The sequence below is a fragment of the Rhizobium sp. 01L410 genome (genome assembly GCF_056400165.1).
In genome coordinates this window covers 1-57,043 of record NZ_JBFTST010000016.1, presented here as the reverse complement: position 1 = coordinate 57,043, position 57,043 = coordinate 1, and the positions used below count along the sequence as shown (strand labels likewise).

General features: G+C 58.2%; 50 protein-coding genes and 4 pseudogenes (1 of these 54 cut by a window edge). 34 read left to right on the top strand and 20 right to left on the bottom strand.

Annotation, left to right across the window (positions count from 1 at the left end; genetic code table 11):
• Window positions 1–1,096 carry the 3' portion of a hypothetical protein gene (locus AC1DV9_RS26475; RefSeq protein WP_477950686.1) on the top strand. It extends 281 nt beyond the left edge of the window, so only the last 1,096 of its 1,377 coding nucleotides appear in the window; the start codon falls outside the window, past its left edge; the stop codon is at window positions 1,094–1,096.
• On the opposite strand, the gene AC1DV9_RS26470 is transcribed toward AC1DV9_RS26475, so the two are convergent.
• Entirely contained in the window at window positions 1,093–1,785 is a 693-nt protein-coding gene (locus AC1DV9_RS26470) for a DUF7002 family protein (protein WP_477950684.1), read from the bottom strand. The genes AC1DV9_RS26475 and AC1DV9_RS26470 overlap by 4 nt on opposite strands.
• Window positions 1,782–3,386 carry an adenylosuccinate synthetase gene (locus AC1DV9_RS26465; RefSeq protein WP_477950683.1) on the bottom strand — a complete coding sequence of 535 codons (1,605 nt, stop codon included), beginning with the start codon at window positions 3,384–3,386 and terminating at the stop codon, window positions 1,782–1,784. Before AC1DV9_RS26465 ends, AC1DV9_RS26470 begins: the two co-directional genes overlap by 4 nt.
• Before the next feature lie 76 nt (window positions 3,387–3,462).
• Here AC1DV9_RS26465 and AC1DV9_RS26460 point away from each other — a divergent pair, with 76 nt between their 5' ends.
• From AC1DV9_RS26460 to AC1DV9_RS26430, 7 genes and pseudogenes are all read left to right on the top strand, one after another.
• Complete coding sequence (locus tag AC1DV9_RS26460; RefSeq protein WP_477950682.1) at window positions 3,463–4,026, top strand: hypothetical protein; 564 nt, start codon at window positions 3,463–3,465, stop codon at window positions 4,024–4,026.
• Between the two features lie 95 nt (window positions 4,027–4,121).
• Window positions 4,122–4,742, top strand: coding sequence for a type IV toxin-antitoxin system AbiEi family antitoxin domain-containing protein (locus AC1DV9_RS26455; protein WP_477950681.1), 621 nt, complete (start codon window positions 4,122–4,124; stop codon window positions 4,740–4,742).
• Window positions 4,732–5,651: pseudogene (locus AC1DV9_RS26450) on the top strand (nucleotidyl transferase AbiEii/AbiGii toxin family protein). The gene AC1DV9_RS26455 and the pseudogene AC1DV9_RS26450 overlap by 11 nt, the downstream one beginning before the upstream one ends.
• 77 nt (window positions 5,652–5,728) lie before the next feature.
• Complete coding sequence (locus AC1DV9_RS26445; protein WP_477950680.1) at window positions 5,729–7,033, top strand: SIR2 family protein; 1,305 nt, start codon at window positions 5,729–5,731, stop codon at window positions 7,031–7,033.
• A 7-nt stretch (window positions 7,034–7,040) separates the two neighbouring features.
• Window positions 7,041–9,152, top strand: coding sequence for an ATP-binding protein (locus AC1DV9_RS26440; RefSeq protein WP_477950679.1), 2,112 nt, complete (start codon window positions 7,041–7,043; stop codon window positions 9,150–9,152).
• Window positions 9,149–10,381: an exonuclease SbcCD subunit D gene (locus AC1DV9_RS26435; protein WP_477950677.1), complete on the top strand. Its 1,233-nt coding sequence runs from the start codon at window positions 9,149–9,151 to the stop codon at window positions 10,379–10,381. The genes AC1DV9_RS26440 and AC1DV9_RS26435 overlap by 4 nt, the downstream gene beginning before the upstream one ends.
• A gap of 2 nt (window positions 10,382–10,383) precedes the next feature.
• On the top strand, window positions 10,384–14,154 hold the full coding sequence (locus AC1DV9_RS26430; protein ID WP_477950675.1) for an AAA family ATPase: 3,771 nt from the start codon (window positions 10,384–10,386) through the stop codon (window positions 14,152–14,154).
• Between the two features lie 102 nt (window positions 14,155–14,256).
• Here the strand turns inward: AC1DV9_RS26430 and AC1DV9_RS26425 are convergent, their stop codons facing one another.
• The gene (locus AC1DV9_RS26425) at window positions 14,257–14,889 is read right to left on the bottom strand and encodes a CGNR zinc finger domain-containing protein (RefSeq protein WP_477950674.1); all 633 of its coding nucleotides are present in this window, start codon (window positions 14,887–14,889) and stop codon (window positions 14,257–14,259) included.
• A 161-nt stretch (window positions 14,890–15,050) separates the two neighbouring features.
• Between AC1DV9_RS26425 and AC1DV9_RS26420 the strand changes: the two genes are divergently transcribed.
• From AC1DV9_RS26420 to AC1DV9_RS26405, 4 genes are read left to right on the top strand one after another with little or no spacing between them, the layout of a single operon-like run.
• Window positions 15,051–15,761 (top strand): alpha/beta fold hydrolase, encoded by a 711-nt coding sequence (locus AC1DV9_RS26420; protein WP_477950672.1) that lies wholly within the window; start codon window positions 15,051–15,053, stop codon window positions 15,759–15,761.
• Between the two features lie 37 nt (window positions 15,762–15,798).
• Window positions 15,799–16,386 carry a TMEM175 family protein gene (locus AC1DV9_RS26415; protein ID WP_477950670.1) on the top strand — a complete coding sequence of 196 codons (588 nt, stop codon included), beginning with the start codon at window positions 15,799–15,801 and terminating at the stop codon, window positions 16,384–16,386.
• A 54-nt stretch (window positions 16,387–16,440) separates the two neighbouring features.
• On the top strand, window positions 16,441–17,280 hold the full coding sequence (locus AC1DV9_RS26410) for an alpha/beta fold hydrolase (protein WP_477950668.1): 840 nt from the start codon (window positions 16,441–16,443) through the stop codon (window positions 17,278–17,280).
• 41 nt (window positions 17,281–17,321) lie between these two features.
• Entirely contained in the window at window positions 17,322–18,092 is a 771-nt protein-coding gene (locus tag AC1DV9_RS26405) for an SDR family oxidoreductase (RefSeq protein ID WP_477950666.1), read from the top strand.
• Between the two features lie 61 nt (window positions 18,093–18,153).
• Here AC1DV9_RS26405 and AC1DV9_RS26400 read toward each other — a convergent pair whose 3' ends face one another.
• Complete coding sequence (locus tag AC1DV9_RS26400) at window positions 18,154–19,128, bottom strand: AraC family transcriptional regulator (protein WP_477950664.1); 975 nt, start codon at window positions 19,126–19,128, stop codon at window positions 18,154–18,156.
• A 91-nt stretch (window positions 19,129–19,219) separates the two neighbouring features.
• Here AC1DV9_RS26400 and AC1DV9_RS26395 point away from each other — a divergent pair, with 91 nt between their 5' ends.
• From AC1DV9_RS26395 to AC1DV9_RS26385, 3 genes are all read left to right on the top strand, one after another.
• Window positions 19,220–20,677, top strand: coding sequence for an FAD-dependent oxidoreductase (locus tag AC1DV9_RS26395; RefSeq protein WP_477950662.1), 1,458 nt, complete (start codon window positions 19,220–19,222; stop codon window positions 20,675–20,677).
• Between the two features lie 110 nt (window positions 20,678–20,787).
• A protein-coding gene (locus AC1DV9_RS26390; protein WP_477950661.1) for an IS5 family transposase occupies window positions 20,788–21,596 on the top strand; the annotation gives its coding sequence in 2 pieces (ribosomal slippage) (window positions 20,788–21,154 and window positions 21,154–21,596; 810 coding nt in all).
• A gap of 1 nt (window position 21,597) precedes the next feature.
• The gene (locus AC1DV9_RS26385) at window positions 21,598–21,753 is read left to right on the top strand and encodes a hypothetical protein (RefSeq protein ID WP_477950659.1); all 156 of its coding nucleotides are present in this window, start codon (window positions 21,598–21,600) and stop codon (window positions 21,751–21,753) included.
• Between the two features lie 107 nt (window positions 21,754–21,860).
• On the opposite strand, the gene AC1DV9_RS26380 is transcribed toward AC1DV9_RS26385, so the two are convergent.
• Window positions 21,861–22,343 (bottom strand): SDR family oxidoreductase, encoded by a 483-nt coding sequence (locus AC1DV9_RS26380; protein WP_477950657.1) that lies wholly within the window; start codon window positions 22,341–22,343, stop codon window positions 21,861–21,863.
• Window positions 22,344–22,571: 228 nt separating this feature from the next.
• Window positions 22,572–24,920, bottom strand: a complete 2,349-nt coding sequence (locus AC1DV9_RS26375) for a hypothetical protein (RefSeq protein WP_477950655.1) — start codon at window positions 24,918–24,920, stop codon at window positions 22,572–22,574.
• Between the two features lie 158 nt (window positions 24,921–25,078).
• Here AC1DV9_RS26375 and AC1DV9_RS26370 point away from each other — a divergent pair, with 158 nt between their 5' ends.
• The 3 genes from AC1DV9_RS26370 to AC1DV9_RS26360 all read left to right on the top strand — a co-directional run bounded on the left by AC1DV9_RS26370 (window position 25,079) and on the right by AC1DV9_RS26360 (window position 27,626).
• Window positions 25,079–25,990 (top strand): HNH endonuclease, encoded by a 912-nt coding sequence (locus AC1DV9_RS26370; RefSeq protein WP_477950653.1) that lies wholly within the window; start codon window positions 25,079–25,081, stop codon window positions 25,988–25,990.
• Between the two features lie 149 nt (window positions 25,991–26,139).
• Complete coding sequence (locus AC1DV9_RS26365; protein WP_113152299.1) at window positions 26,140–26,367, top strand: helix-turn-helix transcriptional regulator; 228 nt, start codon at window positions 26,140–26,142, stop codon at window positions 26,365–26,367.
• A complete protein-coding gene (locus AC1DV9_RS26360) occupies window positions 26,364–27,626 on the top strand; it encodes a HipA domain-containing protein (RefSeq protein WP_477950651.1) in 1,263 nt (420 codons plus the stop codon). Before AC1DV9_RS26365 ends, AC1DV9_RS26360 begins: the two co-directional genes overlap by 4 nt.
• Before the next feature lie 126 nt (window positions 27,627–27,752).
• Here AC1DV9_RS26360 and AC1DV9_RS26355 read toward each other — a convergent pair whose 3' ends face one another.
• On the bottom strand, window positions 27,753–28,496 hold the full coding sequence (locus AC1DV9_RS26355; RefSeq protein WP_477950649.1) for a GntR family transcriptional regulator: 744 nt from the start codon (window positions 28,494–28,496) through the stop codon (window positions 27,753–27,755).
• Between the two features lie 164 nt (window positions 28,497–28,660).
• Window positions 28,661–29,740: a TIM barrel protein gene (locus AC1DV9_RS26350; protein ID WP_477950767.1), complete on the bottom strand. Its 1,080-nt coding sequence runs from the start codon at window positions 29,738–29,740 to the stop codon at window positions 28,661–28,663.
• Here AC1DV9_RS26350 and AC1DV9_RS26345 point away from each other — a divergent pair.
• Window positions 29,633–29,881, top strand: a complete 249-nt coding sequence (locus AC1DV9_RS26345; protein ID WP_477950766.1) for a carboxymuconolactone decarboxylase family protein — start codon at window positions 29,633–29,635, stop codon at window positions 29,879–29,881. The genes AC1DV9_RS26350 and AC1DV9_RS26345 overlap by 108 nt on opposite strands.
• Window positions 29,882–29,898: 17 nt before the next feature.
• Here the strand turns inward: AC1DV9_RS26345 and AC1DV9_RS26340 are convergent, their stop codons facing one another.
• Window positions 29,899–30,504, bottom strand: a complete 606-nt coding sequence (locus tag AC1DV9_RS26340) for a LysR substrate-binding domain-containing protein (protein WP_477950647.1) — start codon at window positions 30,502–30,504, stop codon at window positions 29,899–29,901.
• Between AC1DV9_RS26340 and AC1DV9_RS26335 the strand changes: the two genes are divergently transcribed.
• Window positions 30,459–30,857, top strand: coding sequence for a response regulator (locus AC1DV9_RS26335; protein ID WP_477950645.1), 399 nt, complete (start codon window positions 30,459–30,461; stop codon window positions 30,855–30,857). The genes AC1DV9_RS26340 and AC1DV9_RS26335 overlap by 46 nt on opposite strands.
• A 28-nt stretch (window positions 30,858–30,885) precedes the next feature.
• On the opposite strand, the gene AC1DV9_RS26330 is transcribed toward AC1DV9_RS26335, so the two are convergent.
• Window positions 30,886–32,337: a sensor histidine kinase gene (locus tag AC1DV9_RS26330; protein WP_477950643.1), complete on the bottom strand. Its 1,452-nt coding sequence runs from the start codon at window positions 32,335–32,337 to the stop codon at window positions 30,886–30,888.
• A gap of 407 nt (window positions 32,338–32,744) precedes the next feature.
• On the opposite strand from AC1DV9_RS26330, the gene AC1DV9_RS26325 reads away from it, so the two are divergent.
• From AC1DV9_RS26325 to AC1DV9_RS26315, 3 genes are all read left to right on the top strand, one after another.
• Window positions 32,745–34,187, top strand: coding sequence for a DUF7125 family protein (locus AC1DV9_RS26325; RefSeq protein ID WP_112973599.1), 1,443 nt, complete (start codon window positions 32,745–32,747; stop codon window positions 34,185–34,187).
• On the top strand, window positions 34,184–35,224 hold the full coding sequence (locus AC1DV9_RS26320; RefSeq protein WP_477950641.1) for a sensor histidine kinase: 1,041 nt from the start codon (window positions 34,184–34,186) through the stop codon (window positions 35,222–35,224). The genes AC1DV9_RS26325 and AC1DV9_RS26320 overlap by 4 nt, the downstream gene beginning before the upstream one ends.
• Window positions 35,225–35,387: 163 nt before the next feature.
• A complete protein-coding gene (locus AC1DV9_RS26315) occupies window positions 35,388–35,759 on the top strand; it encodes a response regulator (protein ID WP_037103420.1) in 372 nt (123 codons plus the stop codon).
• A 1,098-nt stretch (window positions 35,760–36,857) separates the two neighbouring features.
• On the opposite strand, the pseudogene AC1DV9_RS26310 reads toward AC1DV9_RS26315, so the two are convergent.
• Both AC1DV9_RS26310 and AC1DV9_RS26305 read right to left on the bottom strand, forming a co-directional pair.
• A pseudogene (locus tag AC1DV9_RS26310) lies at window positions 36,858–37,109 on the bottom strand (IS1096 element passenger TnpR family protein); the annotation flags it as partial.
• Window positions 37,070–38,032: pseudogene (locus AC1DV9_RS26305) on the bottom strand (alpha/beta fold hydrolase). The pseudogenes AC1DV9_RS26305 and AC1DV9_RS26310, both read right to left, overlap by 40 nt.
• Window positions 38,033–38,801: 769 nt before the next feature.
• On the opposite strand from AC1DV9_RS26305, the gene AC1DV9_RS26300 reads away from it, so the two are divergent.
• On the top strand, window positions 38,802–39,362 hold the full coding sequence (locus tag AC1DV9_RS26300) for a YcxB family protein (RefSeq protein WP_477950639.1): 561 nt from the start codon (window positions 38,802–38,804) through the stop codon (window positions 39,360–39,362).
• A 668-nt stretch (window positions 39,363–40,030) separates the two neighbouring features.
• Here AC1DV9_RS26300 and AC1DV9_RS26295 read toward each other — a convergent pair.
• Entirely contained in the window at window positions 40,031–40,930 is a 900-nt protein-coding gene (locus tag AC1DV9_RS26295) for a LysR family transcriptional regulator (protein WP_477950637.1), read from the bottom strand.
• Between the two features lie 138 nt (window positions 40,931–41,068).
• On the opposite strand from AC1DV9_RS26295, the gene AC1DV9_RS26290 reads away from it, so the two are divergent.
• Together AC1DV9_RS26290 and AC1DV9_RS26285 are read left to right on the top strand one after the other, a co-directional pair.
• Window positions 41,069–41,398: a nuclear transport factor 2 family protein gene (locus tag AC1DV9_RS26290; RefSeq protein ID WP_477950635.1), complete on the top strand. Its 330-nt coding sequence runs from the start codon at window positions 41,069–41,071 to the stop codon at window positions 41,396–41,398.
• On the top strand, window positions 41,395–42,174 hold the full coding sequence (locus AC1DV9_RS26285; protein ID WP_477950634.1) for an SDR family oxidoreductase: 780 nt from the start codon (window positions 41,395–41,397) through the stop codon (window positions 42,172–42,174). The genes AC1DV9_RS26290 and AC1DV9_RS26285 overlap by 4 nt, the downstream gene beginning before the upstream one ends.
• 27 nt (window positions 42,175–42,201) lie before the next feature.
• On the opposite strand, the gene AC1DV9_RS26280 is transcribed toward AC1DV9_RS26285, so the two are convergent.
• Window positions 42,202–42,669 carry a MarR family winged helix-turn-helix transcriptional regulator gene (locus AC1DV9_RS26280; RefSeq protein ID WP_477950632.1) on the bottom strand — a complete coding sequence of 156 codons (468 nt, stop codon included), beginning with the start codon at window positions 42,667–42,669 and terminating at the stop codon, window positions 42,202–42,204.
• A 144-nt stretch (window positions 42,670–42,813) separates the two neighbouring features.
• On the opposite strand from AC1DV9_RS26280, the gene AC1DV9_RS26275 reads away from it, so the two are divergent.
• Window positions 42,814–43,611: an alpha/beta fold hydrolase gene (locus AC1DV9_RS26275; RefSeq protein ID WP_477950630.1), complete on the top strand. Its 798-nt coding sequence runs from the start codon at window positions 42,814–42,816 to the stop codon at window positions 43,609–43,611.
• 175 nt (window positions 43,612–43,786) lie between these two features.
• Window positions 43,787–45,418: a GMC family oxidoreductase gene (locus AC1DV9_RS26270; protein ID WP_477950628.1), complete on the top strand. Its 1,632-nt coding sequence runs from the start codon at window positions 43,787–43,789 to the stop codon at window positions 45,416–45,418.
• Between the two features lie 194 nt (window positions 45,419–45,612).
• Here AC1DV9_RS26270 and AC1DV9_RS26265 read toward each other — a convergent pair whose 3' ends face one another.
• Together AC1DV9_RS26265 and AC1DV9_RS26260 are read right to left on the bottom strand one after the other, a co-directional pair.
• On the bottom strand, window positions 45,613–46,362 hold the full coding sequence (locus AC1DV9_RS26265) for a pirin family protein (RefSeq protein WP_477950765.1): 750 nt from the start codon (window positions 46,360–46,362) through the stop codon (window positions 45,613–45,615).
• 71 nt (window positions 46,363–46,433) lie between these two features.
• Window positions 46,434–47,009: an isochorismatase family protein gene (locus AC1DV9_RS26260; protein WP_477950627.1), complete on the bottom strand. Its 576-nt coding sequence runs from the start codon at window positions 47,007–47,009 to the stop codon at window positions 46,434–46,436.
• A gap of 140 nt (window positions 47,010–47,149) precedes the next feature.
• On the opposite strand from AC1DV9_RS26260, the gene AC1DV9_RS26255 reads away from it, so the two are divergent.
• Window positions 47,150–48,040: a LysR family transcriptional regulator gene (locus tag AC1DV9_RS26255; RefSeq protein ID WP_477950625.1), complete on the top strand. Its 891-nt coding sequence runs from the start codon at window positions 47,150–47,152 to the stop codon at window positions 48,038–48,040.
• On the opposite strand, the gene AC1DV9_RS26250 is transcribed toward AC1DV9_RS26255, so the two are convergent.
• Window positions 48,037–48,366 carry a winged helix-turn-helix transcriptional regulator gene (locus tag AC1DV9_RS26250; protein ID WP_477950623.1) on the bottom strand — a complete coding sequence of 110 codons (330 nt, stop codon included), beginning with the start codon at window positions 48,364–48,366 and terminating at the stop codon, window positions 48,037–48,039. The genes AC1DV9_RS26255 and AC1DV9_RS26250 overlap by 4 nt on opposite strands.
• 166 nt (window positions 48,367–48,532) lie before the next feature.
• Between AC1DV9_RS26250 and AC1DV9_RS26245 the strand changes: the two genes are divergently transcribed.
• Entirely contained in the window at window positions 48,533–49,468 is a 936-nt protein-coding gene (locus AC1DV9_RS26245; RefSeq protein ID WP_477950621.1) for an NADPH:quinone reductase, read from the top strand.
• Between the two features lie 36 nt (window positions 49,469–49,504).
• Here the strand turns inward: AC1DV9_RS26245 and AC1DV9_RS26240 are convergent, their stop codons facing one another.
• Window positions 49,505–50,572 (bottom strand): aldehyde dehydrogenase family protein, encoded by a 1,068-nt coding sequence (locus AC1DV9_RS26240; protein ID WP_477950619.1) that lies wholly within the window; start codon window positions 50,570–50,572, stop codon window positions 49,505–49,507.
• A gap of 598 nt (window positions 50,573–51,170) precedes the next feature.
• Between AC1DV9_RS26240 and AC1DV9_RS26235 the strand changes: the two genes are divergently transcribed.
• The 4 genes from AC1DV9_RS26235 to AC1DV9_RS26220 all read left to right on the top strand — a co-directional run bounded on the left by AC1DV9_RS26235 (window position 51,171) and on the right by AC1DV9_RS26220 (window position 55,077).
• Window positions 51,171–51,917, top strand: coding sequence for an SDR family oxidoreductase (locus tag AC1DV9_RS26235; protein WP_477950617.1), 747 nt, complete (start codon window positions 51,171–51,173; stop codon window positions 51,915–51,917).
• A 283-nt stretch (window positions 51,918–52,200) separates the two neighbouring features.
• Window positions 52,201–52,905 carry an alpha/beta hydrolase gene (locus AC1DV9_RS26230; protein WP_477943936.1) on the top strand — a complete coding sequence of 235 codons (705 nt, stop codon included), beginning with the start codon at window positions 52,201–52,203 and terminating at the stop codon, window positions 52,903–52,905.
• A 203-nt stretch (window positions 52,906–53,108) separates the two neighbouring features.
• Window positions 53,109–53,951, top strand: a complete 843-nt coding sequence (locus AC1DV9_RS26225) for a haloacid dehalogenase type II (protein WP_477943935.1) — start codon at window positions 53,109–53,111, stop codon at window positions 53,949–53,951.
• 202 nt (window positions 53,952–54,153) lie between these two features.
• Window positions 54,154–55,077, top strand: a complete 924-nt coding sequence (locus AC1DV9_RS26220; RefSeq protein WP_477943934.1) for a LysR family transcriptional regulator — start codon at window positions 54,154–54,156, stop codon at window positions 55,075–55,077.
• 1,022 nt (window positions 55,078–56,099) lie between these two features.
• On the opposite strand, the gene AC1DV9_RS26215 is transcribed toward AC1DV9_RS26220, so the two are convergent.
• Both AC1DV9_RS26215 and AC1DV9_RS26210 read right to left on the bottom strand, forming a co-directional pair.
• Window positions 56,100–56,828: a response regulator transcription factor gene (locus AC1DV9_RS26215; RefSeq protein ID WP_477943933.1), complete on the bottom strand. Its 729-nt coding sequence runs from the start codon at window positions 56,826–56,828 to the stop codon at window positions 56,100–56,102.
• Between the two features lie 80 nt (window positions 56,829–56,908).
• Window positions 56,909–57,043: pseudogene (locus AC1DV9_RS26210) on the bottom strand (IS5/IS1182 family transposase); the annotation flags it as partial.

The following is a 57,043-nucleotide window of genomic DNA, read 5'->3' as shown; positions in this document are numbered from 1 at the left end:
GGTCCTTGAACGATTAGCCGCCCTGGAACTTCATCTCATTGTCAACGAGACAATCGACATACATGACGGCGGCGTATCGGGAGTCGTCCAGGGGCAGGTTGTCGAGTTCGCTCCGGACGACACGCCGCGTTGCGTGGAAAAGCCGGGGGTTGCGTCTTTGCCTGTCTCCATCGCTTTGCAAGTGTTGAAAACTGTGTATGGCTTTGCGCCTGATTTCAATTTTCCTCACAACGCTAGGGCGGAGTTCAGCCTTCACCCGAAGCCACGAGGTTATAATCAGAAGCACACAATCTTATGGGAGTACGAAGTTACCGACGCGAGTTTTCTTCCGGCCGCCTTCAGCTGGCCAAACAATTTTAGCCGGCATCTAGGTGACAAGGCTTTCGGCTTGATGATTGCTTCCGCCTTAGGGATGCCCGTCCCAAAAACTACAGTAATTGGTAGACGAACGGCTCCATTCACGTTTGGCCAAGAAACCGGTTCTCATGAGGTATGGACCCGTACCTCGCCAACAGAGCCCCAACCGGGATTGTATACTACCGTTAAAGGCTGGCAGGATCCCTTTATGCTGTTGGCGAAAGAAGACCCCGAAGGTGAAAACATTCGATCGGTTTTGTGCCAAGCGGCGGTCAGAGCGCGGTTTTCTGGTGCCGCGTTAGCTGGTCCGAGAGGTAAAGTCATCGTTGAGGGCCGCAGAGGAGAAGGCGACCAGTTCATGCTTGGGCTGCAGTTGCCTGAGACTTTGCCGTCGTTTGTGCTGGATGCTGTTCAAGCAACATATTCAGCATTGTCCAACCGGTTGGGACCCGTGAGATTCGAATGGGTGCATGATGGCGATATCGTCTGGATTGTGCAACTCCATTGCGGCGCGACCTCTACAGAGGCCGACGTGATCGTCCCTGGCGAGACTGCCACATGGATTGAGTTCGACGCCACGGCGGGAATCGAGCACTTGAGGGACCTGCTTGGACGGCTTGTCGAAGGACAGGGTATTATTATTGCCGGCGAAATCGGCCTAACAAGTCATATCGCGGATCTCCTGCGAAAGGCAAAGTATCCCGCGAGGAGAAAACCCATTGCACAACCTGACGACTAAGGCCGGTCAGCGTCAGTCGCCCGGTAGCTGCGCCAAACCTCCCCGAGAACCTTGTCTCCCTCAACCTTGTGAACGGCGAGGACGTGGTCGACCAGGTCGGGTACTGAATGATCGACGACAAGCTCTACAACATTATTTTCTTTTGATCGCGACTTCGATCGCTCACGGTAAGGGAACTCTTCGACCCGCTGAAACGTCCCGTTGCCTCGGGGCTGCGGGTTAAAGAGCGTTGAACCACTATTGATAGGACTGAGCCAGATACGATCTCTATGTGCAGCGACCAATCCCGCAGTGTCGATAGTCAGAACGGTCTGGGGAGCTCCGCGATAGGCTTTAGCCTTTAGGAGCCGCCAGATTCGTGCCGCAGAGAGCCAAAAGAAGCTCCGCGAGTTCAGAATTTCGTACCAATCTTTTGGAGTCAGGCCGTCTTTAAGGCAACGTTGAAGCAAGTGGTCCTGCATTGGTTTTTGATCGCGAATAACGGCGCCAAGCAAACTTTTAGATTTCAGCGGCACCGACTCTGGCCTGCGCTGAGACTCGAGTGCGTACCGCTCGCCCCCTGCAATCTTGTAAAGATCTAATAGAGCTGTTGCACTCAAAAGACCGTGCTGTTGAATCGCCGGCCAAGCGCCATCATGAGCCATATGATATAGCCGCGGGTACAACGAGATGAGTTCTTCTTCTGTCATTTCCATACTCTCACGTCGATTAGCCCAGCCACTCCGAAATCCTTCGAGATCAAGGACACAGGCACGCCACAAACTCGCTCGACGTCTCTAACAAATTGTTGCGCTTTCTCAGATAGGTCATTGAAAGTTTTCGCCGATCGGTTTTCGGCCCCAAGATAGTCAACGAAGGTTAGAGCGATGTCGGTTGCGCCATTGACGTAGACGGACATCCGGATCTTTTCCCAGTCGATTTCGGCGATTCTCCGGGTCTTGCCGGATACGCTACCTTTCTCCGTTTTGTCGATCTCGTTAAGCGGCACGCCCGAAATCTTGGCGATTTCGCTGAGTGTCATCTCCACACCCATCGGGCCGGAGGGACCGCTGACGCGAATAGGATAAGTGCGTGCAACGAGCACTGCTCTGCGCACCCTGTTGTACGGCACACCAGCGTCTGAAAGGCAACCTGCGACTGATGTTTCTCTCGAAGTGACGTGGGGGTAGCTTCCATGATGAATACTTAACTCGGTGCCCTGGGTGCCCTCCAACATGATGCGTTGCCCGCCTGCAAGGGCACGTTCGATCTCGACCCGAACGCTTTTCAGGTAAGGTTTAAGCTCTTCGACATCGCGTGCGAGTCTGACCTGCGGGCCCCATTCAAGGGTGGCGCCGCGGCCGAGGACCTTCCGCGCAGTTGCAGAGCCGACACCTTGCTTAGTCGAGGAGATTTTCTCAAGAAGCTTCTCTTCAATGTCAATGTCGCCTTGTTCGATGATCATCGCTTGAGGGTCGACGGAAAGCCATCCTTCTGTCTCTAACCAAGGATGATCATTTAGTTCTTTGAGAAGAGTTGGCAGTGAGATAGTTGAGCCTGCTGCGATAAATATTCGCGCATTTTTGTTCGAGCCGGTCCCTGACGGAAGTTGACGGTATGTGTAGACAGGGTCCGCAACTTTGTGTCCGGCATTCGGTCCGCCAACACGCACGAGGACGTCGTATTCCGTTGCCAGCAATGCGCAAATATTTCCTTTGCCCTCGCTCCCCCACTGCCCGCCCACAAAGACGTCAACATAGCCGGGATACTTTGAGCTCGCGCTTAAGCGGCCAGCAGTTGCATAAGTCACGCACGACGTTGGATCCGACCTTCCGGTGTCGACGATCACATCAGCGATTGCCTGGAGAGTCTCAACTGAGGCCTCGGTTGGATCTTCGGATGCCTCAGCATACGTTTCGAATTCCCTGGTTTCTCGAGAACGCGAAAGGTAGCGCTTTTCTAGAACAGCGTGAGGAGCTGTGAGATGAAAATGATGTACGCGATCAGTGCCAAAGCGCTCTCTCAGGCCATCGACTTGCCCTGCGATACGGGCTGAGTCCACAAGCAAGTATTCTCGCGTTGTCATTCGAAGCGCCTCTTCGACGACATCGGCAACCCAGCGGCCATTTGTTTCAGCGTCCAGTTCCGCTCCGGCTTTCTGAAGTGCTGCACGATCATCCGCAACACCCTTAACCTTGAGTATATAATTTCGCGTGGAAACTTTGTCTGCGGGGTAGCGTTCCCTTAAAGCATCGGAGAAAGAAGTTTTTCCAACGGCAATTGGGCCTGAAAGAACTATTATCGTTTTCAACTCTTGCTCCTCGACTCAGAGTGAATGATTATCACCATAGGTAGCAGCGTTGATGTGATTCGCTCAAGGGGACATCATGAATTCAAACATCGCTATCAAAGTAAAATCCGGCCCCAGCATCATGCTCGCCAGCGGCAACTGGTTCGATCTGTTAGATCCATGGGGCAGTGCGTTTACGATCTTCGATATCGCCCAGGGACTTTCAAATATTTGCCGCTATGCGGGTCAATGTAAGAAGTTCTACTCTGTTGCAGAGCATTCTCTGTACGTCTATGAAACAGCTGAAAATTACAAGCTTGAGGCACTTCTTCACGATGCAACTGAAGCATTTCTTGGAGACATAACGCGGCCGTTAAAGCAGTTGTTACCTCAATACAAAGAAATCGAGTCGAACGTGGAGGCGGCCATCTTTGAGCGCTTTCATCTTGACTTAAATGCTAGGCCGGAGGTTAAGCGGGCCGACCTTCGAGTTCTGGCGGCGGAACAAGCTCAAGTGATGCCTGAAGGGACTGATTATTGGACGGTGCCTTCAAGAACCAAACCCGCAGCTATCGACGTTCAATTCCTGTCGCCGACGGAAAGCGCTGAGCGATTTTTATCGAAATTTTTCGAGCTAACAGATGAATCAGGTGCGCTGTAGGTTTCAGATCGCGAGTGTAGATCTCTTTCCACACAAGCGCTTGCGTGATAAAACCTCTGCTTTAATCTGCAAGAGCAGAGGAAACGTCACCGTCCATGTCATCCACTAACGCTCAGCGGCTTCGTGCGCTGAAGCTCCTAGAAGCCCGGGGTATGCTCCGGCTGAAGGAGTTCGTTGCCGAAGGCATCGGCCCGGAGACTCTTGCGCGCCTTGTCCGGGAGGAGGCGGTCATCCGCCCGGCACGAGGCCTCTATCAACTCCCCGACGCACAAGTCGAGGCTGGTCATATGCTGGCTGAGGCGGCGGTTCTGGTTCCAAAGGGTGTGGTCTGCCTAACCTCAGCCCTCCAATACCACGAACTAACGCTGCAGATGCCGTCGGCTGTATGGATGGCGATTGACCGTGCCGCCTGGCGGCCCAAGATCGACTATCCCCCTATTCGGTTCGTGCGCTTCACTGGATCGGCACTGACCGAAGGGGTCGAGCGTCACCGCATCGAGAATGTCGACGTTCCCATCACGGATCCGGCGAAGACAATTGTCGATTGCTTTCGCTACCGGACCAAGATCGGCCTTGACGTCGCGATGGAGGGGCTGCGCGAGGGGTTGCGCGGTCGCCGATGCAAACCGGATCAACTCTGGCGTTACGCTCGCAAGGCGCGGGTCTGGTCGATCATGCGTCCTTACGTCGAAGCAATGGTGTCTGATGCCGCGTGAGCCTCGCAATATCGGCGCATCAGTGCGAGCGCGGCTCCTCGATCGGGCACGTGCCGAGCGATCGGATTTCCAGATTCTCCTGACGCGATATGCGCTCGAGCGTTTGCTCTACCGGCTAAGCGCGTCCCCGCACCGCGACCGCTTCATCCTCAAAGGTGCGATGCTCTTCGTGACCTGGGTCGCCGATCCGTTTCGGCCTACGCGCGATCTGGACCTGCTTGGCCACGGCGACAGCGACGCCGAGGCCATTGCCGAAACCTTTCGGACGATCTGTGCGCAGGCGGTTGCCGACGACGGCGTGACGTTTGATGTCGCCGCCTTGACGGCGGCGCCGATCCGCGAGGAGGTGGAATATGGTGGCGTGCGGGTCCGCACAACGGCAACCATCGCCGGGGCGCGTATCCCGATCCAGGTCGACATTGGTTTCGGCGACGCCATTACACCCGCAGCTATAGAGATCGACTATCCCGTCCTGCTCGACGCACCGGCGCCGCATCTTCGAGCCTATCCCGTCGAAACGGTAGTGGCCGAGAAATTCGAGGCTCTTGTTACCCTCGGTGTGGCAAATAGCAGGCTCAAGGACTTCTATGATCTCTGGGTGATTTCCCGAACATTCGAGCTTCGCCAGGCCGCCCTTGTCGAGGCCGTCCAGCGGACTTTCGAACGACGCGGAACGGCTCTTCCATCCGATATTCCAGCTGGCCTGACCGACGAATTCGCGGAGGCATGGGCCGCTCAATGGCGCGCCTTCTCGGCCGCGATCGGATGGCCGCCGCACCGAATGCTTTCGCCGTTACCATCGCCGATCTTCGCGTCTTCCTGATACCGCTGGTCGTCGGATTGAAGCAAGAACGAGTCTGGTCGCCGAGCGGGCCCTGGTCGCCGGGAGCAGCAATCGATGAGGCATAACGGGACGACAAATTAAGTCGTGCCGAGTGGCGCAATTGATGAAGAAAAGGGCCGCGATCGCGGTCTCGGGGGGAAGTATGGATAAGAAACACTTTTATCGCGTGGGCAGCCATACAGGCGCCTGGGACGATCTACCGACAGACCCCGATGAAGTGGACTCCTTGATCAATAGCGCTCGAAAGCACATCGAGCCATGGCTCTCCGCTGTTTTCCAAGCCGAGCACCTCAATCTGCTGCTTGGCAGCGGGTTCACCACCGCGGTCGGTTACATCGCGGGCGTAGGGGCCACCGGAATGGCTAAGGTTACATTTGGCACTCCGTATGACGTCGCCATCGATGCGCACGCCCAGGCCGGAGCGACGGCCATGAAAAGAGGTGCGGCAAACATCGAAGATCAGTTTCGAAGTGCTCTTGCTCTGCTTGACGGCCTCGGAGTCATCGACAAGGCGGCAGAGCAAACCCTCAAGGACGGCATTGATGCTCAGATGTCCGGCTTTCTCACTTCATTATTGAAAACGGAAAGCGGGATTGTCGTCGGAAAGAATCCGACGTCGAAGGATACTGCCCAAGGAGCTCTGCAATCATTCCTGTTGAGTTTTGCGAGCCGCGCTGCCTCTCGCGAGCGTTTGCACGTCTTCACAACCAACTACGACCGCCTAATCGAACATGGTAGCGACTTTGCGGGTCTTCGGATCATCGATAGGTTCGTCGGCGCGCTGAATCCGGTCTTTCGGGCATCGCGCGTTGAAGTTGACGTCCACTATAATCCACCCGGCATTCGAGGAGAGCCCCGGTTCATGGAGGGCGTCATTCGCCTGACCAAGCTCCACGGCTCACTGGACTGGTTTTTCGATAAGGACGAACGGCGGATCTATCGCAAGGGCATCCCATTCGGAGCGCCTGCGGATCATACCGACATTCCCAGAAAGCCCGTCGATACGGTGATGATCTATCCCAATCCCGCAAAGGATGTCGAAACAACCCAATATCCTTATGCAGAGCTCTTTCGCGATTTCGCAGCTGCAGTCTGCCGACCCAACGCGGTTGTCGTGACCTACGGCTATGGCTTCGGTGACGATCATGTGAATCGAGTGCTGCTCGATATGCTCACCATCCCGTCAACCCATTTGGTGATCATGGCCTATGAGGCCGATGATCGCCTCAAAGCCTTCATTGAAAAGACGCGAGATGCACAGGTCTCGTTGTTGATCGGTTCGCATTTTGCAGATCTTGAAACATTGGTCGCGAACTACCTGCCAAAGCCGGCGCTCGATTACATATCCGGCCGAATGACCGAACTGTTGAAGCATCGTCCGGGCGACCCTAAAGCCAGCGATCCACCTGCGGCGGCACTTCCAGCGTCCTCAACCGGTGCGGTATGAGGCAATCATGACGACTCCAATCGAACGTCTGTCAGGTCTTGTGGTCGGTGTCGTCGAGTCGGTCGCGCCTGACGAAGTTAGGGTGCTTCTTGAGCTGGACGCTCCGCACTCCACGGCGTTGAACACCGGAGTACCGGCCGGGTTTCCGCGCCTCAATGGGTATGTGCTCATACCCAATGAAGCCGGTGCGACGGTTGCCTACATCACCTGGATTGGTATCGAGCGCTCGCCTTATCCAAAGCGCGCTGGGCTCAAAGATTTCGGCCTGATCGATCTGCCATTTCCGTTGCGGAAAATGTCGCTATCCCCAGTCGGGACGCTGACATCCCGGCGCAATCGCGCTTCGGGAGCGACCTTATACGAACTCTCCCGTGGCGTTGTCGCGTTTCCGTCGGTGGGAGACCAGGTTCTTATTCCAACGCCCTCCCAGGTCGAAGCCATCGTAGGCGCGAGGGACGACGATAAGAGAGTCAGAATAGGCTCTTCTCCGATGGCATCGAACGCGGCCATCATGGTCGACCCTGACAAGCTTTTCGGCCGGCACCTGGCGGTATTGGGAAACACCGGCAGCGGTAAGTCATGCACGGTGGCAGGCCTGATTCGATGGTCCATGGAGGCCGCCGAGAAGGCCATCAAGGATGCCGGCGAGACGGGGGTGCCCAACGCGCGGTTCATCGTTCTCGATCCCAATGGCGAATATGCCAGAGCTTTCGCTGATCGCGGAGACGAACTGCGGTTGTTTCGCGTTCCACCCATTGCGGAAGGAGAACGGCCGCTCGATGTTCCTGCGTGGCTCTGGAGCGGGCACGAGTGGACCGCGGTCGCTCACGCCCAGCCAGGGGCGCAACGCCCGTTGCTTATGCAGGGGTTGCGGGAGCTGAAGGCCGGCCAAACGGAGGGGGTGCCCAGAGAGGCGATGATCCGCCGCTACCTTGGTTCCTATTCGGTCCGGATATCTGCAATGCTGAACACTGGCACACAGGCCTTCGCGGGCGCTGCAAGAGCAAGATTCGAGTGCGCACGGCTCCTTGAAACGATCGCGTCAGATTGTTCGCAGTTTGGCGGGGAAGCCCTCGATACAGCTAGTGGTGCTCTTGCCACGATTTCCAACACGATCACGGGAATTGTCGATAGCCGACGATCAGGAAATTTCTTCAACGATTTTGCGGTTTCCGACCTGGAAACGATCCGCAGCGCACTGGATGCATTGGCTCAGACGCTGCCGGATATCGGCCACGCAACCCTCATCAGTGAGGACGCTCCACAGTTCTTTGACGTAAACACTCTCGCCGAACATCTTGACCGGGTGGCAACCGAGCAGGGAGGTAACCTCGCAGGGTTTATCTCGACGCTCGGGCTTCGGATTCGCGGAATGCTCGCCGATCAGCGGCTCGGCGCCGTAATTGGTCGCGACCCGCCGACTTCCTTTGAATCCTGGCTAAAGGACTACGTCGGCGACGATGGCGCGAGTAACGGCCAGATCGCGGTCGTCGATCTGTCTCTTGTTCCGTCCGAAATCGTCCACATCGTCGTTTCAGTTTTAGCGCGGCTGATCTTCGAATCGCTCCAGCGATATCGCCGTGGCCATCCAAAGGGCCAGACCTTGCCGACCGTCCTCGTATTGGAGGAAGCCCACACATTCGTTCGGCGCGGTAAGGACGATGATGGTCCTGCCTCATCTCCAACCCAACTTTGTCGCGAAGTGTTCGAGCGAATCGCTCGAGAGGGGCGGAAGTTCGGACTTGGACTCGTCTTTTCATCGCAGCGACCATCGGAGCTTTCTCCAACGGTTCTCGCCCAATGCAACACGTTTCTGCTGCACCGTATCGTCAACGATGCGGATCAGAATCTCGTCGCACGTCTCGTGCCCGACAATGTAGGTGGACTCTTGCGTGAGTTGCCGAGTTTGCCTTCTAGGCAGGCCGTTCTCCTTGGTTGGGCAGCGCCGATCCCGGTTCTGGTGGAGGTGGACGAATTGCCTGATGCGCAGCGGCCGCAGTCGGCAGATCCGGATTTCTGGAAGGTGTGGACGCTGGCTGAAGAGCGGAGCGTCGATTGGGCCGCAGTTTCGAAAGCATGGTCGGGCGCTGCTCCGGTGCAACTGCCGGAGGAAGAATGATCCGTATTCTACACACGGCTGATTGGCATATCGGTCAAACGCTTCGCGGATTTTCGCGTGAGCACGAGCACCGTAGAGTGTTTGAGCGCCTCGAAGAGATCGTCGTGGAGCGCGATGTCGATGCGCTCGTCATCGCTGGCGATGTCTTTGATAGTCAGAACCCCTCCGGGGAAGCGCAACAGCTCTTCTACAATACGCTCGTGCGGTTGAGCCGCGCGCATCCGCGCATGACTATGGTGGTAGCTGCCGGCAACCATGACGCAGCTGGTCGGTTGGAAGCGCCGCGGCCTCTGTTGGAGGCATTCAACATCCGCGTCGTGGGCAATGTTCGGCGACGTGAAGGGCGGGTCGAGGCCGCACGCCATCTCGTTCCTATCGCTGACGCAAGCGGTGCGGTAGCTGCTCACGTGCTTGCAGTCTCCTACCCAACCGCAGCGTGCCTTCCGAATTTGACACGGCTGGATGGTGCAGCAGGCTCGTCCGTCATCGCCGGCGTTCGAAGCCTCTATGCCGAATTGGTCGATACGTTGCGGGGACCGATGGATGGTCTACCGTTCGTCCTAACGGGACACCTTCATGTCGCGGGCGGTATCGAATCTGAAGGCGCGGAGCGCCGAATTCTGGTCGGTGGCCAGCATGCCGTGCCGCATGACGTGTTCCCAGCAGAAGCGAGCTACGTGGCGCTTGGCCACTTGCATAAGGCTCAGGCTATCGGTCGTGATATTGTCCGCTATTCAGGTTCATTGATCCCTTTGTCGGCGACGGAGCTGCCCTATGCGCATGGGGTCACTCTTGTAAGCCTCGACGGCACAACGGTTCAGACCGAACATATCTCGATTGATCGGCCAGTTACCTTCGTCCGCCTTCCTGAGGCGGGCGATATGCGTCTGAGCGAACTTGGCGATCATCTGACAGCGATGGATCTCTCAGCGGACCTACCGATTCATGAACGGCCATTCGTCCAGGTCCGGCTTGCCCGCGAAGGGCTATCGCCTGGGTTCAGAGAGGAGGTCGACCGCATCGCCGAGAGCTTTCCGGTGCGCGTCGTCGATACCCGTGTCGCAACAATACCTGGGGCGTTAAATGACGTGACCCTCGCCGATCCAATGATGCGGCTGGCAGAAAGAGATCCCGAGGATCTGTTCAAGCTCGCATTTGAACGCACCTTCGGCGTGGCCCCGGATGCCGAGCATCTGGATGTCTTCCACCGGGCACAGGCGGAGGCATAACCATGCGGATATTGGCTATACGGGGTGAGAATCTAGCCAGTCTTGCCGCGCCCTTCGAGATCAGTCTTGCTGAAGAGCCTCTTGCAGGTTCCGGCCTCTTTGCCATCACCGGCGAAACCGGCGCCGGGAAATCGACCATCCTCGACGCCCTCTGCCTTGCGCTCTATGGCGAGTATCCTCGGGTCTCCGTCGGTCGCCGTGAGAATGCGCCCGATCCCAGCGGGGAGGCAATTTCAATTCATGATGGCCGTGCAATTCTGCGTCGAGGTGCCGGCGGCGGATATGCCGAGGTAGATTTCATCGGACAGGATGGTGAGCGCTACCGCGTCCGCTGGGATGCCAATCGGGCGCGGGGGCGAGCTAGTGGGCGGCTTCAGAGTGAGCACCGCGCGCTGTATCGACTTGATGACGGCAGTGCCGTGGCGACTGGTAAGACCCAGGTCCGCGAGGCCGTGGAGGCGAGAACCGACCTCACATTCGATCAGTTCCGGCGAACGGTGCTCCTCGCACAGGGCGAATTTGACGCTTTCCTGCTTGCCGCCGAGAGCGAGCGTGCGGAATTGCTCGAGAAAATCACAGGCACCGAGATCTACGCGGCGATCTCGGTCCGCGTCCATGATGGTACCGAGGCACGACGAAGAATTGTCGAGCAAATGGAGCAACGCCGCAACGATGTCGGACTTCTCGATGACGAAGCCAGGCAGGCCCTGCTGGACGAGCAAAGTCAGCTTTCTTCGACGGTTGCTCAGAAGGGCGCGGAACGTGATCAACACAACGGACGGTTGGATCATTTCAAACGCGTCGCCGCCGCTCGCAGCGACCTCGCTCGGGCTGAGGCTCAGGTGGTCGCAGCGCGAACGACACGCGAGGCAGCCGCCGATGAGTATCGGTCCCTTGCCGAATTCGATCTTGTCGAGCCCCTTCGTCCGCTTGCGATTGATTTGCAAAATGCACGGCGGACGGCCGAGGAGATCAAGACCCGTCTCGACGGTTTGCTTGTTGCATGGGAGGAAGCTCGGACGCTAGACGCCGCGTCTGCAACTCAACTGGCGGACGCTGCAGCCGCCAATGTAGCGGCAGAAGACGTCCTCAAGAATTTCGGTCCTCTTTGGAGCGAAGCCGAAAGGCTCGACGCCGAGCTGACGACAGCTCGGACGGAGTTTAATGATGCGGTGAAAAAATCGCAGCAAGCGGAAGCTACACTGCGCGATATGGCCAATGCGCTGGCCGTGATTGATCACGCTCTTGGTCAGACATCAGAATCGTACCGCACAACTGCGGCGCAACTAAGCAATCAATCGGACCGCGTTCTTCTTGTTGATCGTCTTAGCGATGCGATGGATTTGTTGACGAAGCGGGCGGCGCTCCAGCAGGAACACGCTACAGCGACGGTGGCTGCCGTCGGAGCGGAAGAAACAGCGACGCAATTGCAAGGTGAAATAACTGACCTGGCGGTAAAACTCACCGAGGATCGCGAGCGAAGGAATGGCCTAAGTCGTGAAATCGCTGATCGTAGAGCCGGTCTCGCCGGCATCGACGAGGCGACGCTCCACGAACGAGACATCGATCTGCAGCGCGCGCTTGAGGCTTTGCGCGAGGCACGTACCGTCTGCGATCGGCATACTCGAGCATGCGCAGATCTAACACGAAAGAAATCGGAACACACACTGGCGGCGCAGGAGGTAAGCACGGCGAGAAGCCAAATTGTTGAAGCCGAATCGGACCAGCTTCGTGATCGGACCGCGCGTGCGGAAATTGTGCCAATCGCAGAGCTTGCCGACGAAGCGGTCTCATCTGAGGCCATTCATCTGCGTAGCCTGCTGGCCTCAAATTTGGCCTGCCCGGTGTGCGGCAGCACCGACCATCCGCATCTTGCGCATCCCAGCGCGCTAAATGAAATTGCTGCTAGGCTTCGCCGCCGACGTGAGGAACTCGATGCCGCGTTGACCACGACGGGCCAGCGTTTGGACGCTGCAACGCGCGCTCTCTCCGCGGGAGAGGCTCGCCAGACGGAGACAAACCACGGACTCCACGTGGCGCGCGCACAAGTTCTGGCTGCCAACAGCGCTTATGGCGAACAGTTGTCGTCGTTGAACAATCTCTGCACAAAGGCTGGGATTGAGGAGGGTGTACCTCCCGTTCTCGATGACCGGGCTGCGTCGAAACTGGCAGCCCACATCTCAGTCGCGATCGCGGAACGATCAGCCATCGCATCTACGCTCGCAGACGCCCGCCGTCTTCGGACTGAGATCGACAGTTTGCAACGAGAGCATGACGCGCTCGGCGAGGCGATCGAGACGACCACACGATCCGTAGAGCAAAGACGTTCTGATTTCCACGCTGCGCAATTGAAGACAACTGAGTTCACGGTCCAGGCGGCGGGCCTTGCTGAGCGCCTCATTTCCATTCGCCGTGAAATCACGCCGTTTCTTGCCGCAGCAGGTCTGGCCGTCGAAGACCTCGATCTCGATCCCGCCGTTGTTGGCGTTACGCTGTCAACAATTGCGACGGCGTATGCCGGCCTCCGCGAGCAGGTCGGCCAACTTGAAATGACGCTCCAGCGTTTGGCGCCCGAGCGTGCAGCCGCGGGTGCCTCGCTTGAGCACGCGCAGGTGCAGGTGACGACGACGGCACTTCTTCTTGATCAACGTCGCATGGCCGAGGGAGAGAAGGCGCGCGCCAGAGCCCAACTTCTCGATGGCGAGGCGACAGCAAGCCACCGGACTCGGATCAATGAGGCTTGCCGGACCACCCGTGAGGCACTCGCGCGCTCGCGCGAGACGAAATCCGCCACCGATGCAGCGTTCCAGGCGGCCGGCGCTCGTTGCGACGAGGCGGCCGCTGGATTGGAGACCGCCAAAGGCCGCAGTGCTTTGGCCGAAGATGCATTCAACGCTGCGTGCCGGGATATTGCTCGCTCGTCAGACCAGGTTGCCGCGCTGATCGCAACCGACCCAGCTTTAAGCAGAGCGTTGCGGATCCGAATTCAGGAGATCGACCGAGCCGCGAACGATGCCGGCACCGCGGCGCTTACGCGCCAGAATGACTTACACCGGGCGTTGGAAGGTTTCGACGAGACCACCGATGCAGAGGCGTTGGCCGCGGTCGTCGCGGCGTTGGCTACAGAAATCGGAGACTTGCAACAACGGACAGGTGTGCTTGCTGCTACGCTCGCGCGAGACGACGAGGCACGCCGCGCCGCCGCAAATCTATCTGCGGAAATCGACACCGCGAAAGCGGAACTCGCAATCTGGCAGGCAGTCGACGATGCTGTCGGCTCGGCCACCGGTGATCGTTTCCGCCGCTTTGTGCAGGGCATCACACTCGACCACATGGTGCAGTTGGCGAATGATCACCTCCGTGCATTGACCCCGCGCTATAGGCTCGCGCGGGGGGCAGCGTCCGATCTCACGCTGCATATCATTGATCGCGACATGGGCGATGAGGTCCGCGGGACCCGAAGCCTGTCAGGCGGTGAACGTTTCCTGGTCTCCCTTGCGCTGGCGCTGGCTTTGTCGGGTCTCGAAGGACGTTCGTCCTTTGTCGACACGCTGTTTATCGATGAAGGCTTTGGATCGCTCGATGCGGAGACGCTCGACTTGGCAGTAGATGCGCTGGAGACCCTACAGGGTAGGGGTCAGAAGGTTGGTGTCATCACGCACGTCGCTGCCATGATTGAGCGGATAGCCGTGCAGGTTCGCGTCGAAAAACGTGGGGCTGGGCGATCGGCTATTAGTATTTTAGACGGGTCGACGCCGACGCGGCCTTTGTAACACATCAACACAGTATTTTCACACATATCAATAGCTTGCCAATTTGACGGAAGTGTTTGTGGTTCGATTCCTATCAAGACCGGCAATACGAGCTTCCGAGTGCTACATGCTTGCGCCAGCACGCCTCAATCGATCGCGGTGCGCCGCTTGCTTGGCGCGGTTACCGCAAAGCGCCATGCTGCACCAGCGTCTACGATGACCGCGCGTGTGATCGGCGAACAGCAGTGTACAGGCTGGGCCTTCGCAAGCCTTCACATTCGAGAAGTCCTCGGTGCAGACAAAGCGGCCGAGCGCTTCACCGACCGGCAGCAGCAGCGCTTCCGGTGAGCGCCATTTGCGCATGGGCTGGAATTCGAAAATCTCGCCTTCCCCCGCCTGCCGCGCTACGACGCGGTTGAAGCCCTCGTCGCGCTCCAACAATCGGTTCAGCGGCTCCAGTTCAGTCGGAGCATCAGGCTTCAACGGCTTTCCCTTGTGCGCGCGAACGAAAGTCCTGAACCACTCGCGCAGGTTCCTGGCCTGATCGGCGACCTTATCCAGCTCCCCCGGCAGGGCTTCCGCACGCAATCTTTCGAGCGTTTCCTGGGGAGCCAATTCTGCCTGCTCAAGCCATCGCAGCAAGCCTTCTCCGTCCTCTATCCATTCGACCCGTGTGTCGATCGGCGTTGCCACCGAATTCAGAAAATCCAACGCCAGAGCATCGCCTAAAAACAGTGCGGGAGAGTGGTTGTCCATCGCAACTCCTATCGGGCTGCCGACCAAAGTTGCGCGGAAGCCTGCCTGAAAACGTGATTCATATGTAACCATTCAAAACGCCGTTGACAAGTTACCTACCTTAATAGTAACCGTTCTATATCAGTTTTAATGGTTACTCATCATGCTAAGGGAGAACGCAGATGTCACAGCATTCCATGCATCAGAAGAATATGCATATCGTACTCGTCCACGGCGCCTGGGCCGATGGCTCCGGCTGGGCAAAAGTCATCGCACCGCTGGCGGCCGATGGTTTTGCGGTTACTGCAGCACCCTTGCCGCTGACCTCCTATGCTGACGACGTTAAAGCTCTTGAACAGGCTTTGAACCGGGTGAGCGGGCCGGTGATTCTCGCAGGCCATGCCTACGCCGGAGCGGTTATTGCCGGCGTGCAAAGCGAAAAGGTGAAGGCCCTAGTTTATGTTGCGGCACTCGCCCCTGATGAGGGTGAGACCGTGGCCGATGTCTTTTATCGCGGTGAACCCGATCCGCGTGCGCCGCAGCTCGCCCCTGATGAAAATCGTCTGATTTATTACCCGAATGAGGCCTTTGCGACGGCCTATGCCCAGAACGCCACGACTGAGGATCTGGCGGTTCTTTCTGCCGTGCAGCGGCCGATTTCGCCAGCCTGCATCATGGCGCCGGTGGGTCGGCCGCTGTGGAAGGATCAGCCGTCCTGGTTTCTCGTTGCCGAAGACGATCGGATGATTGCGACAAGCAACCAACGCTTCATGGCGGAGCGCATGCAAGCGACGCAGCGGGTTTTCCCGGTCGATCATACGCCGATGGTCACGGCGCCGGAGGCTGTGCTGCAGGTCATCCGCGAGGCGGCGGCAAGCGTCACAGAGGCCTGAAGTCACCAATCAATCGAGCTTTGAGGAGGTGAGGCAAATGCGCGAGCACAAGGTTACGACAGAGCGCGTTGGCGCGTTTTCGGACGGCATGATCGCCGTGATCATAACGCTCATGGCGCTGGAACTGAAGGCGCCGGAGGAAGCCACGATCGAGGCCATCCTGGCGCTCTGGCAGACGCTGCTCAGCTATGCGCTGAGCTATCTGTTCATCGCCATCATCTGGGTCAACCACCACCATCTGTTGCGGCTGGTGCGCTACGCCTCTCCGCAACTCATCTGGATCAACTTTGCGCATCTGTTTCTGGTATCGCTGCTGCCATTTACGACCGCCTGGATGGCGGAGACGAACTTCGCGCCGCTTCCAGTTGCTGCCTATGCGGCAGTCTTCGTACGGGTCAATGTCGCTTATCTGCTCTTCGAGCGGGAAATCCTCCTTCATGCAGAGGCAGACGACGTGCCGGAGCGGTTTCGCAAGCTTGCCCGCCGCAGAACCGTCATCGGCCTTATCATCTTCGCGGCTGCGGCACTGACTGCCCCCGTCCTGCCGCTTCTGGGGTTTGCCCTGATCTGCTGCGCATTGCTGCTCTACCTGCGGCCGGAGATTTTCAGCCGCCACGAACAGTGATGCCGGAGCTGCCGGCACGCCGCCAATCATCCGCTCCAACAAGGAAACACGACCATGACCGACATCACCTACCGCACAGCCACCGTCGAAGGCATCAAGGTGTTCTATCGCGAGGCGGGCTCGCAAACCGCGCCGAAGCTCCTGCTGCTGCACGGCTTCCCGACCTCCAGCCATATGTTCCGCGATCTGATCCCGCTGCTTGCCGATCGGTTCCATATCATCGCCCCCGACCTGCCGGGCTTCGGCCAGTCGGACGATCCCTTGGTCAACAGCTTTGACAGCATTGCCGACACGATCGACCGTTTTACTGAGATCGTCGGCTTCGATCGCTATGCAGTGTATGTTTTTGACTACGGTGCACCGACCGGCTTCCGCCTTGCAGTGAAGCATCCCGAGCGGATCACGGCTATCATCTCGCAGAACGGTAACGCCTATCAGGAAGGTCTTAGCGAAGGCTGGAACCCGATCCAAGCCTATTGGCGGGATGCAACGGAAGAAAACCGCAATGCCTTGAAGGCGTTTCTCGGACCGCAAACGACCGTCTGGCAGTACACGCATGGCGTTTCCGACGCAACCAAGGTTTCGCCTGACGGATATTCGCTCGACAACTTCTACCTTTCGCGGCCGGGCGCTGAAACGGTGCAGCTCGATCTCATGGGTGACTACAAGAGCAACGTGGCACTCTACCCAACCTTCCAGGATTATTTCCGCACCCACAAGCCGCGCTTCCTGGCCGTCTGGGGCAAGAACGATCCCTTCTTTCTGCCGCCGGGTGCAGAAGCTTTTCGTCGGGATATTCCCGACGCGGTGATCAGGTTCTTTGATACCGGCCATTTCGCGCTGGAGACCCATGCTCCTGAGATTGCCGATGCAATCGGCGATTTCCTCGGCTGACATCAGAGACTTAACAATAGGTTTTGACCAGGAGAGACACCATGTCCGATAAAGTCGCCATCGTTACCGGTGCCAGCCAGGGCATCGGCCGGGCAACGGCCGTTCGCCTCGCAAAGGATTTTGCGAAGCTCGTGCTGGTCGCCCGCAACAAGGCCAATCTCGCGGAGACGGCCAAGATCGCCGAGGCACTTGGCGCCGAAACGCTCGTCATTAATTCCGATCTGGCCGAGCCTGCAGCCGCACAGGCAGTGGTGGATCAGACGCTTGCCGCGTTCGGCCGGATTGACGCGCTGCTCAACATCGCCGGCGCGGTGCCGCAAATCGATGTGTTCGATATGACCGACAGGCAGTGGGATGACGGCTTGGCGCTAAAGCTGCATGGGGCACGGCGGCTAACCATTGCCGCCTGGCCGGCTCTGAAATCAGCGAAAGGTTCGGTCGTGTTGATGTCCGGTAATTCGGCGGTTTTTCCCAAGGCATCCTATGCGGCGGTCGGCACGATCAATGCCGCGATTGTGGCGCTTGCCAAAGCCTTCTCGGACCGGGGCATAGAGGATGACGTGCAGGTCAACAGCGTACTTCCTGGACCGGTTATGACCGGTCGACGCCGGAGCTACCTGGAACACTGGGCGCCGTCGCACGACATGACGGTCGAAGAGGCGACCGCAAAATTTCCCAAGGAAGCCGGCATTGCCCGCTACGGCGAACCGGAAGAAATCGCCGAGCTGATGGCCTTCCTTGTCTCGCCCGCCGCACGCTGGATGACCGGCACGACACTACGGATGGATGGAGGCGAGGTGAAGTCAGTCTGATTATCCTAAGGCGTGGTGCAGGGCATAGCTGTCGATAAACAGGTGTCCGGTTGTGACGCGCTCATTTTCGCTCGCGGTCTGCTGAACGCGATGCGGTACGCCATTGCGCGGGCGTCATGCCAAGATGCTGTTTGAACACACGTTGAAAAGCCGCCTCGGAGCGGTAGCCCACGACCTCCGCGATGGCGGCGGTAGAGTTGGTCGTTTTCTTCAGCTCATTGGCCGCCACACTCATGCGGATATCGAGGAGGAGGTCGTCGGCGGATCTACCGAGATTGCGCTGAAACTGGCGCGCCAGCGTTGCTCTGGACATATGACAGAGGTCGGCAAGTTTGGGGAGCGTCCACCGATACCCCGGATCGAGGAACATCGCAGTGAGTGCTGGAGCAAGCCTATGATGACCCGCCAGAGCCGGCAATCCGGGAGGACCGTCATCTGACTCGCTGGCCATCCGCAAAGCCAGCGTGAATAGGGCCGCAGAGAGTGCATTAAGCATCGCGTGACCGCCGAGGCGCTCGTTGCTTGTCTCCACTCGCATAAGCATCAACAGGCCCGTCAATTGGTCGCGCGTGGAACTCTGCGGCAGTGTGGGGGAGGATGAGGATGGCGTCGCGCGCACGATCAGACGGGAACTTAGATACCGGCCCAACAGCCGGTCATGGGGAGGTGCCAGGACGAAGCGTCCGCACAGCATATCCAGTCGCTCGCCGGATCCTGCGTTCTCGCTGATCGTCAGGTTTACGCCGACGCGCTGGGTCGCCGGGGTTGGGTGGACGCCGCTACCATCATGCAAGAGATGCGGAGCGCCAGTGGGGACGAGCAGGATGTCGCCTGCCGAAAGGCGCTGCGGCACACCGCCATCCGCGTCGTTCACGAAAGCGACGCCGCTCAGGATCACATGATAGACGATGTCGCTGACGGGGCCCTGGCCATACACCACCTGCCAGGGTGCGCCATAGAGGCAGCGCAATTCCAATCGGCCGCTGACGGTCATCAGTTCAAGAAGACGGCTGAGCCAATCGATGGGCTGGGACATGCGAGGCCTAAATGAGACGAAAGAGCATAATATTGAGCAAAATCGACATTAACGAACTCGCGCTTGGTTCATAAACTCATTTCTCTATCGATTGGCCATTCTGCACAAGGCGCAGAGCGAAGCCGCAGGGCAACACAAGAACAGGAGGAACGTTATGTCCGACATTGAGCATTTCGACACACTAATACTCGGCAGCGGCCAGGGCGGTAAGCTTCTGGCCTGGCATCTCGCACGCTCGGGCCAGCGGGTCGCGGTCGTGGAGCGGCGCTGGGTCGGCGGGGCCTGCCCAGCTGTTGCGTGTCTGCCTAGCAAGAATGAATTGTGGAGCGCCCGTGTCGCTCACACGGTTCAGCACGCAGCGCAATTCGGGACGATGACCGGCCCGGTTAAAACCGATATGGCGAAAGTGCGTGGGCGAAAGCAGGAGATGGTCGATCGTGAGATCGCCTTTCATCTCGGCGCCTATAAGGAAAGCGGCGCCGAGCTGATCATGGGCGAAGGTCGCTTTGTTGCAACCAACACGATCGAAGTTCAGTTGAATGATGGCGGTAGCCGGCGGCTATCGGGCGAAAAGGTCGTGGTCAATGTCGGTAGCCACGCGGCCATTCCCGAAATTCCCGGCCTCGAAGCCGCGCGTGCATTGACGCATATCGAGGCCCTGGAGCTCGATTACCTACCGTCCCACTTGATCGTGCTCGGCGGCGGCTATGTCGGCATTGAGATGGCGCAGGCCTACCGCCGGTTTGGCAGTCGGGTCACCATTATCGAGCCGGGTGCTCGTTTGATGGGTCGGGAAGACCGCGACGTGGCGGACGAAATGCAGCGAATCCTCGCTGCCGAGGGTATCGAGATTTTATTCGGCGCTCAGCCTGTACTCGTTCAGGGACTGTCCGGCGATGCCGTCACTGTTACGATCCGGACAGCAACCGGCGAGCAGGCCTTGGGCGGCAGTGATCTCCTGGTTGCGGTCGGCCGCATTGCCAATACCGCGGGCATCGGCTTGGAGACAACCGGCGTCGAACTCGATGCTCGCGGCTTTATCCAAGTCAATGAGCGGCTTGAAACGACGGCGGCCGGCATATGGGCGATCGGCGAATGCGCCGGCAGTCCGCAGTTTACCCATGTTTCGGTCGATGATTTCCGGATTGTCCGCGACAACTTGGCCGGCGGCAATCGCCGGACAGACGATCGCCAGGTTCCGTATGTGATGTTCACCGATCCGCCGCTTGCCCGCGTCGGTCTGAGCGAGGGCGAGGCGCAACGCCAAGGGATTGCATTTCGTCTTGCTACCCTGCCGATGAGCAACGTGCTCCGGACCGAGGCCACCGACGAAACGCAGGGCTTCATGAAGGTTCTCGTGGCCGCAGACGATGATAGTATCCTTGGGTTCACCATGATCGGCTCGGAGGCAGGAGAGGTGATGGCCGTGGTGCAGACCGCTATGCTTGCGAGCCTTCCCTATCAAAAGCTCCGCGACGCCGTCATTGTTCACTTGACGATTGCAGAGGGCCTCGGACCGCTGTTTGCAAATGTGCCGCCCCGGTCGTGAGGCCAAAGGCTGTAAGCTCTATGATGCTTGGTTGCAGGAGACGGCGACCAAGCCAATTCTTTGCAGACTGCGGTCCGGCGGAAGTCGGGTTGCGGTCATCCGTGTGACAGATGGTGATCCGAACTTCTGGAGAATACTTGCTGCCATCTCATCCGGGAAGTTCAGGGTGGCGAATAGTTGAACCGCTGCTGCCGAGGGAGCGGGGCCGCAAGTCTCGCCCATCGCATGACAACCGTCGCTTTTTGAACGGGATGCTTCACGTCTTGCGCGTTGGCTGTCCATGGCGCGATATGCATGAGCGATACGGTAAATGGAATTCGATTTATGTTCGTTTCCGCCGCTGGGCTGAACAAGGAATATGGGACGCTCTGTTGGAGACACTGGTAGAGTTGGGGCTGACCGACGACTGGCAGCATATGATCGACAGCACTACGGTTCGCGGCCACTCGCAGGCTGCGGGCGCTAAAGGGGGACTTATCAGGAGGCTTTTGGTCGATCACGCGGCGGCTTTACGACGAAAATCCACGCCCGCGCAGACGGTCAGGGACGCCCTCTCGGCTTCATCCTGACAGGCGGCGACGCTTCGGACTACAACGCCGTTCCGGACCTGCTGGCGATACCGGTTGGCAAGCCGAGGCTGCTTCTTGCCGACAAAGGCTACGACGGTGATTTCCTGCGTGAAGAGCTGCTGATCCACGGGATCAGGCCGGTCATTCCGCCGAAAGCAAACCGGAAGAACCCGCCTGCCTGCGACTTCCGAGCATACAAGGATCGAAACCGCATCGAACGGATGTTCAACCGCCTCAAGCAGTTCCGTCGTGTGGCGACCCGATACGACAAGACACGAAAATCCTTCGCAGCATTCCTTGCCCTGGCCGCTGCAAAGATATGGTTGCCATACTTTGTCAACAGGACCTAATTTGGCATCGGGTTTACCAATCACCCGCCGACGCGGCGCCCTGGCGCGTGATTTCCTGAAACTGTGGCATGACTTTAAACTAAGGCAGCTCATCGATTTCGCCGTGCCGCACGTCGCGAAGCGCTGGCTGTTCGGCGAATTATCGATCTCGTCCTGAGAACAAGGGACCCAATTTAAAGCGCTCGCTCTATACAAGCGAACTGCCCGCCATCACAAAATGACAGAGATGGCGGGCTAGGTTAGCCGTGACTTGGCAAATGCAGATCAGAACTGTGTCAAACCACCATCGACCACCAGCTCCGCACCGGTTGTGTATGACGAGTCTGCGGACGCCAGGAAGAGAACGGCCTTCGCAAGTTCCGCGGCTTCACCGAAGCGCTTGAGACCGATCTTCTGCGTGATGCTGGCAGCGACTTCCGAAAGGACGGAATCAGGCAAGCCGATCTTGCCGTAGAACGGCGTAGCGATCGCGCCGGGGCTGACAGCATTCACACGGATACCACGAGGTGCCAGCTCTGCGCCCAGGGTGCGGACCAGTGAGCGGGTTGCAGCCTTGGTGGCGGCGAGGATCGAGAGGCCGGGATAACCGATCGTGTTCAGGAACGAGGTGGTGACGATGATACTACCACCGTCAGCGATGATCGGCGCCGTCTTCTGGATTGTGAAGAACGTTCCAGTGAAGTTGAGCGCGATGTTCTCGGCGACATATTCTTCGGTTGCCGCTTCGAGCGGTGGTAGCACCGGCATTGGCGAACACGACATCGATGCGACCAAACTTCGTGCGGGTTCCCGAGACTTCTACAGATGAACGCTTGAATAGCCCGCCGGATCCTCGTTTCCCATGAACACATGAGTGAAACTGAATGGCCGTCGGTTCGAAACCTTTCAAGGCCGATACGACCGGCAGGGCACATACAGATGCGGGCTTGGTTTGCATCTGTATGGGTGATGTGGATCAGCCATTCATCCGACCGGCTATGCAGCTTCCCAAACCTGATTGAGGATTTTCGCCGCAAGTGCCGCCTTGTCCTGCGGTAGGAAGCGACCGTAGTGCGGCTGAACGACGTCCGGTGTGTCCTGAATGGCATAACTGGCCTGCTCGTGTGACCCGGTCTGCTTAAGGATATGCGTTGCTAGAATATCTCTAAGGTTATGCGGTCCGTGCGGCAGCAGGCCCCTTATGGCGCCGCGGTCGGTGTAGGGGTTGTAGATCCCATAACGCTGGATGACGGTTCGCCAAGCTTCATAGAATTTGGTGGAATCGTATGCTGCGTCCAGACTGGTTGTCTTTACTGGTTTGACGAATAGGGTGCCGGGATCTTTTGCCGAACTAAGCAGTACACCGCGATGGCGATCGATATAGGCCTCAAGGTATTTGTAGAGGTCGAGCAGGTCCGGGAGGATCAGACGGAACGGCTTTTGCCCGAAGAAGGATGAGGCCGAGTTCTTGAAGGCGATCGATGGGATGAGGACCTCCCATCCATTCTCTCGATCGCTCCAGCGCAGTTCTCCACATTTCATGTCTTCCAGCCGTCGCTCTGATGTTGGAAAATGCTCGCGCGGGCACAGGCGAAGCTGTCGAAGGTTCTTTTGCCGAAGTCCCAGATGCAGGCCGAGTCGAAGCAGCAGGAAGGATCGGACGGCCTCCGCCGCCGGCCGGGGATAGCGGTGTTCGTCCGGCATGCGTGTCAGGATCTGGTCGGTGATCTTGCGATATTCGGCAAGCGGGCTGTCCGCCTCAAGGATCACCATGATCGGCTCGAACGGGTCGCGATGGACGCGCATGACTCGCTGGATCTCCTTCGAGCGATTGGCGGCATGCCGGTGGAATGCATCGCATGCGCCGTGCCAGTCGCGCGCCGCAAACTCGATCTCCTCCGGCGCGATCATCCCTTCGATTGGCTGAACCTTCTTCAAAAGCTCCGGATGCTGACGTATCCATCCGACTTCAGCACGGGTCAGCGCCATTGCCACCATCAACATGTCTTCTTCCCATTTGGTATAAAAGCCACGCCGCTGCTCGCGCCATTGCAGGTACCAATCCCAGGCGCCTGGGAAGATCAGCAGGCCAAAGGTCAGTTGGCTGAGGGGCACGCCGCGCCCTTTGACGACGCCGGCAGGCGAGGCGGCGAGCGCGCCGAACATGAGGCCGAGATGCTCGACCTTCTGAGACGCGGTTTCCTCTCCCCAAACTCCATTTCGTTGGAAGCCGATCGCTGTCAGCGTCGATGTCTTGAAGCGGATCAGATCGGCCATCTCCATCGCCAGCCGTGGTGGCGCATCGACGACGCCTGATAGGAGATCCGGATCTTCAAAGGTTTCTGAATTGTGGCCCGTGCTGTCTGGATTGATTTGCGATCGTGGGGACAGAGCTCCTCCGCCATAGGTGACCCCTGGAAACCGAATTGCATAACGCTGTTTGGTCGCCGCCGCTTGGTAGCGGCGATAGTCTGTTGAGCCGGAAATGATGACCTTACGCACCCATTCGATGATTTCTTCCCGCTTGGAGAACTGCAAGTTGCTGAAATCGTCCGGCAGATGCCATGCAAGCCGTCGACGTTCCGCAGCACCGATGTCTCCCATATCGTGGCCATAAAGTGAGCGGGATTGATGCGGCAACTTCGCCTTGAAATAGCCTTGCGCCAGCCGATAACGCCGTTCGATGCGGGACAGGATCTCGAAGCTCGTCAGAGATCGCGGCACGCGCTCACCCTGAACCCATGACAGCAGCGTCTTTTCGTCGAAGGTCTCACCCAGGCGAACGACGGCGCGATACAGTTGCCAGTAGCTCTCGCCAAACCGGCGCATTTGATAAAAGAGCGCATCGTAAAAGCTGGCCGGGTCATCGGTCGCCTCGAACAATGGCTCAGGAAAGGGACTGATCGGCTTCGGTCTTGGCCCTCTGGGCACCGACGAAGATTGAACAGGGGGTGTGTCGGAGAGGATCTGTCGTGGTTTGGAGCACGTCGCAGTTTCCAGCTTGCGCCGAACAGCATTGTTCGATTTCACACGCTGTCTTGTGGACCGTCTGTCCTCAGCGGCAGGCGGCTCTCCGAGCCAGCGGATAATCGCGTCCAGGCCCGGACGGAGCGCCTTCTTCAACTCAGCCGTCAATTCGGCTTCAATCCCGCATGCCTGGCCAATGACCGTCCAGTCGATGCGGCCGTTCACGATCGGGGGCGTTTGGCGGTGGACGATGAGACGTATGAGATAGGGCCGAATGCATTCCAGCATCCGCTTCGAGGCGATTGGCGCAATGCGCACTTCGCAGAAATCAGAGATTTTCTGTTGGAAGTGATGAGATGAAAGATCGTGTTTTGCCATTTCCCTTATTCCATTTCTCTCGGCAACGGTGCCGAGGGCAGGCGGGAATAGGAGCGGACATTTAACAAATGGTTTTGCCGCAGCTGCGAGCATTTGGGGCCAAGCTTAGTCCCCAGATTTCAAATGAAGCATCAAGAGCCTCATGCTAAAGGTTGCAGATGGGATTCGGGGTTTTCATTCACCGGTCAGATTCGATTTACGACGACAGCCCGGCGGAACAATATCAGTTTCCGGGCCAGTATCTCGGTCGTGTCCAGGCATGCGTCGGCGACTGGATCGTGTACTATGAGCCTCGGAAGGTCGCAGCGACCCGCGGCTATTTTGCTGTCGCCAAGGTTGAACGGGTAATTGCTGATCCGAAGGCGCCCGGCATGTATCTGGCGCTGATTGAACACGGTAGCTATCTCGACTTCATCAATCCCGTTCCGTTCAGCGGACCAGACGGTGTCATAGAGCGAGGCGTGCTGAATGAAGAGGGCCGCATTTCCGGCAGGGCACAGGCCGCAGTCCGGCCGATATCCGCAGCAGATTTCAACCGCATCGTATCTATAGGCATAGACGAGCACGAGCCTGAACTGCCTCGGCTGGATGAGCCGAGGGCGACGCCCGCGATCGACGGATTTGCGGATGAAGCTCAAGCGCCGTTCATGTTCGAGCAAGAGCGCGACCGGGTCACGCAACTCTCGTCGCGAATCGTTCGAAATCGGCTGTTTCGCCGGCTCGTTCTTCACGTTTATGACAAACGATGCGCCATCACGGGATTGAAGCTCATCAACGGTGGTGGCCGGGCGGAGGTCGACGCCGCACATATTCGGCCGGTGGAAGCGAGCGGGCCTGACATTCTTTCCAACGGAATTGCGCTTTCGGGCACCGCACACTGGATGTTTGACCGCGGTCTGATTGGCCTTTCGGACGATCTTGATATCCTGATATCGCGTCAGGCGAATGATCCTGACAGCATTCAAGGACTCCTCAACAAGACCGGGAAGGCGATCGTGCCTGGCCGGGTCTTCGAGCGGCCACATCCCCAGTTCCTGAAATGGCACCGTGAGAACTGCTTCAAGCAGTGAGCACTAGGGTAGTGTTGCGCTGTAGTAGTTTCATCCTGAGCGGGTCTATTTCGGTCCGTTGGCGCCAATAATCATAAAATCATCCCGATCGGTTCTTTTTACTTCCCTTCATGCCGTCTGATGATATAATCATCCCGATAGGGGTGATTATGGAAAAGATCAAAGATACGAAAAGCCTCGGCATGCTGATCCGTCAGGAGCGCAAACAACAAGGTTTAACCCAGGAGCAACTCGCCGGGGTGATTGGTGTGGGCGTACGTTTTCTGCGTGAACTCGAGGCCGGCAAAGAGAGCTGCCAGATTGGCCGTGCGATGCAAGTCTTGGCCGGTCTTGGCCTTAGTGTTTCGGTCGGGCGTCGCCAGAGTTTGCGATCATGACCCGGGTATTAGACGTCTATTTTCGCGACGCCAAGGCCGGCGTGTTAGCCCGACTTGACGATGGCCTGCTCACCTTCACCTATGACAACGTGTACCTCTTGGACCAGCGGTCGCGGGCGATCTCGTTCTCGATGCCCCTGCAAGAAAAGCCATTTGGTGATCAGGTGGTGCGCCCGTTTTTCTCGGGGCTCTTGCCGGACGAAGGCGCGCGGCAACGCCTAGCCGGCGCGCTGGGCCTTTCGGCAGGCAACGCCTTCGGGCTACTCGAAATTATCGGGGGCGAATGCGCAGGTGCCTTGTCACTATATCCCACCGGCACGGCGCCCCAACCTCCCGGCCAGTCCCAAGCCGAAATTCTCACTTCGGAACGTCTGGATGAAATTCTTAGCAGGCTGCGGACCCGGCCTTTGCTTGGTGGAGACGAGGGCATTCGCCTATCGCTCGCCGGCGCGCAGGATAAACTGGCGGTCGTTGTCGATGGAGATTCCATTGCCTTGGCGAGAGATGGTCGACCAACGACCCATATCTTGAAACCGGTCATCCAGGCGCTGGAAGGCACAGTGGAGAACGAGTATTTTTGTATGCGGCTGGCTGCCCGCCTCAAGCTGCCGGTACCCCATGTCGAGATACGCCTAGACGGGGCGACTGCCTTTCTCCTGGTTGAACGGTATGATCGGACGAAGGCTGCAGACGGCATCATTGAGCGCCTACACCAGGAAGATTTTTGCCAGGCCCTTAGCGTACCGCCGGAGCTGAAGTATGAGGCCGAGGGCGGACCGGGAACAGAACGGGCTCTCGGGCTGATCGACCAGGCCTGCGCTAGACCTGTCGCGGATCGGTTACAGTTCATCCGCATGCTGATCTTCCACTATCTCGTCGGCAACGCCGATGCCCACGGCAAGAACTACGCCCTGCTTTACGGCTCTGATGAACCGGATCTGGCACCGATCTACGATGTCGTTTGCACGGCCGTTTATCCCCGCTTGTCAAAGAGGCTCGCCATGAAGATTGGCGGCCGCGATGTGCCCGACACGATCCAGCTGAAGCATTGGACGACACTTGTGCCCGAAACCAAATCTTCTCAGCGCATCCTTGTTCGCGACCTTGCCCAAATGGCGGAAAGGATTGTGAGCGAGGCTGATGTCCTTGTTGCAGACTTGGCAGACGAGGGGATCAATCATCCCATCCTGAGCGCAATTAGCAAGGTCATCTCAAGCAGGGCTGGTTCATTGCAGCGAGTCACGGAGCAGGTGTCTTAAGTAGTTAAGTGGTCCCGGATATCCAGCGCTTTGTCCTTCGCTCACTGGGTCGATGGTTCGAATCCTGTCAAGGCGAAGCACGAGCGCCCGTTGCACGAAGCGCCGCCCCGCTACGAGCAGATAGACTTACGAGAAGTTCTCCAACACCGCTAGAAACGTATGTCGATCGCCCTGGCCCTCCGTGAGGCGTACGCGCCCTTCAATGTCCGCGAGATGATGGTCCATCAAGTCCTGTGCCTTGGCGAGGTCTTTTGCCTTCAGCGCCGCCACGATCATGCGGTGGTGGTCGGCACCACAGTCGTCCTTGCGGTCTTCTTCGTAGAGCGACATGACGAGCGACAGGCGCGCGACGATCTTGGACAGCATTTCCGTCAGCACCGGATTGCCGGCGAGATCGGCGAGCACGATGTGGAATTTCCCCGAGAGCACCGTCTTCGACTTCTCGTCACCGTGTTGGTGGATATGCTCTTCCTCGTCCGTCAGGCGCTCCAGCGCATCGAGCTGCTCGCGTGTGGCGCGTGAGATGACGAGCTCAAGCAAGAGTCGTTCCAGCTTGCGCCGTGCCTCGAAGAGGCTCTTGGCCTGGTCGATGGTCGGCTCTGCGACGAATGTCCCGCGGTTGCGCTTGCGTTCCAGCAGGTGATCGCTTTCCAGCACACCTAGTGCGCCGCGAACGACGGTGCGGCTCACCCCGAAATGTTCCGCGATCGCCTCCTCGAGGATCTTCGTCCCCGGCTTCAGCGCGCCTTCACCAATTGCTGCGGCTAGCGTGTTGCGAATGCGCTCCGAGACATCGTCATTGTCCGAAGTATCCACCGCGCCGTTCGCGGTCGCGGGTGATTTCGGGCTCTGGCGGCGCGTTCTCTTCATCGTTCTTCTCCAGGCTCTGCCGCGGCATCCGGCGGGAGCCGGAAGCCGTGAGATATGCGATATCGGTGCACCGTAATATTTTCTATAAGAATGTTTGTGCGCAACTCGATATTCCACCAAAAGCTGGTGATATCAGGCGGCTGAAACCGCCAGATTTCATGCAGTCAGGCCGCCTTCTTGTTTGCGGCTGGTGAGCTAAGAGGGATGCCCTTGTCCTTGCAGATCGCCTCGATGTGAGCCGCCGACTGTCTGATGAAGGCGATTGCCTCGTTGAAGCCGTAGGACTGGTGCTCGTAGGTGGGATAGCCATACTGGCTGGCCTCGTAAGCCTCCCAGTCCGGAATGTCGCCGGACGCTACGCGTGTCTCGTAGGCGTCGACGAGCGCCTTATAGGCGTCAAGTTCCTCCACGTTGAGATCGGGATGACCGGCGCGCCAGATCGGATCGTCGATTTCGATGCACTGGCGTGGATTGGCCTTGCGCGGCTTGTCAGCGACGGAGGCTGCGACCTCCAGCGAGAGGTTCAGCGCGGGATTTGCGTCGGCGAGGATCGGCAGGATGGTCGCGAAATCGACGATGCCACCGCCGACCGGGCGGGTCTGGAAGTCGAGGCCACCGGGCGCGCGGCCGACATAGGCATCCTTGATATGCGTCTGGCGGACATAAGGGGCGAGGCGCTTGGCTGCAAAGACCGGATGCTCAGCCCGCTGCAGGCCATTGGCGGTGTCGAAGACAGCGCCGACGCAATCCGGACCGACTTTTTCGATCAGCGCTAAGATCTCGAAGGAGGTGATCTCGTCATGGGTCTCGATGTTCAGATGCGCGCCATGCGCGCGAGCAACCGCCGCGAGCTTCTGCAGAACCTTCTCTATGCCGATCAACTGGTCTTCCCAGGTAATGTCAGTGCGGAGATCATCACGCATCTCGCCTTCTATTCCGGCTGGGCAAACGCCACCGCGGCGGTCGCCATCGCCAAGGACGTCTTCGGCGCACGCGGGATCGGAGCGGACCAGATTCCAGAAGCAAGCCCAACGCCACTTCCGCTTGATGAACAGGCAGACGCACAACGCGCTTCCGGCGTCGCCCAGAACGTCGGACCGGTCTCGCAGGGCGTCGTCGACTATACCAACGGCGTTCTGTTCAGGGATCTCTGGCTTCGTCCGGGGCTTGCACCGCGCGACCGCAGCATGGTCACCGTGACGGCCCTTGTCGCGTCTGGCCAGGTCGCGCAGATCACCTATCATCTCGGACGCGCCATGAATGCCGGACTGACGAAGGATCAGGCCTCCGAAGTGCTGACCCAACTGACCTTCTATGCCGGGTGGCCGAACGTCATGTCCGCGGTTCCCGTCGTCAAGGACGTCTTCGAAAAGCGCCCGAGCTGATCGCGCTCGTGGAGGCCCTAGCTGCGCTCTCGCAGGGCGTCCACGACGACGTTGAAGGCCGCGGGCGACTGACGACGGCTGGGATAGACCAGATGGTAGCCCGGATAGGACGGGCACCAGTCGCCGAGGACCTCCACAAGCCTTCCCGCATCGATCTCCGGCTGGGCGAGGCCCTCGGGAATGAACCCCAGGCCGAACCCGTCGATCGCCATGTTGCGGATTTGCGTGATGCCGTTACAAGTCATCTGGCCATCGACCCTTACCCGAAGCTCCTGCCCGTCCTTCTCAAACTCCCAGGCATAAAGCCCGCCCTTCGTCGGGAGTCTGAGATTGATGCAATTGTGGTGGGTCAGGTCCTGCGGCACGACGGGCGCCGGGTTGCGAGCGAGATAGTCCGGAGAACCGATGACGATCATCCGCTGGTCGGGGCTGATCCGAACGGCGATCATTCCCTGTGTCACGATTTCGCCGAGACGGACGCCGGCGTCGAAACGCTCCGCGACGATGTCGGCGAGACCGTAGTCGATGACGAACTCGACCTTGATGTCTGGGTAGTCGTGCAGCACCCTGCGAAGCTTTGGCCATAGGACATGGTCGATCGCAAAATCCTCGGACACCAGCATCCGAAACGATCCTCCTGGTCGATGCCGATCCTCTACAGCGCTCGACAGTTGGTCAATATCTCAGGGACTGCGGATACCGGGTCATTGAAGCGACTGATGCCGCAGAGGCAATCACTGCTCTGTCCCATCAGGATATCGAGATTTTGGTGACAGACATAGCTTTGCGGGATGAGTCCGGGTTCCAGCTTTCCGCAAAGGCCAGGGAAATCCGACCGGATATCAAAGTGGTGGTGACACACTCGGCCGAGCGAACCGCCAAGATCGCCGGCGACCTTTGCGAAGATGGTCCGCTCGACCACCCGTACCATCCCCAGCAGCTTGTCGACCGCATCAAGCGATTGCGACGATCGTGACGGCGCAACTGCCATTGCGTCAGATCGGCTAATGAACGTGGTCGTGGTCGCTCCATTCGGTGTCGAGCGGCGCGGCGATCATGCAGTGTACGCCCAAAACATCGTAGTTGAGGTCGACCTGGCCCCGTAGATGGCCAGATGACAGTGCTTCGATCAACCGGGATCCGAAGCCTTTACGGGTCGGAGGCTCGACCTGTGGCCCCCCGGTTTCTTTCCACAACAGAGTGAGTAGCGGTTCGGTGGCGGAGACGTTCCATGACACTGTCACCTTTCCGGAGCTCACTGCCAAGGCACCATATTTCGCGGCATTCGTGGCAAGCTCGTGCAATATCAGCGTGAGGGCGACCACTGCCTTGGACGAGACGTCGACATCGGGCCCGCTAATCTCGAACTGTTCGGGGGGATAGGGGGACAGCGCCTCGGTAACCGCCGCGCGAAGGCTGGCGGCCTGCCATCTTCCTCGCGTCAGCAGGTCGTGCGCTCTGGCCAGGCTTTGCAAGCGGGCGTGGAAGGCTGTCCTTGCTGGTTCGATGTCCGACACGCCGGCAAACGTCTGACGGGCGATCGCGGCGACCGTAGCAAGGACATTCTTCACACGATGGTTAAGCTCACCGATCAGGAGGTCCTGAACGCGCTCAGCTTCTTTTCGGGCTGTAATATCGCGGGCAATTTTTGAAGCCCCGACGATCCTGCCATCTGCGTCATAGATTGGTGAAACAGTCAAAGAAACGTCCAGGAGCCGTCCGCTGCGATGCCGCCGGACGGTCTCGTGGGTTTCCACCCGCTCCCCCGCCTTGATGCGGGCTATGATGCGAGCCTCCTCGTCGATGCGGTCGTCTGGAACCAGGAGGGTAACAGACCTCCCCACGATTTCTTCGGCGCAAAATCCATAGAGCTTTTTGGCGCCACTGTTCCAATCGGTAACCGTCATGGCGAGGTCAATACCGAGGATCGCATCTTCCGACGAGGCGATGATTGATGCCAGGCGTTTTAGTTTTGCCTCGTAGCCAACCCGTTCCGTGGTTTCATTAACGATGCAGAGCACGGCGAGCACCTGACCGTGTTCATCGGAAACGGGCGAATAGGAAATGTCGAAGTAGACTGTTTCCGGTCGCCCGTGCCGTTCGATATAGAAGGGCCTGTCCTTGGCAACGATTGTTTCGCCGCCTTCCCGAACCCTCAGCAGAAGTGGCGCCAGGTCGTCCCAAAGTTCAGCCCAGTTTTCTTTCGCCGGCCTCCCTAAGGCTCTCGGGTGCTTGTTCCCGATCGATGGGGCATATGCGTCATTATAAATGGCGGTGAAGTCATCCCCGCAAAACATCACGATCTGCGCACCCGACGGAATTACGATGTTAACCGCACACTTCAATTGGGGCGGCCACGACGATATCGGTCCAAGGCTGGTGTTTGCCCAGTCGTGGTTGCGAATAATGTCAGCCATCGAACCGTGATCGGGGGTGGCCGGATCGTGATTGTGCATTGAAAGCCCTCTCGCCCTCCATTTATTTGAGAGCTTCCGATCAGCAAGTCAACGCATATCACGGCGAAATTTTTCGACAGTTTCGAGCGTAAATCCCATTTGCTACATGGTGTTAGCGCAACAGACCGTCAGGATGACGGATCGGGGATTGGATAACGCTCAAACCTTGGGTTGGATGGAGAACTCGGCTCGCGGACCGTACTGTCCAATAGGGACTTCCCTTCGATTCTCGCGAGACTCAAATCCCCTTCCGCGGCCGGTTTCATCAAAATGCAAAGGGCATGTTGCATAAACCACGGCCATCATTGAAGTTTTTTGAAAGGCAAATATAAGATCAAAGTGGCTCTTCCCTGAATGATGGGCGCCAACGATTTCAATATGCGCCGAGCATCTTACGGAAGACGAACATGCCCAAACAGAAGAAATCTACTGTCGTTAGCACCGGGATTGCCGGATTGAACGAAATCCTGCGCGGAGGCCTTCCTGCATCAAATCTTTACATGCTTCAGGGGGCGCCGGGATCGGGCAAGACCACGGCCGCGCTGCAGTTTTTGCGCGCGGGCGTCGAGGCTGGAGAGAGCTGCATCTATGTGACGCTGTCTCAAACCGCTGCAGAGCTCGAAGCGATCGCGGTGTCGCACGGCTGGACGCTGGATGGTATCCGGGTCGAAGAGCTGTCAACCTCAGGCACGGTGAACGAGGCGGACGACCAGAGTATATTCCTGACCGCGGATCTGCGGCTGGACGAGACGCGGAAAGCGATCGAAGCGGCAATCGAGGAGCACCAGCCTCGCCGTCTCGTCTATGATTCACTCCTCGAAATCCGGCTGATCACAGGTGATAGTCCACGCTTTCGCCGTGAATTGATCGGCTTCAAATCTTTCCTTGCGAAGCGGAACGTCGTCGCGCTGTTGCTCGATACCCAGACGCCCGGCTACGACCGCAGCGGCGAGGAGGTCGAGGGGCTCGCCCACGGCGTTATCCGGTTCGACAAGTCGCTGGAGGAATATGGTGGCGTGCGTCGCCGTATCGAAGTCTCCAAGATGCGCGGCGTGCCGATCGCTGATGGTTATCACGATATGGCAATCCGCGAGGGGCAGGGGGTCGTCGTTTTTCCGCGTATCATGTCCAGCGCAGCCGTAGAAACGGCCAAACCGCAGTTGATCAAGTCCGGTGTCGCCGAGCTTGACGAGATGTTTGGCGGTGGCCAGGAGGCCGGGACCACGACGCTTGTCATCGGGCAGTCCGGCACGGGCAAATCGACCATGTCGTCCCTCTATGCCACCGCGGCACTCGAACGGGGTGAGAGCGTGGCGCTCTTCCTGTTCGAGGAGCGGTTGGAAACCTTCTTCCGTCGTTCTGAAGGCTTGGGCATGGAACTCAGGCAGTTCCACAAGGATGGCAAGCTCATCCTGCGAGATTTCAATCCCAACGAAATCTCCCCTGGCGAGTTCGGCCAGATTGTTCAGGACGCCGTCACGCAAAACAAGTCGCGGGTCGTGGTCATCGACAGTCTGACAGGCTATCTGAACTCCTTGCCGCACCGCGAAAAGGCGGTTCGCGACATCCAGTCGCTGCTGAAGTACCTCGCCCGCTCTGGTGTCCTGACGATGTTGATCGTGGCTCAGCATGGATTGATCGGCCAAAATGTCGGCATCGATGTTGATGTGAGTTTCCTTGGTGATACCGTACTCCTGCTGCGCATCATGGAGCACGAAGGGCGCCTTCGCCGAAACATCACCGTGGTCAAGAAGCGTCACGGTCCCCACGATCTCAATATTCGTGAGCTGATCATAGAAAGCGGAGGCGTCAGCGTCGTCGCTTACAATCCCCTGCCTGATCCGAAATGAATGATGCCCCATTCGATAGCGAGCTGGACTGGGTGCTCGTCCTTGCTCCTTTTCGTAAGGACGCAGATTACGTCGCTGCTTTCCTTCGAGAGCAGAAGATCGAGGTCAAGGCCGCCAAGATCGACGGGGAGCTGGTCGAGCATCTCGCTTTATCTCCTGGCATCATCGTCATTACCCACGAGGCCCTCAACCCGCAAGTTATCCTACGGATTACCACGCATCTCGCGGAACAGCCCGACTGGTCGGAAGTACCGATTATCGTCCTTTTGGAGCGGACAGCGCCGATGGAACGGATCCGCAGCCAATTGCTGACTTCATGGCCGGGCTCGCGTCTGTTGTTTTACACGCGTCCGATCGCGCCATTGGAGCTTGTAAATGGGATCCAGTCGAACCTGTTGGTGCGGCTGCGCCAACGCCAGGTTCGCGATTCCATCGAGCGAGAGCGCGAACTGCGGCTGGAGCTCAATCACCGGGTCAAGAACATCCTGGCGAGCGTCACGTCAATTTTTCAGATGACACGGCGCGGCGCCACGTCGGTCGAGGGGTTGGCAAGCGATTTTGCCGGTCGGCTGCAGGCACTATCCAACGTCCACAGCGCCGTCTTTGAAGCCGGCGGCGAGGAGGTTTCGCTTTCAGCCGTCATTGATCTGACGGTGTCCCCCTACAACAGTGAGGGTGTCAGCCGCATCGATGTCATTGGTCCAGACCTGATAGTCAGCCGGGATGCCGGTACGACGATCGCCTTATGCCTGCACGAGCTTATAACGAACGCCATCAAATATGGCGCGCTATCGCATTCGGATGGACATGTGGAACTGGTGTGGTCGGTCGCGAAAGACAACGGCTCCGAAATCTCCTTGAACTGGAACGAAGTTGGTGGGCCCGCTGTGCAGGAGCCGACGCGGCAGGGCTACGGTACCCGGTATGTGCGCTCCGCGTTGGGATCGTTATTGGGTTCAGTGCCCGAAGTCGTCTTCGCACCGGAGGGTTTTCGCCTCGCAGTGACGGGGCCACTGGCCCGCATTTTATCAAGGTAGGCATCGTGACCGCTTGTCAATTCAGAGTTGAAGCAGCCTTCCTAGGCTTAACGTCCTGAAGATAAATCAGTTTTGCTTGGATCGATCTCTCTTTCAACGCGTTCATCAGGTTCGCCTGTCAAAAAAGACACATCTACAGCGTCGATATCGGAAAGTGTGCGGAATGACGCAAGAAGGGATCACGGTCATTGTCGTCGAAGACGAGACGCTGGTCCGCATGGACATCGTCATGTCACTTGAGAATGAAGGCTTCGTTGTGCTCGAAGCTTCTAATGCAGACGACGCTATCGATATTCTGAACGCTCATCCCGAGATCAGGTTGATGTTCACGGACATCGACATGCCCGGCAGCATGGACGGGTTGAAACTGGCTGCTGCAGTTCGCGACAGGTGGCCGCCGGTCAAGATCATCGTGGCTTCGGGCCACCGCCACTTGAGTGATGAACTTTTACCCGTTGAGGGCAGGTTCTTCAGCAAGCCCTATGACCACGGGCGCGTCATCACGACGATGAGGGAGATGCTGGCCGCAGCCTAGGCGTCCATCGCGATGGAGCCTGCCTTGCGGGCAGCCTTCCCGAAGCTTTCAGACGAGTTACTGGAATTGTGCCGGGCCCTTGCTTCAATGAACAAATGAGTGGAACTGACCGCCGGTCACATCCTTTCAAGGCGAAGAAGTCCGTCCGGCATAGTCCGGCCAGCGCCGAACGTCGGCCTCGCGCCCTCAAATCGGTCGTTCATGCGGATCCCGAACCGTCCTGAAAGCCGTCGTTCGCACGCGCCGACGCGAAGGACTAAGAAGGGCGGGGAGCTGTCGTTCGCTGCATCCTAGGCAAACGGCAGCAATGCGCAGAGAGCTGCCGGTCGGTGTGCCGCCCTGATAGTGAAGGACAGCGCAGGGGGCAGCTTTGCTCCTGAAACAGGCAGAAGCACCTCAATCAACGTGACCGGCCGACGCTGACGCCAATCCTTGCCGATAGCAGGCGCTCAGAAACTTCGTCCATACGGAATAACCCGATCGCCCTCACCGCCACTGACAGGGACAGTGAGGCAACGTGCCTCCGGCCTCGCCTGCCGATTTTCGTGGGGTGTTGTTACTGTATGAATATACATTGGGTCTTGACTTCAGCCAGAACTAGTGTGGACTATTACATAGTATTGTTGTGTCTTAAGCCCCCGTCAGAAGGTACGCGCAAGCTTATTTTCTTAAATCAAAAAAGGAGAGCATTCATGGCACTTAAACCAGGACCAAAGCCGATAGCGAAATCCACAGGGAAACCGGATCAGCGCCGCCGTGATAACAAAAGCACACCAGGGAATACACCGTCCCTCAAACCCAGCAAGCCCACCAAATAAGGCACATAAAAGAGGGCTCTCGCTGATTTGCACTTCTACCCCGGTATTGGATTGAGCCCGCGCGAAATGCCGCGCGGACTGCGTGCCTGTCGGATGTTGGATGTCAGCTCTCTTAAATTCCTCGCCGATACCGGTCAGTCCGATAACGGCCCCAAATTGGTCGGTCCTAGATGGCCGGGCGATGTTACCTGGATGTGCAATCTGAAATGAGGCCCCTCTGTGAGCAGTTGGGTGAAGGCCCGGATTTCATCAAGACGCCCAACTCGAACCTGCACCTAATTCATTTCTTCGGGACGGGTTTCGGTTTTGGTTGATACAGACGGCGTTTGAAGTTTGAGCGCAGAGCGTTGCGAACATTCTTATCCACCATCGACAGGTCGAACCATTCGGAATCAAAATAGCCGCCGCACCCCGATACGCCACCAACATCTTCGGGCGGTCGCGCCCTTTCGCCGGCGACACAGCTCCCGTGTTTTGGCGTAGCGGCGAGCGTCAAGAACTCCTCGACCGCGACCGTGTGTGCGGCGCCATCACATCGAGCTTGTCTAAGAGGGCAAAATGGCCGCTATCGAGAATGTGCATCTCGGCGTTCGGGAGATCGCGAAGATAGGGGTGCGCGCCGGGTTCCGGAAAGATCTTGTCGTTCTTGCCCCAGACGATCAGCGTTGGCGGTTGGTTGTCGCGGAAGAAGGCCTGGAATTGCGGGTAAAGCGGTACATTGCTACCGTAGTCGCCCAGGAGATCGAGCTGGATGTCCTTGTTGCCCGGCCGATCGAGCAAGGCTTGATCGACGACCCAGTTGTCGGGGCTGATATGTGAGACATCGCCCATTCCGTCGGTATACTGGAATTTCGTTGTCTCGAGCGTGACCAGACCGGCGAGCGCTTCCCGGCGTTCCGGCGTCTTCTCGGCCCAATAGGCCTTGATCGGATCCCAGAACGCGGCGAGGCCTTCGGTATAGGCGTTGCCATTCTGCACGATCAGGGTTTTAACCCGCTCGGGATGTTTGAGCGCGAGCCGGTATCCGATCGGTGCGCCGTAATCCATCACATACATGCTGTAGCGATCGGCGCCGACCTATTCGGTCAGTTTTTCGACGATGTTGGTCAGGTTCTCGAATGTGTAGGAAAACTTGGTGTGGTCGGGTGCGTCACTCTGGCCATAGCCGGGATAGTCAGGTGCAATCACGCGGTAGCGGTCCGCAAGCAGCGGAATAAGGTTGCGGAACATATGTGACGAGGTGGGAAATCCGTGCAGGAGCAGTAGCACCGGTGCGTCCTTGGGGCCGGCTTCGCGGTAGAAGACCTTCACACCGTCGATCGTCGTGTTTTTGTACTGAATGACGGGAACGGCTTTCGCGGCGATGACGGGCGTGTTCGGCACGCAGCGGGCTTCAGCCGCAACGGGAGAGATGGCCATGAGAAGTGCGACAGTGGCGAGCAGATGCTTTTTCATGATGCTTTCCTTTTTCCAAATTGGGTGCCGATCCACATCAGCTCCTCTGGAAAAGGACTAGCATCGCCGGTCTTCGGACCTGGGATAAATAAGGGTAAAAAGTTGAACAGTTGGCCGCCGTCAAAGCACTCACAATGAGCAGCGTGAATGGTTCGATCCAAACGGAGGCCGGTTCACTGAAGCAGACTTATGTGAAGCTCTCCACGTCTGCGGCTCTTTGAACGACCGATAGCTGTGAAGATCAGAGAGAGTGTTTTTGAGGTAGAATCAGCGTGATGGGTTCTTCGGTTTGCTGGTTCCGGGTTCGAATCCTATCAAGGCGTAAGAAGCTCGTCCGGCCTCGTTTCATCATAACGGATCAGCGAATTGGTCCGAGAGGTCCTCCTCGGCCTCGTTCGGATTAGTCGACAGAAATTTGTGCAACGCTTTTAGCCTGGCCAAGAGTTCCTCGAACGCGAAGGGTTTTCTGTTCGGACGTCCTGAGATCATGGAGCGGAAAATCTCCATCACAGGGCGCAAGCGGAGCGCCGCACATATACCGCGGCCAGCGTTTACGCTTCGTTAACCATGATCCTCTACCTTGGGATTCCCGACGCGATCTCCTCCCTACGCGTCGAGGAGAAAACTTGGGCCGTGAGACTCTGTCTCCGGCCCTTTTTCGCGTGAGGGCGAAACTCGCAATTCCACTACCCGACGGCGCTGGCGATCTGGAAGAAGCACTCATTCCAAGATTTATGCTAGACCCGCGGTGTTGCCACTGGGGATTTCAATGCAAGACGAGCCTAAGTATCAAATCACTTATACCCTAACCAGATGGGATTATGCCGCGATGGCGCGGGCGCTCACGCGCCGTCCATGGCATCGCAGCATCGTCACGATGGTTCTGTGGTTGTTATCCGTCTGGTGCCTTCTGGTCCTCTTCACCGATCTCTACAATCCGGTGACCATGATCAACGCCGTTGCTGAAAGCAGTTCCTGGCTCTGGCTTCCAGCTTGCCTCTTCGTCGTGGCTTTCTTCTCGCTAGCCACACACTGGCTGGCGTGGGGAGCATCGTTTCTGTACTACAGGCAGATCGCATCCGCTGACGCGACCATCACCATAAGTTTGGACGATGACGCCATTCGTGTGAGGTCGCACGTGGCGGATTCAACTGTTCCATGGGCGACCGTAAAACGGATCATTGGGGAGAAAGATTACTTAATGTTGCCGATATCGAAGCGGGAAGCCTTTATTCTGCCGAGACGCAGCTTCGAAAACCAAATGCATTTTGAGGACGCCTTTCATTATGCGAACGAAAAAATATCGGCAGGACCGGTCGGCGCCGGGTGACGGGGAGCCGTAGCGTCTTCCAGACGGGTGGGTTTCTGGTGAGCCTTTTCGTCCATCCCTTCCTTCCTACCCCACGAGTAACCTCTACATATCGCCTCTCTGCCGGCGGGCGTGAGCCCTCGGAGGGGCTGCTTGCTAACTATGACTGCGGTTGCCAATCTGTTCGTATCATCGCTGCCTCGTTGCCGCGCCACACTGGATATTGGAGTGGCTTTGGCTAAGATAAATGCATGCCTCGCCGCTATCACGCCGGAAACTGTTCCTCCTGTCGCCAAGGGCGACTATTTCTGTTTCGCAATCTCGTGACAGATAACATTTACGCGCACTGCGAAGAATGTGAATGGGGATACCTGACCCCGGCGGACATCGAGACGAAGGGCGGATTTCTCACTCTCCTGGAAGAGTTCGACGCCGACTACGCTGGGAGCGACGCGATCTCCTTGAGCGTCTGGGCCGATTGCACAGTCTTGGCGGTTGATGACCCGGATGAAACATGAGATCGCGGCAGGGCTAAAAAAGCCAATGCGGCCGACCCCGCGTGACGATCATCAGCGCCTGAATCTTACGAGGAGACGAAGGTTCGAATTGGCTCAAGGCGCTGGTGATGGCGGCAATGCACGCCGGTCCTAAGTAAGTGATCGCACGCACGGTACCACGATAGACCGAGGCTATCCTCGATTTGCAAAATCGCGTGCAGCCTGAATGAACGCACTGAAGGCAGCGGGCGGATTCTTCCTACCAGGGTAATATAGCGCGAGCGGGGCCAATGAGGGTGTCCAGTCTTCGAGAACGCGCACCAGTCGACCGGCTGCAATATCATCACGCACATCCGCTTCCATGACGTATCCGAGCCCAACCCCATTCTGAGCCGCTATCCTGACCAAGCTTGACTCGTCGAGGGTGATCGAGCCTTGCACATCGATCTGGACAGCATTCCCATCCTTTTCAAATTTCCACCGAAACAAAGCGTTGTTGGGCAGGCGCGCACGAATGCAGCGAAACCGATATAGGTCGGCTGGTACCATTGGACTGCCATGAATGCGCAGGAAGTCTGGTGATGCGACAACGGCATTACTGCGCTTCAAACCGAGCGGCACGGCGATCATGTCGGTCGGCACCAGATCCGACGGCCTCAAGCCCAGATCGAAGCCCGCCGCAACAATATCCACGATCCGTCCCTCCGTAACCAGATCGATATGTACCTGAGGGTAGCGCTGCATGAACGACAATATGAGCGGTTCCATCACCTCTCGTGCTGCCGTCGCGAAGGCATTGATGCGCAATGTGCCTGCTGGAATTTCCTGAAGAGATTGGACGGTGAGCATAGCATCGTGGATGTCCATCATTGCCGGTCCAACCCGCTCGGCAAAGGTTTTTCCCGCGTCGGTGAGCGAGACGCTACGCGTTGTACGGTTGAACAGGCGAACGCCGAGACGCTGCTCAAGCTTTGCAACGGCATTGCTTAATGCTGTGGTGGACATGCCGAGCTCGAGCGCGGCAGCCCGGAACGAGCCCAGGCGCGCGATGCTGAGAACGGCGTCCAGATCGACAAGTACAGAGCGCGTCATTATCCCTCTTTTCGCAATTCCTCATCCTCTTTTATCCTAGTTATCGTGTCAACCAAGTCGTCTTAGATTACCGTCATCGACCTCTTAAGGGGCCGGGCCCTCAGCTGGCACAAGCTGGAACCGTGACTGGAGGAACCAATGACGATCAATCTACCCAAGGCCATTGAAGCGTATTTCGAGGCCGATCGGACAGGCAGCCCGGATGCGATCGCTACGACATTCACCGAGAACGGCATCGTGAAAGATAAAGGCCTCACGCACCGAGGCCGTGATGCCATCCGAGCATGGATGGCTGATGAAGCTCAGCAGTACAGCTACACGGTGGAACCCTTCCTGATCGCCACCGCAAATGGGAAAACCCAGGTAATGGCCCATGCCGTCGGCGACTTCCCGGGCAGCCCGATCGATCTGCGCTTCTTCTTCGTCGTCGCGAGCGACAAGGTCGCCGAACTGGAGATCACCGTATGACACAGTTCCTCACCTTGCAGGGTCATCGCGCCCTCATCACTGGCGGCACTTCGGGCGCAGGCGCCGCAACCGTGGCGCTGTTCAAGGAGCTCGGAGCCAGGGTACTGACCACAGCTCGTAAGAAGCCTGCCGACTTCGCTGGAGTGGCCTTCGTCGAAGCCGACCTGACTACCGGCACTGGGGTCCAAACCGTCGTTGATGCAGTGCATCGGGAGCTTGGAGGACTCGACATCCTCGTAAACGTGCTCGGCGGTTCTTCGGCCCCTTCTGGAGGCTTTGCGGCGCTCACCGACGAGGAGTGGGAGAAAGAGTTCAACCTCAATTTCTTCCCTGCCGTCAGACTGGATCGCGCACTGATCCCCGGAATGATCGCTCAGGGAAGCGGTGTGGTCATCCACGTAACCTCGATCCAGAGAATCCTTCCGCTACCCGAGGCGACGACCGGCTATGCTTCGGCTAAGGGGGCGCTCAATACCTACAGCAAGAGCATCTCTAAGGAGGTTTCTCCGAAGGGTGTGCGGGTTGTGCGGGTCTCTCCCGGCTGGATCGCCGATCCGGGAGCCAACGGGCTGGCGCTGCGCATCGCCGAGGAAGCCGGCATCGAGTACGAAGCCGCGGTGCAGGTGATCATGAACTCACTCGGCGGCATACCGCTCGGACGACCGGCAAAACCGAAAGAGGTCGCCGATCTGATTGCATTCCTTGCATCTGATCGGGCAGCATCCATTACAGGGAGCGAGCACGTCATCGACGGCGGGACAGTCCCAACCGCTTGACCGTTCAGGCCAATTCACTCTAGCAGGTCAGGCGGGTGCGTCCCATCCGCCGATCTGCGTGTAGATCGCGTCCCGCAGATGCCGCACGTCGCGGTTCAAGGCGGCAAGTTCCGGTGGTGTCTGCGTCGAGGCTGCCAGCAAGGTATCGCTGAGGCAGCCTGCCTTGTGCTGCAAGGCACGGCCCTGATCCGTCAGCGCCACCAGAACCTGACGCTCGTTTTCAGTGTTGCGGGTCCGGCGCAGGTGCCCGGCTGCTTCCAGGCGTTTCAATAGAGGCGTCAACGTGCTGGATTCCAAGGCAAGCTGATCTGCGATGGATACCACGGTCTGCTCGTCCTGCGCCCAGAGAACGTTCAGGACCAGATACTGAGGATACGTCAGTCCTAGCTCGTCAAGGACGGGTTTGTATGCGCGCTGGATCGCAATGCCCGCGGTGTAAATCGCATAGCACAGCTGGTCGCGCAGGGGCGGGGGATCGTTAGGGCGTTGGGTCATTTTGCACTCCTGAAGCCACCAGTATAATCGAACTTATCACGAAAACCAATATCGCGATAAGAATCATGTTGACGTCAACCTGGAGATATGAAAACTTAGAGTTATCGCGATAATAGTTATCGCAATTACCAACAGGAGAAAGCCATGACACTCAAATCCATCAAAACCATTTTCGCACTCGCTGCTTCAGCCTCACTATCGGTTGCTCTTCCGGCGGCGAACGCAGCCGACACCATTCCGAAAGATCAGACCGTGAAAAACGTCGTTCTGGTTCACGGCGCCTTTGCCGACGGTTCAGGTTGGAGGGGCGTCTACGACAATCTGACGAAGCGCGGCTATCGCGTCACCGTTGTCCAGAATCCGCTGACGTCGCTTGCAGACGATGTTTCCGCTACCAAGCGCGCGCTTGAGCGTCAGGATGGTCCGGTCATTCTCGTCGGACATTCCTGGGGCGGAACCGTCATCACGGAAGCGGGCATCGATCCGAAGGTTGCAGGCCTCGTCTATGTCTCCGCTCTTTCACCTGATGCCGGCGAGACGACGGCTCAGCAATATGAAGGATTTGCGCCTGCGACCGAGTTTGTCATCGAGACAACGAAGGATGGTTTCGGCTATGTCAGCCCACAAAAGTTCAAGGCAGGGTTCGCACATGACGTCAGCGATGCCGAAGCCGCGTTCATGAGCGCTTCGCAGGTTCCGATCAACATGTCGGCGTTCGGCACCAAGCTCGAAAATGCAGCCTGGCGCACCAAGCCCAGCTGGGCCGTCATTGCTACCGAGGACAAGGCCTTCGACCAAGCCATGCTGATCCATATGGCCGAGCGCATCGGTGCCAAGATCACCAAGGTATCGGCAAGCCACGCCCTGTTCATGACCCAGCCGGCGGTTATCGCCGATACCATCGATCAGGCCGCAAAGGCGGCCTCTGCGAAGACGAAATGATCTATTTCGCGCCATCGGGACTGTTAACAACCGTCCCGATGGCGCCGATACGAGCGCGTTAAGCTGTTCGGCGCGACCGAAGCGACTTGCTAAGGGCGAAAGATGCGCGCTCGGAATGTGTCGCGACCCGGCGTCCCAAATAAATCTATTTGAACCAATTCACGGAGGACCCCACGTGAAACTGCCTATCCATGACAAGAATGTACCTGCGAATTCATCTTTTTCGCATAATGCCGTCTGCGATGTCTTTGACTTCATCGTATGCGGCGCCGGGTCCAGCGGCTCGGTTGTCGCAGCACGACTGGCAGAGGATGGCAACGCCAGCGTACTGCTGCTCGAAGCGGGCGGAGATGATCAATCCGCAACGGTATCGAACCCTGCGCAGTGGCCCCTCAATCTTGGATCGAGCCGCGACTGGGGCTTTGTCGGACAACCGACGCCTGGCCTGGATGGTCGGCGGCTTCCTCTCAGCATGGGCAAGGGACTTGGCGGCGGTTCAAGCATCAACGTCATGGTGTGGGCGAGAGGTCACAAGGCGGATTGGGACTACTTCGCCGCCGAGGCCGGTGATGACGCCTGGGGATATGAGTCGATCCTCGGCTACTATCGCCGGATCGAGGATTGGCAGGGCGCTGCGGACCCGGTTCGTCGCGGGACTGGCGGGCCTGCCCATGTGATGCAGCCTTTGTCTCCCCAGCCGATCGCGCAAGCCTTGTTAAGCGCTGCTTCAGCCATCGGCGTACCGATCTTCGATTCAACCAACGGCGAGATGATGGAAGTACCCGGCGGCGCATCGATTGCTGAACTGCGCATCCGGGACGGCAAGCGGGAGTCGGTATTCGATTCCTACGTCCGTCCGGTGCTGTCGCGTCCGAACCTGACCGTGATGACCGAGGCGCTGGTCACGCGTGTCATTCTCGATGGCACGCGGGTGAGAGGCGTGGAGGCTGTGATTGACGGTCAGCGGCGCCGGTTTATGGCACACTGCGAAACGGTGCTCTCACTCGGAGCGATCCATACGCCGAAGCTCCTGATGCAGTCCGGTATCGGCCCGGAGGGCGAGCTGCATTCGCATGGCATCCCCGTCGTACAGCACCTGCCCGGCGTCGGTCGCAATCACCAGGATCATCTCGCTTTCGGCTGCACATGGGCCTACCGCAAGCCGGAAGCCATTGGCGGTAGCGGCTGCGAGGCAAACATCTACTGGAAGAGTGACGCGAGTCTGTCCGGCCCAGACATCCTTCAGTGCCAGTTGGAGTTCGCGGTGCCTTCTCCCGCCGAAACGGGCCTGGAAACCCCGGAGCACGGCTGGACAATGTTCAATGGCCTTGCCCAGCCGAAAAGCCGTGGTCGGTTGCGGCTCTCTGGTCCTGATATTAACGATCCTATCCTGATCGATCCGAACTCCCTGAGCGAGCCGGAAGACCTGGCTGCCGCGTTGGCGGCGGTCGAGTTGTGTCGCGAACTCGGTAACAGCGAGGCCTTTTCTCCCTTGGTGACAAGCGAAACAGCTCCAGGTGCGCGCGACAGATCAGGCACGATCGATTTCATCCGACGCTCGGCCGTCACTTACTGGCATCAAACTTCCACCGCCAAGATGGGACGCGACAACATGTCGGTCGTCGACAACGAGCTCAAGGTTTATGGCATCGCGGGTCTTCGCATTGCGGACGCCTCGATCATGCCGCGGATCACGACCGGCAACACGATGGCGCCTTGTGTTGTCATCGGTGAACGGGCGGCCGATCTGATCGCAAAGTCACATGGACTGAGCGCTCATCGTGAACGCGTCGTTCCGTCTGTCTGATCCTGACGGTCAGGACTTAGCGCTCTATTTGCAGGGCGCTAAGTTTTTGAACGGACCATCATGCGATGCGGTGTGGATGTTCGGCGTATATTCAACGGTTGCCGAGTTGGTCGCCAGCTCGTAATCGTTCAGGGCGAGGACAAGCAGAGCAATGATCTCCCCATGCCGCCATCCATAACGGTGTCTTCTCCAGTTTATCCGATATGTTTCTGGTTTCCGCTAAACATGCCGCCACGAAATACCTCGGCTTCAGGGTTGAACGCGAACAGGACGACGTCAGAGTCGCCTATGGCTGTGAGTTGGCCATCGAACGATCGCGTAAACGCGCTTTCGCCAGTTGTGATCGTGACGTCGCCGAAATCTATCAACCCGTCGAAGGCATAGATCAGAAAAGCGGTCCCAATCTCGGTTACGACGGGCAAGCTTAGCCGAGTGCCCTTCGAAACGCGCGCATCGAAGACCTGAACGTCGGATCGCACCGTCAGCGGCGCCGTCCTCGGGCCTGCCAGGAGGCGCCAGTTGTCGACACTGTCCTCCTCGCGAAAATCATGAAACTGCACCATCGGCTCAAGATCGGGAGCGTTGGGCCGCAGGAAAATCTGCAGCGCTCGAACCGGGCTGTCCCCGAGCATCAGCTCTTCGTGCTGGAAGGTGTGGCCGGCATTCATCATCATGAAGTGCGTCTTGTCGAGCCTCTTCTCGTTTCCGACGGTATCGCGGTGAAGCATCTCGCCGTCTCGGATGTAGGTCAGGATCTCGTCGTCCTTGTGCGGGTGCATGCTGATGAGGTGACCGGGTTGCACCTGGGCGCGATCGATCCTGCCGATCGGCCCGATCCCGCTATCATCGGGCGTTAGGGAGAGACCCGGATACAGGATTTCGACGCCGAAGCCTTGGAGGATGTTCCCGCGCATCCGGCCTGCGGAGATTTTGGTGATCGTCACTGGAGTGTTTCCTTCCATCTCGGGCGCGGGCGATTGTCGCCCGCGCCGATGAACACAATATCGTTGTGACATCAGTGGTAGTTCAGGATGCCGACCAGCTTCTGACCAAGCGGGCTCGTCCAATCGACCGCAAGCTCGGAGATGATCTGATCGACGGTGGTGATGATGGCACCGGCTTTTTCCATGCGGCGCAGGGCGAGGTCGTCGCCGTACTTGGTGTAGGAGGCGGATGCGTCCGCCGAGACCTGCACCTCGTAGCCTTCATCAAGCATTTGCAGGACCGGGAAGGTGACGCAGATTTCCGTCGTCACGCCGGCGACGAACAGCTTCTTGCGGCCGGTCGCCTTGACGGCCTGGTTGAAGCCATCGTGGTGCATGGCGTTGACGATGCCGGGACGCTTGATACGGGCCTCGAAGGATTCAGGCAGGATTTCCTTGAGTTCCGGAAGCAGCGGTCCCTGGATCTGGTCTTCCATGCTGGATGTCAGGATGGTCGGGATGTCGGCAGCCTTGGCGATGCGGGCGAGCTTCAGCGCGTTCTGCTTGACCAGGTTGATATCGTGAGAGTGGGTCCAGGCCATCGTGCCGATCTGATGGTCGATCAGCAGCATGGCGGAATTTTCGGGGGTGAATACGTCCTTATGCATTGTCGTGTTCCTTATCCTTGTCGGCGGCAGTGGGGTGAAATTCGTTTCGATCCGCTCGATGACTGGAATTTAGCGTTGCGATCGGTGGCACGGTAGCTCTATGGTTTGCCACTCTATGGAACGGAAAATGGAACGCAGGAATGATCAGCTTCGAGGACATGCAGACTTTCGTCGAGGTGGCGGACGGCGGCGGGATCACGGTCGCTGCGCGGCGTCTCGGACTGCCGAAGTCGATCGTCAGCCGGCGGCTCGTCCGACTTGAAAGCGAGCTCGGCGTTCAGCTTCTGGCACGCACGACCAGAGGTGCATCCCTTACCGAAGCTGGTGTCTCCTTCCGCGAACACGCCGCCCGCATGTGCCTGGAGATGGACGTCGCCCGTGAAGAAATGCTGCCGACCGGAGAGCTGCGTGGCCGATTGCGCGTGGCGGTTCCTTCATCCTTCGGTCCCGGACATTTCGCGCCGGCACTGGCCGAGCTTGCCCGCCTCCATCCGCTCCTGCAGCTTCACGCGCACTACAGCGACCGGTACGTTGATCTGGTGGCAGAAGGGTTCGATTGCGGGATACGGGTCGGTTACCTGCAGGACTCGAACCTGACAGCGCGCAAGATCGGCGCCTTTGCGGCGGGGCTGTTCGCCAATCCAGATTACCTGAGTGCCCGGGGTATCCCGAAGAAGCCCTCGGACCTGCTTGAACACCAGGCCATCCTTCAAGGGACCGAAAGCTGGAAGGTGTCGGACGGCAGCCGAACGGTCATCGTCAACGGGCAGGGAAGGTTCAAGGCAGACAGCGCCGTGGGCATCGCCGAAGGGACGGCGGCTGGGCTGGGCGTCGCAGCTCTTCCTGTGGTGATCGCGCAGAACTACGTGATGGCGGGCACGCTCGTGCCGATCATGGTGGAATACAGCCTGCCGGAGATCGGCGTCTACATCGTGCGGCCTCCCGGATCGCACGTCTCGCGAAAGGTCAGGGTGCTGATCGATTTCTTTGTAGAGCGGTTCTCGGCGAGCGCCAAACGAGACGCGACCTAGCGGTGGGCCTTGCTCTTCCGCTCCTGAAACGCGACGCCCCAGTCTCGCATTGCCATCAGCACAGGCGCGAGCGTCTGTCCGAACGGTGTGAGCGAATACTCCACGCGCGGCGGGACTTCGGCGAAGACTTCGCGAGCGACAATCCCATCGGCCTCAAGCTCCCGGAGCTGCATCGTCAGCGAGCGCTGGCTTGGATCGCCGACCAGGCGGCGCAGTTCGCCAAACCGGCGCGGCCCGTTCAGCAACCGGTAGATGATCATCGGCTTCCACTTGCCGCCGGTGACATCGACGGTGGTCTCGACGGGACACTTCTGGCCGAGGTTCATCTCGATCTCCAATGGTGTACTTTCTATCCCTATAGGCAGAACTGTTGCCTACTTGCAAGATCGCCTGTGGCGCGCGTAGTTGGAGCGAGTTCATTGGGGGTGTGTCATGCGCGCTGCGTTTTACGATAAACAGGGATCTGCGAGGCAAGCGCTTATAGTCGGTGACTTGCCCGATCCGCATCCGGGCGCTGGCGAGGTTCGGGTGCGGGTGGTTGCCTCGGGCATCAACCCTTCCGACATCAAGACGAGAACCGGCTTCGGCGGCAAGGCCATGCCATTCCCGCGGATCGTACCGCATCAGGACGGCGCGGGCGTGATCGATGCCGTCGGCCCCGGCGTTTCCGAGACGCGCATCGGCGAGAGGGTCTGGATCTACATGGCGCAATGGGGCCGTGCGTTTGGAACTGCTGCGGAATTCGTTGTCGTGCCCTCCGTGCAGGCAGTCAGGCTGGCCGACAACGCGCCCTTTGAGATCGGAGCATCGCTCGGCGTTCCTGCGATGACGGCGCATCGCTGCCTGTTCGCCGATGGTGACCTGCGCGGCAAACGGGTTCTGGTGCAGGGTGGTGCGGGTGCGGTCGGCAACGCGGCGATCCTGCTTGCGAAGTGGGCAGGCGCGTGGGTGGCGGCGACAGTGAGCCGCGAGGAGCAGGCGGAGGTCGCGCGAGCCGCAGGAGCCGATCTCGTCATCAACAGGCACCAGGAAGACGTGCCGCAGGCCATACGATCGGCCACGAGCGGCCACGACGTCGACCGTATCGTCGATGTTGATGTCGCTGCCAATATCGACGTGGCCGTCGCCTGTCTCGCCCGCGACGGCGTGGTCTCGGCCTATTCGACGGAATCACTGCAGGCTAAGCTTACAATACCGTTTTTCCCGGCGCTGCTCGGAGGTTTCTCATTCCGTTTCGTCTACGTGTACACCATGCCGGAAGCGGCGATGCGCAAGGCCGTCGAGGAGATTTCTGCCTGCGCCGGGTCGGGGGTATACGCTCCGCGCATCGCGAAGACATATCCCCTCGGCGAAATAGCCGATGCGCATGAGTTTCAGGAGAGCGGCAAGGCTGTCGGCAAGATTTTGGTCCACCTGGGAAGCGCGTGACGCCTGGAGTTCACGCTCCGCACGTCACGCCTATCGTCACGCGATGATAGCCTTCGGCTCCAGAAACGCTTCGAGGCCGAACACGCCGTACTCGCGGCCGATCCCCGATTGCTTGAACCCGCCAAAGGGAGCGAGTGGCTCATGCGGCGCGCCATTGATGACCACGCGGCCCATTGTCCAGTCGATCGGCAAGCGCCTGCATGCGTGCTGCGTCGTGCCATGCAGATAGGCTTGAAGGCCGTACGGCGTGTCGTTTGCGATGGACACGGCTTCGTCTTCGTCATGGTAGGTGATGTCCGACAGCACTGGCCCGAAGATCTCCTCGCGCGCGATCCGCATCTGGTTGTCCACGCCGAAAAGGATCGTCGGCTTCGTAAACCAGCCGCGATCCAGACCGGCGGGCCGCCCCAAGGCACCCGTCAGGAGATGGGCGCCTTCCTGCGTTCCCAGTTCGATGTAGGACTGGACGCGATCATACTGCTTGCGGCTGACCATCGGTCCGATTAGTGCGTCCGGATCGTCGGGGGAGCCAACCTTGAATGTTTCGATCTCCTTCTTTAGCCTGACCAGGACGTCGTCGAGCCGATGGTTCGGAGCCAGAACGCGGGTACCGGCAATGCGGGCCTGGCCACTGTTGATGAAGCCGATCTGCAAGACGGCGGGGATAACCAGATCCAGATCGGCATCGTCGAGAATGATGTTCGGACCCTTGCCGCCAAGCTCCAGCGTGACGCGCTTGAAGGTATCGGCGGCGCTACGCAGGATTTCGCGGCCGACCGCGGTGGAGCCCGTGAAGGTCACTTTCGCGATGTCCGGATGCCGGCTTAGTTCCGCGCCGACGACATTGCCATTGCCGTTGACGACATTGAATACGCCCTTCGGCAGGCCCGCTTCATGCAGGCACTCGGTCAGGATCTGGGTGTGAATTGCGCGCATCTCGCTCGGCTTGATGACGATGGTCGAACCGGCGGCAATGGCGGTTGCGAGCTTCGAGGTGATGAAACCGATGTTGCTGTTCCAGGGGGTGATGGCCGCGGCGACACCAGACGGCTGCATGATGACGTGGGCGCGGCCCATTTGGCGCTCGAATTCATAGTCCTTCAAAACGGACGCCGACGCGATAGCCCTTGTCGATGAGGCAGGAATGGGCTTCGCGGAGATAATCAAGGGGCAGGCCGGGGCCGCCATTCAGGCAGAAAACCGCACTCCATGCGAAGGCTTTGCAATTGTAACGTTATCGAACTCTGTCAACCACTTGGCTGACCGAGGACACGTGTCGTCAGTTCGAACCCCATCAAGCGCACGATATTGCGACGTGCACGGATTTGCTATCGATATTTTGAACACGACGGCGCGAACCTCGCTTCGAGGCGAGCAGCCATGCCATGCCATAGGCGCTGTGATCCGTGGCCCTGGTAGTTAACGTTGCTCATCCTTGTAAAGGATGACAGTGCCTATTGAGCCCGCACAGGTCACTTCTTTCAGGTCAACGATAGTTAGGTATCGGTGCTAATCGCCCGATTGGGGCGACTCCTCATCTAATCACCCTTCGGTTAGATGTTGCCCAGATTTCGCTAATTCCGAAGCTTTCCAACTAAATGCATTGTTCGTGCCAAGCAAACCGCTCCTAAGCCAAAACGGTTCAGCGAGCGGGATTTGCGGTCGTTTTCACAATTCAACTTTAAAAGCCAAGGAGGCTAAAATGAAGCTGTTAAATAAAGTCGCTTTCATCACTGGTGGCTCGTCGGGCATTGGTCTGGAAACTGCAAAGTTGTTCCAGGCAGAAGGTGCGAATGTCGTTCTGGTCGGCTATAACGAGGAGCGTCTGGCTGCAGCGGGCAAGGAACTCAACGGCCAGGCTCTTCTCATTCGCGCCGATATCCGCAAGGTCGCCGATATCGAACGTGCGGTCGAAGAAACCCGCACGAAGTTCGGTCGCATCGATGTTGTGTTCGCCAATGCCGGCGCCACCACTGTCGCACCGCTCGAAGCGGCAACCGAAGAATATGTTGCCGAGAACATTGCGCTCAACTTCACTGGTACCTTCTTCACGATCCAGAAGACGGCGCCGATCATCGCTGACGCTGGCAGCATCATCGTCACCACCTCGTTCCTGAACGCGATCGGTTATCCCGGCCTCTCGATCCTTGCCGCCACCAAGGCTGCAACGCGCTCGCTGGTCCGCACCCTGGGCGCAGAACTGGCGCCTCGTGGTATCCGTGTGAATGCCGTCAGCCCCGGCGCGATCGCTACGCCGTTCTACGGCAAGATCGGCCTGCCTGATTCCGTCCTTTCGGAAGTCGCTGCCGGCATCACGCAGAAAATCGGTCTGAAGCGCTTCGGTGAAGCCGCGGAACTTGCAAAGGCCGTTCTCTTCTTGGCGTCCGCAGATTCGTCATACACAACCGGTGCGGAGCTGGTGGTCGATGGTGGTTTGACACAGTTCTGATCTGCGTTTGCCAAGTCAGGGCTACCTGGCCCGCCATCTCGGTATTTTTGTGATGGCGGGCAGCTCGCTTCAAAAGAACGAGCGCTTTAAAATCGGGTCCCTTGTTCTCACGACGAGATCGATAATTCGCCCCAAATCAGCCAGCGCTTCGCGACGTGCGGCACGGCGAAATCGATGAGCTGCCTAAGTCAAAAATCATGCGACAGTTTCAAGAAATCGCGCGCTAGGGCGCAGCGTCGGCAGGCGATTGGCAAACCCGCGGCCAAATAAGGAAGAAACTACTATGTCTACAACATCATCCAAAGTTACTATTGCTTTCTGCCATGGCCTCTGGGCCGATGGGTCTTGCTTCAATAAAGTCATTCCCGCACTTCAGGCTGAAGGCCACGAGGTGATTTCCGTTCAGTACGGTCTCGATTCCTACGAGGAGGATCTGGCGACGGTGAAGCGGACCTTGAACCGCGTCGGCGGTCCTGTTCTGCTTGTTGGTCACTCCTACGGCGGCGCCGTAATTACCGGTACGGGAATGGATGATCGGGTTGTCGGCCTGGTCTACATTACTGCGGTCGCTCCTGACGCCGGCGAGACTGTTCAGGGTCAGTTGAACAAATATCCGTCTGAAATTTTCAACCACCTCGAGATCGAAGACAATCGCATTTGGTTGCGGCCGAGCGGGACTGGGTCCCTTGCAGGCGACCTGTCAGAGGCCGAGCAAAAGCTGGTTTGGGCGACTCAGTTCGCACCGAATGCAGAACTAATTGGCCAGCAGAAGCTGACAGCCGACCAGATCGCTTGGAAGACCAAGCCGAGCTGGTATTTGCTGGCTACTGAGGACCGCACTGTGCATCCTGACCTGCAGCGCTGGGTGTCAAAACGCATGGGCGCGGATGTTACCGAGGTGGCCAGCAGCCATGTACCCATGGTTTCACAGCCTGACGTAGTTCTCGAAGTCATTCGCAAAGCGGCCGCGACCGTACAGAGCCGCTGACCACTTGCCTTCGCCTCATTAGTTGTAGGGAGATCGCCTGACGGCGGTCTTCCTCGCGCCTACGGATCGGCATGGCATTGTTGGTGTCGACCTCGCTCGCAAGAGTGATTTTTCGGCCAGCAACCAATATCGCCTCATGTCGCGACGTAGATCTGCCGTGTCTACACGGGTCTTTGAAACATTCACTCTCGGGGGTTTTCAACATGACGATTAGATCCACCGGCTCCGGCTTCTCGCCGACGCGCCGCAGACTCCTTACAGTTGCCGCGATATCGGCGCTTACCGTTCCTGCATTTTCGAGGACTTCGCAGCGGGCTGTAAAAGTCTCCGCCGCATTCAACGATATCAAGGCCATGACCTTTGATATCCAAGGCACCGTCGTCGACTATTATACTCCGTTCATGCGCATCAGCAGCGATATTTCGAGGCGACGCGGGCTGTCGATCGACTGGCACAGCTTTCTCCTCGATTGGGTCGCCGGTGCCTCGGCCACCATCCAGTCGATCGTCGCTGGAACACAGGCATGGGCACCCGCTGGACAGATTTACCGGCATGCTCTCGATACTGTCCTCGATCAACGCAAGTTGACGGACGCCATCGCTGAGATCGAGCGCACCGAACTGATGTCGGTATGGGGGCAGATGCAGCCCTGGCATGATTGCGTCGAGGGGATCGGTCGGCTGAAGCGCAAGTTTACCGTTTCGGCGCTGTCGAACGCAGGAATGGCGCCAGTTATCTCGCTCTCCAAGCGTGGTGGGCTGTTGTTCGACGCGGTGTTGACCGGAGAGCTCATTCACGCCTACAAGCCGGATCCCGACGTGTACAAGTCGGCATGCACTTACCTCGGGTTCAAACCGGAGCAGATCATGATGGTCGCTGCGCATAAGTGGGATCTGAAGGCGGCAAGAGAAGCTGGCTTTAAGACGGCCTTCGTTCCTCGACCCCTAGAGACCGGACCGGGCGGGAAGGTCGACATTGCGCTCGACCCATCCATCGATATCTTCGCTACGAGCCTCGTCGAACTGGCCAGTCTGGCAGGCGTGTAAGCTCTGGGGCTATCGGCAAGATCCAAGTCGGTCCCCGTCGTTATAACGAGCTTTGAACGGACTAAAGCACCCCTGATCCAACTGATTGTCGGGGATCAGAAGGTCATCAGCGTTGGCAAGCTCGCCTTGTGCGGCCCTTTCTTGAACTTCGGGAGTTTTTCTGCTCTAGGATCGCGACTTCAAAACGTTTACGGTGAGTGATTTGGATCGGCTGGAAGCTATGGCGATGCTGGTGTCGTCCGTCGAGGAAGGGAGTCTCTCGGCTGCTGCAAGAAAACTGCGCGTTCCAGTCACCACACTCACTCGAAATGTCAACGACCTCGAGGCACTCGTTGGTACGAAGCTGCTAGTTCGATCGACGCGGAAGCTGAAACTCACAGATGCCGGGTCTGACTACGTTGAGGCGGCAAAACAAATTCTGGAGCAGGTCGATGAGCAGCAGCGTCGTGCCGCTGGCGAATTTACAGCTCCACGAGGCGAGCTTGTCGTCACCACGCCCGTACAAGTCGCGCGCCTGCGGGTGCTGCCGGTTATCGATCAGTTTCTAGCGCTTTACCCAGAGATAAGAATCCGGCTCTTGCAGTCCGACCGAAACGTCGATCTCATCGATTCTCATGCCGATGTGGCGGTTCGGGTTGGTCGCTTGCGGGATAGCAGCCTTGTCGCAACGCGAGTTGGAAGCCTGCGCGTGGTGACGATCGCCAGCAAGGAGCTATTGGGAAGGCGGGGGGAGCCGGCATCACCGGAAGGCCTTCGCGGTTATCCCTGCGTCGTCTTCGATAGCCCCAACCTCTCGCCCTGGCATTTTCGCAACCGGAATACAGGAGAGATTTCGACGATCGCTGAGGTGCCCAGGCTGCTGGTATCGTCGCCGGATGCTGCTGTCGACGCCGCAATTGACAGCATCGGCGCAACGGTCGTGCTGGAGCACGACGCCGACGCTGCTGTCAAAGAGGGAAAGCTGACCTATATCTTGCAAGAGTATGAAGTCGAACCGATCCCGGTTCACATCGTCCATCTTACCCGAAACAACATGCCTTTGAAGCTACGTCGTTTCGTTGACTTCGCTGTGCCTAAACTGCGAGAAGCGCTTGCCGAATTTGGGCGCGTTCCTCCGGTGGAATAGCGGCCGCCCGCCATCTGCGAATAGAGTCGAGATGACGGGTTGTTGCCGATGTAGAATTGCGTCCAACCATAATCAGCAATCAGTTCGTCGCCCGTTGTGGAATACGACTCATCGCTTGCTAGAAACAGCACAGTCCTTGCGAGTTCGGCCGCTGAGAGTGTTCTTTCGGGCGAAATTTTCAGCATTTAGCCGAATTCAGTGGCATGCCGTAGGTTCCAATCTCTTCAAGGCGAAGTGCATGGCTATGCTGGCTTTGCGCCGTCATTTCGGTCATTCAAATCAGTTCCGTCGTTTCCTGAAAGCAGACACAGGGCAGTGATCAAGCAGAAGTGGTGGTTTCGGGACCGAGGTGACATCAGGGGTTAATCACTATGCAGGTCGGCATCCCACGCGATCTGAAGCATACGTCGACCGACCTCACAAAACTCCCCACGAGATACACCGACTAGGCCCATTCGATGCGCGGCCTGTAGCTTCTCTTGGAAGTGCGGCATAGGCGTGCACGCGCATAAATGGCAATGATGTTCTTCGTTCGTTCGTGTCGCTCCACAGTATTCGACGACCTACCGCGCTCGATCACAAATGGCTCGGTGGCATGACAATGCGCAAGCAACGCAAACTGGCTGCATCGTCTCCATCGGGATCGATATCTGACATCTGGAAGAGCGGTCATGCCGTCACTATCTCAAGGAATATCAGTAGCCTAATTAGGGAGGTTGGAATGCCAGAACCTGCCGTTGAGAGTGTCGTGCCGCCAATCGTGGAAATCATGCCTCCTCAGCGATTACTCGCTGGGAGAACCGTCATCTGTGACTGTTGTAGGCAAGCGAAATTACAGTGCGAATTCGATGAGGACTGCTGTGGTATCTGCGAAGAATGCTTGGGTTCTGACCCGATCTGCTTCGAGATGGAATAATATTGGTCACCAATGACCTTTGTCCGGTTTACCGTCGAGATGGACTTCGAGGGCAGGCCTGCCCCACATCGAAGATGTTTCCATGAGATGCGGAACACATGCGCTATCAGGTCACAGTCTTGGGTGCCGATCTATTGGACGATGGTGTCCCCGACACCATTGGATCGGTGAGACTCGATGGGTGTTCCACCTTGCTGCTCTGCGTTTCCGGCAGTCGCAAGCGCGCACTCATGTTCACCAGGTCGGGTAGCGAGCGCGCCTTCATCTTGCGCATCACCTGGCCGCGGTGGGCCTTGACTGTGATCTCGCTGATTCCGAGTTCAAATCCGACCTGCTTGTTCAGCAGTCCTGCCACAACGAGCGCCATGACTTCTCGTTCGCGGCGGCTCAGGGAAGAGTGTCCGTCTCTGATGGACTGAAGCGCACTTTTATCCTCGAGTGAGGTGGCACTTCGGTCGAGGGCATATCGAATCGCATTGATCAGCACGTCATCAGGGAACGGCTTCATCAGAAACTCTAGGGCTCCGGCCTTCATCGCCTTCACTGTCATCGGCACATCGCCGTACCCAGTGATGAAGATAATCGGAATCTCGGTCCGATCCCCTGAAATCTGTTCTTGCAGGTCGAGCCCGTTGAGATCGGGTAGAGAGATATCGAGAATAAGGCAACTTGGGACGGCCGTGCGCTGCTGTTCCAGAAACTCCTTCGCCGATGCGCACATCACCGCCTTCCACCCCTCGAAAGCGATCAATGGCTCAAGGGATTCGCGAACCGAAATGTCGTCATCAACGACATACACGACCGGCACTAAAGGAGCTGATTCCATCTGAGGCATGGTGACTTCTCGTTTCACTGTCATGCGCGGATCGAAACTATCACTTCATCTTCGGCGCAGCAAATCGCTAGGGCGTAGACTCATAACGACCTGATCCAGATGCGGGTGGCGAGTAGTTTTACGGCTGCTAGGAAGTTTTGGGGGTCCTTGTCATATCGAGTGGCAATCCCTCTGAACTGCTTGAGCTTGTTGAAGAAGCGTTCGACGAGGTTTCG

What these genes read in the sequence shown, in the direction of transcription:
- AC1DV9_RS26470 (WP_477950684.1), bottom strand. Translation starts at nt 1,785, where the DNA reads ATGACAGAAGAAGAACTCATCTCGTTGTACCCGCGGCTATATCATATG.
- AC1DV9_RS26460 (WP_477950682.1), top strand. Translation starts at nt 3,463, where the DNA reads ATGAATTCAAACATCGCTATCAAAGTAAAATCCGGCCCCAGCATCATG.
- AC1DV9_RS26455 (WP_477950681.1), top strand. Translation starts at nt 4,122, where the DNA reads ATGTCATCCACTAACGCTCAGCGGCTTCGTGCGCTGAAGCTCCTAGAA.
- AC1DV9_RS26445 (WP_477950680.1), top strand. Translation starts at nt 5,729, where the DNA reads ATGGATAAGAAACACTTTTATCGCGTGGGCAGCCATACAGGCGCCTGG.
- AC1DV9_RS26440 (WP_477950679.1), top strand. Translation starts at nt 7,041, where the DNA reads ATGACGACTCCAATCGAACGTCTGTCAGGTCTTGTGGTCGGTGTCGTC.
- AC1DV9_RS26435 (WP_477950677.1), top strand. Translation starts at nt 9,149, where the DNA reads ATGATCCGTATTCTACACACGGCTGATTGGCATATCGGTCAAACGCTT.
- AC1DV9_RS26430 (WP_477950675.1), top strand. Translation starts at nt 10,384, where the DNA reads ATGCGGATATTGGCTATACGGGGTGAGAATCTAGCCAGTCTTGCCGCG.
- AC1DV9_RS26425 (WP_477950674.1), bottom strand. Translation starts at nt 14,889, where the DNA reads ATGGACAACCACTCTCCCGCACTGTTTTTAGGCGATGCTCTGGCGTTG.
- AC1DV9_RS26420 (WP_477950672.1), top strand. Translation starts at nt 15,051, where the DNA reads ATGTCACAGCATTCCATGCATCAGAAGAATATGCATATCGTACTCGTC.
- AC1DV9_RS26415 (WP_477950670.1), top strand. Translation starts at nt 15,799, where the DNA reads ATGCGCGAGCACAAGGTTACGACAGAGCGCGTTGGCGCGTTTTCGGAC.
- AC1DV9_RS26410 (WP_477950668.1), top strand. Translation starts at nt 16,441, where the DNA reads ATGACCGACATCACCTACCGCACAGCCACCGTCGAAGGCATCAAGGTG.
- AC1DV9_RS26405 (WP_477950666.1), top strand. Translation starts at nt 17,322, where the DNA reads ATGTCCGATAAAGTCGCCATCGTTACCGGTGCCAGCCAGGGCATCGGC.
- AC1DV9_RS26400 (WP_477950664.1), bottom strand. Translation starts at nt 19,128, where the DNA reads ATGTCCCAGCCCATCGATTGGCTCAGCCGTCTTCTTGAACTGATGACC.
- AC1DV9_RS26380 (WP_477950657.1), bottom strand. Translation starts at nt 22,343, where the DNA reads ATGCCGGTGCTACCACCGCTCGAAGCGGCAACCGAAGAATATGTCGCC.
- AC1DV9_RS26375 (WP_477950655.1), bottom strand. Translation starts at nt 24,920, where the DNA reads ATGGCAAAACACGATCTTTCATCTCATCACTTCCAACAGAAAATCTCT.
- AC1DV9_RS26370 (WP_477950653.1), top strand. Translation starts at nt 25,079, where the DNA reads ATGGGATTCGGGGTTTTCATTCACCGGTCAGATTCGATTTACGACGAC.
- AC1DV9_RS26365 (WP_113152299.1), top strand. Translation starts at nt 26,140, where the DNA reads ATGGAAAAGATCAAAGATACGAAAAGCCTCGGCATGCTGATCCGTCAG.
- AC1DV9_RS26360 (WP_477950651.1), top strand. Translation starts at nt 26,364, where the DNA reads ATGACCCGGGTATTAGACGTCTATTTTCGCGACGCCAAGGCCGGCGTG.
- AC1DV9_RS26355 (WP_477950649.1), bottom strand. Translation starts at nt 28,496, where the DNA reads ATGAAGAGAACGCGCCGCCAGAGCCCGAAATCACCCGCGACCGCGAAC.
- AC1DV9_RS26350 (WP_477950767.1), bottom strand. Translation starts at nt 29,740, where the DNA reads ATGATAGGTGATCTGCGCGACCTGGCCAGACGCGACAAGGGCCGTCAC.
- AC1DV9_RS26340 (WP_477950647.1), bottom strand. Translation starts at nt 30,504, where the DNA reads ATGCTGGTGTCCGAGGATTTTGCGATCGACCATGTCCTATGGCCAAAG.
- AC1DV9_RS26330 (WP_477950643.1), bottom strand. Translation starts at nt 32,337, where the DNA reads ATGCACAATCACGATCCGGCCACCCCCGATCACGGTTCGATGGCTGAC.
- AC1DV9_RS26325 (WP_112973599.1), top strand. Translation starts at nt 32,745, where the DNA reads ATGCCCAAACAGAAGAAATCTACTGTCGTTAGCACCGGGATTGCCGGA.
- AC1DV9_RS26320 (WP_477950641.1), top strand. Translation starts at nt 34,184, where the DNA reads ATGAATGATGCCCCATTCGATAGCGAGCTGGACTGGGTGCTCGTCCTT.
- AC1DV9_RS26315 (WP_037103420.1), top strand. Translation starts at nt 35,388, where the DNA reads ATGACGCAAGAAGGGATCACGGTCATTGTCGTCGAAGACGAGACGCTG.
- AC1DV9_RS26300 (WP_477950639.1), top strand. Translation starts at nt 38,802, where the DNA reads ATGCAAGACGAGCCTAAGTATCAAATCACTTATACCCTAACCAGATGG.
- AC1DV9_RS26295 (WP_477950637.1), bottom strand. Translation starts at nt 40,930, where the DNA reads ATGACGCGCTCTGTACTTGTCGATCTGGACGCCGTTCTCAGCATCGCG.
- AC1DV9_RS26290 (WP_477950635.1), top strand. Translation starts at nt 41,069, where the DNA reads ATGACGATCAATCTACCCAAGGCCATTGAAGCGTATTTCGAGGCCGAT.
- AC1DV9_RS26285 (WP_477950634.1), top strand. Translation starts at nt 41,395, where the DNA reads ATGACACAGTTCCTCACCTTGCAGGGTCATCGCGCCCTCATCACTGGC.
- AC1DV9_RS26280 (WP_477950632.1), bottom strand. Translation starts at nt 42,669, where the DNA reads ATGACCCAACGCCCTAACGATCCCCCGCCCCTGCGCGACCAGCTGTGC.
- AC1DV9_RS26275 (WP_477950630.1), top strand. Translation starts at nt 42,814, where the DNA reads ATGACACTCAAATCCATCAAAACCATTTTCGCACTCGCTGCTTCAGCC.
- AC1DV9_RS26260 (WP_477950627.1), bottom strand. Translation starts at nt 47,009, where the DNA reads ATGCATAAGGACGTATTCACCCCCGAAAATTCCGCCATGCTGCTGATC.
- AC1DV9_RS26255 (WP_477950625.1), top strand. Translation starts at nt 47,150, where the DNA reads ATGATCAGCTTCGAGGACATGCAGACTTTCGTCGAGGTGGCGGACGGC.
- AC1DV9_RS26250 (WP_477950623.1), bottom strand. Translation starts at nt 48,366, where the DNA reads ATGAACCTCGGCCAGAAGTGTCCCGTCGAGACCACCGTCGATGTCACC.
- AC1DV9_RS26235 (WP_477950617.1), top strand. Translation starts at nt 51,171, where the DNA reads ATGAAGCTGTTAAATAAAGTCGCTTTCATCACTGGTGGCTCGTCGGGC.
- AC1DV9_RS26230 (WP_477943936.1), top strand. Translation starts at nt 52,201, where the DNA reads ATGTCTACAACATCATCCAAAGTTACTATTGCTTTCTGCCATGGCCTC.
- AC1DV9_RS26225 (WP_477943935.1), top strand. Translation starts at nt 53,109, where the DNA reads ATGACGATTAGATCCACCGGCTCCGGCTTCTCGCCGACGCGCCGCAGA.
- AC1DV9_RS26215 (WP_477943933.1), bottom strand. Translation starts at nt 56,828, where the DNA reads ATGCCTCAGATGGAATCAGCTCCTTTAGTGCCGGTCGTGTATGTCGTT.